A 57,671-nucleotide genomic window follows, 5' to 3' on the forward strand; every position below is an offset into this window, starting at 1 on the left:
ACCATTAGATGGACTGGAAGGACCTAAAACACGCCGAGCCATCACTTTATGGAAACAGCAAACTGCTCAGAGAATGCAAAAGAATGTTCTATCTAATCCCGCAGCAGATGAAATCGCGATATTAATTAAGCAAAGCGAAATAGAAACAAACAATACAAAAAATATGACACACTTAAAAGAAGCTATTTTAGAGCCTTCTGTTGAAGATATTATACAAGTGCAAAAAGCTTTACATATTTTTGGGAATGAGGAGGTTATTGTCACAGGAATAGAAGATCAAAAGACGATAGAAGCCTTAAAACAGTTTCAAAAAATATTTGATCTTCCTGTAACAGGTAAAATTAATCACACAATTTTAATGAAAATGCGTGAAATTGGTTTATTAAATTGAAGCTAATCATAATAATCTCTTAATTTATAATGATAATTCATCTTTCGTTTGTTTAATGCTCCCCTCAAACATTCCTTCATCTCAAGCCCTCTTATTTTCAATCAATCAGAATGGTTTTCTTACACATTACATATTGAGCCGTATAATTTTCTTCAAAAAAACCACAACCGATTGCAGAAAAAAGAATATTGCAAAATAGCAAACGCGCTTATTCTAGCATTTTTATTACCTCTGATGATAAAAGGACACGAAATTTTTGTAGTATCATGTAAACCTTTCATATTATCGAACCACGAATTGTCCATATATTATCGTCAATTTGATCTTTATAAATATGATGCAAAGAATTTGTGCAAACACCTGTAAGGATAAATAGACGTAAAGCTAATTGTGTTATGGTTGTTGTTTTGCAAAGTGTCTGATAAAAAACCGGCACTTCTCTCTAATCTATTGCTGGAAAGTTATGTGTTTTATGACATTGTCTTCTTAAGAGAGCGTGTGCGTTTAGTATTGCCTATAAATCAACATCCAAACTTACCGCAGCAGTATGTTTGAAAAAAATGTTAAGACAGTTTAGTACTTCTCTCAGCTGTTATAGCTTTTATATGCCAAATGGAGGCAAGAATATTACGCATCTCTGTTTGTATAATCTCTTAAAACAGGAAAACAGCCTAATTTGGGAAAAATATGAAAAGTTAAGGTAAAAACCAGTTTTCATCTTTGTCATTTCCTTTTAATTCAGCTTTACGCCTTTCAAAGACATCTAAAGCAATATCTTTAAAATAACGGAAATTACCTATTGCCTCATGCTCTTACTTTATCACATGTCTTTTTGGTCTCACTCCCCCTCACCTAAAACAAAATGTCCCAAACGGAATATACTTGGATTGCCATTCACGGGCTTTCTTAAAAAACATCTCTAAAGCACCTAAAACCACTTCGCAACAACGCCCATGAATAATAATAGTAGTCCCACTGCACGCGCCGCGCATCATCTTTACGCTTTTTGTCAAGAAGCAAGCCGGCACCATTACACACTGTACCTACCTTCAATTTGTGACAGCTCTTGACACTTGAGACGTTTCATAAGAGGCATATCCTTGCTTTATTTTTTTATCTACAGACGCTCATCCCGCCTGTAACATACAAAAAACATGGTTTTGATTGATTCATTATAAAAGAAGTCGAAATAAGAAGATCTTATGATATTTACAGCTTTCATTCAATATGAGAAATAAAAAATTATCTTTATAAATCAATAGATTGTGTAACTTTGATATTCCTTTATAAATGTAAAGATGGGAGTGCATAATGGAGTTTATAAATTTTGGGAAGATTTTTATAAACTTACGGGGAGTTTTACATAATCCCCATTCCACGAATATCAATGTAAAATGGGGCATCCATTGAGAAATGTCTATCTCAAACAGCATGATGCGCAAAAAAAATGCATTTGTTTGGAGCATTCTATTTTGCGTGAGGAGCTCATTCCCCTATAAAAAAGCAAACGCGTAAATTGACTGCACAATAACACGTTTCTCTCTATCAAGAGGTTCGCCAATAAAAAGTGCATTAATAATACATCTTTGTCTATCCTGTGCTTTATATTTTCTCTCATAAACCTCTAAAAAAACACTTTCTCGCGTAACACAACTTATCGTGCATTTTAGAAGCATTTTTATTCCCTTTATTAAAGAAAATAAAAGAATATATAAAAATTTATTTCAGTAATAACGATACAACAAAAAATATTAACCCATTACATCCTTTTTGCTATTGCGGCCTGAGCTGCTGCTAAACGAGCAATTGGCACTCGAAAAGGAGAACACGAAACATAATCCAGGTTATTTTCTTCGCATAAAGCAATAGAGGCAGGATCGCCTCCATGTTCACCGCAAATTCCCAATTTTATTTTTGCACGCTTTGAGCGTCCACGCTGTGCAGCAATGGTAATAAGTTCCCCTACTCCATCACGGTCAATAGACACAAAAGGATCTTGCTCTAAAAGACCTTTTTGAAAATAGGTTGCCAAAAAAGGAGCTGCATCATCACGGGAAATCCCAAAAGTAGTTTGTGTCAAATCGTTTGTTCCAAATGAAAAAAATTCAGCAGTTTCAGCAATTTCATCTGCTCGAAGCGCCGCTCTTGGAAGTTCAATCATCGTCCCAACCATATATTGAATAGTGCTTCCCTTTTCTTTCATCACTTCCTCAGCAACCTGATCAATACGCGCTTTCACAAAATCGAGTTCAGATTTAAGCGCAACCAGTGGCACCATAATTTCAAGCATAACAGGAGATCCAGATTTTTGGGCAGCTTCTGCTGCTGCTTCAAAAATCGCCCGCGCTTGCATTTCTGCAATTTCAGGATAAGTAATAGCTAAACGGCATCCTCGTAATCCAAGCATAGGATTAAATTCGTGCAACTGCTGAGTGCGTTCAGCAAGCACTTCAGCAGAAACACCCATAGCTGTTGCAACATCAAGAATTTCTGCTTTCGTTTTAGGCAAAAATTCATGTAATGGTGGATCTAGCAAGCGGATAGTAACAGGTAAACCACACATAATTTCAAATAATTCACTAAAATCTGAACGCTGCATTGGCAAAAGCTTATCTAGTGCTTTACGACGACCACTTTCATCATGACTTAAAATCATTTCACGCATGGCAACGATACGTTCATCAGAAAAAAACATATGCTCCGTACGGCAAAGACCTATACCTTCAGCCCCAAAAGAGCGCCCCATACGGGCATCAGATGGTGTATCAGCATTAGCGCGAACTCTTATACGTCGCATCCCATCAGCCCATTCCATTAATTTTGCAAAGTCTCCGCAAAGCTGAGGCTGCAACATTGCAACTTTCCCTTTGAAAATTTCTCCACTTCCACCATCAATTGTGATAACATCACCTTTTTTTAGGCTTTCTCCTGAGGCAAACAATGTATTTGTGTTATAATCAATCCGCACACTGCCAGCACCAGAAATACATGGTTTTCCCATCCCCCGCGCAACAACAGCAGCGTGACTTGTCATACCGCCACGCGTTGTTAAAATTCCTTCTGCAGCATGCATACCATGAATATCTTCTGGACTTGTTTCTACCCGGACCAAAATAACTTTGCGACCTTCCGCCGACACAGTTTCTGCCTCTTCTGAAGTAAAAACAATTTCACCAGTTGCGGCTCCAGGAGAAGCAGGTAAACCACGTCCTATAACAAAACGTTCTGCTTTAGGATCAAGTGTTGGATGCAAAAGTTGGTCCAGCGACTTTGCATCAATACGCATCACAGCCTCTTCACGGTTTATTAACCCCTCCTCAACCATTTCAATTGCCGTCTTGAGAGCCGCACGAGCCGTGCGTTTTCCTGAACGAGTCTGAAGCATCCATAATTTACCTTTTTCAATGGTAAATTCGAGATCTTGCATATCCCGATAATGCTGCTCAAGCTTCTGCGCAATCTGACATAATTTCAAAAAAGCCTCAGGCATAATTTTTTCTAACGACGGTCTATTTGAACCAGCAACAATACGCGCACTTTCTGTAATATTTTGAGGCGTTCGAATGCCCGCCACAACATCTTCCCCTTGCGCATTAACTAAAAATTCACCATAAAGTTCTTTTTTCCCTGTCGATGGATTGCGTGTAAAAGCAACACCTGTTGCCGAATCTTCTCCCATGTTACCAAAAACCATAGCTTGCACATTAACTGCCGTTCCCCAACTTTCAGGAATGCTATGTAAACGGCGATAAGTAACTGCACGTGCTGTCATCCAACTTGAAAAAACGGCTCCAATTGCCCCCCATAACTGTTGTTCAGGATCTTGTGGAAAAGGGGTTCCTAATTTTTCTTCAACATAGGCTTTATAAGAAATAATAACATTCTTCCAATCATCTGCTGTCATTTCTGTATCAATAGTGTAACCATTGCATGCTTTTACTTCATCAAGAATCTCTTCAAAATACGAATGGTCTAGCCCCAAAACAACGTTAGAATACATTTGGATAAAACGCCGATAACTATCATAAGCAAAACGTTCATTATTGGCTTGTAAAGCAATTGCTTTTACAGTTTTATCATTCATGCCAAGGTTCAGCACTGTATCCATCATCCCTGGCATAGAAGCCCTAGCCCCTGAACGAACAGACAGCAAAAGTGGTCTTTGTTCATTCCCAAATTCACGTCCTGTTTGTTCAGCAACGTATCTTAGTGCTTGCTTAACAGATTCCTGTAGCTCTTCTGGATATGATTTGTCATGGGCATAATAAAAATTACAAACTTCTGTTGTCAGCGTAAATCCGGGTGGTACGGGCAAACCAAGATTACTCATTTCTGCCAAATTAGCCCCTTTACCTCCGAGAAGGTTACGCTCACTTGCACTTCCTTCTGCCTTTCCATCTCCAAAACTATAAACCCATTTTTTCACTGTACAAATCCTCCCATATCAGCTTCAAAACATCATTCAACCCAGGCTCACTTAAAAGCAATGATTTGATTCAAAATTGGCTCAACGATATCGCTTCATAAATGCATAATATTAATCCTTCCAAAAGAGATAATGACCAAAAGTATCACTATCCATCTTCTGGAAGATTAAGATTCAGTTTTTTAGAAAACTATCAATCACCGAAAAAAATTCTTCTACTTTCATGGCACCTTCATATTTACTACCATTAATAAAGAAAGTAGGTGTTGCTGTGACACCAAGCTCTTTACCGCGTTCAAAAGATGCATTTACTTCATCTAAAATGGACTGATTTTTCAAACACGCAGTAAAACTTTCATCTGTAAAACCAGCCATTAAGCCAATTTTCTTCAATGGTGTTAGAGCATTTTTTCCGAAAGCCCATTCATTTTGTTTTTGAAATAAAACTTCTATCAAAGGAAAATAGCGATCTTCCGGTGCACACCGTGCCAACATAAAACCTGCTGTTGCCCGAGGATCAAAAGCATATTCTCGGAAAATAAGTTTTACTTTTCCTGTTTTGATATATTTTTTACGAATTTGGGGAAGTATATCATTATAAAAATGCGCACAATGGGTACATGTCAACGAAGCATACTCAACAATGACGACTGGTGCATCCGCCTCTCCCTCAAAGCGATCCTTTACTTTACCCGATTGGAGAAGCTCTGCCATATCAACAGTTGCCACTGATTTGGGATCACGCGCTAAAGCAACTGTTACACTGTTTTGTACAATCGTTATGAAGAGAAAAATTATCCCGAAAGATAAAAAAGAACGATATTTTACCATAAATAATACTTTTCTGTTGTTATTAACGAATAGGAATCCAATGCTTTCTCATATATTAAAGAAAAATATATAAAATATCTTTCTATTTATTATTTTTTTCCAAAAAAATGCAACAGCCAAGTTGGTAAAGTGCTTGGTGCAAACTTTTATCTTCAATTCCTTCAAGCATTTTTTCCACGTATTTTTTGTCTTGTTCACTCAAAGGCGGTTTTAGAGGCAAGTGATTCATAAAAACCGACATACTCCTTTGCTCAATCTTGATGCGATCAATAGCAATATAGCCAAAAAATCCGTTAATTCTATGAAGTAATTCCTCTGTTTCATGCATCAATTTTAACGCAGCAAATCCTTCACATGCGACAACAAGTGTTGCTGGCTGAAAAACTTCATCTTGATCTGCACGACGTTTCCAAATAATTTTAAGCGGCATTGTATGTTCACTGATATCATAGCCTGCAATCTGTGGCCAATGTTCTATAAGCGCTACATTAAGCCCTGTCCGTTTGCGTAAAACTGGATCAAGTATTTTGTATACCGCCTCAGAAAGAGAATAAAAGATACGTTTTTTAAGTTGTTTTCTCATTTTTAGATCATTGTTCAAGCGCTTACTAAATTAAAATCATTTGTTTCATCTAAAAATTGTTGCCTCCTCAATTTATGAAATATCAACAAAATAAAAAGCCTTTTCTCACCAGAGCCTTGACAATAAAAGAGCAAAAAACATGAATTACAAAATAAATAATTTTTTCTTTTGCATTTTATATCTCCCTATGCTTGAAAGCAATCATGTATGAAATTTCTTCGCACCTCCTTGCTTGGTACGATCAAAATCACAGACATCTTCCATGGCGGATTACCCCCGAAAAGCAAAAACAAGGTATCCGTCCTGATCCTTATCAAGTTTGGCTTTCTGAAATCATGCTTCAACAAACAACCGTTGAAACAGTTAAGCCTTATTTTAAAAAGTTTCTAAAACTATGGCCTGATCTTTCCTCTTTAGCAAAAGCCTCCCAAGATGATATCATGAAAGCATGGGCTGGACTTGGTTATTATTCACGCGCACGTAATCTTAAAAAATGTGCGCGACAGCTTGTTGAAAACTACGCGGGACAATTTCCACAATCTGTAAAAGAATTGCGAACTCTAGCCGGTATTGGAGATTATACTGCCGCAGCCATTGCTGCGATTGCTTTTAACCACCCTGTAGCAGTGGTTGATGGTAATGTCGAACGTGTGGTAGCGCGACTTTTTGCTATCACTTCAATACTGCAAAAAGCAAAAGTTGAAATTAAAGAAAAAACACAAAAAATTACTGCTTTAAATCGTCCTGGTGACTTTGCTCAAGCAATGATGGATTTGGGAGCAACAATTTGTACTCCACGCAAACCATCTTGTTATACCTGCCCTCTTCAATGTTTATGCAAAGCAGAAAAGATGCAACAACCGGAGTCTTTTCCAGTTAAAGCCCCTAAAAAAGAACGCCCTTCAAAAACAGGTATTGCTTTTGTGGTCCTTAATAAAAAGAAACAAATTTATTTGGAAAAACGACAGACGCAAAAGCTCCTTGGTGGAATGACCCAAATTCCTAACAATATTGGCATAAACAACGAAAATGGGCTACAAAACGCACCCTTTACTGCCAATTGGCAATTCAAAGGACAAATTACGCATGTTTTTACTCACTTTTCTCTAAAACTTGATGTTTACTATACCGAAGATGTTCATGAAATGAATTGTGAAAATGGTTGGTGGTGTAACATTCAACATCTTGCCGAAGAAGCATTACCTACTGTTATGAAAAAAGCCATTTCCGTAGCACTTCCCAATTCTTTTAGATTTAAATAACCTTCCCTATTCATAAAAATGTTTTCTAATGGAGACTTTTGTATCTCTAGCGATCATTTACTAATCTGTAAAAGAAAAATTTTAAAAAATGAAATAACCAATTTTTTCTACAGACAAAAATTAAAGAGGGATAGAAACGCTTAGAAGCTTTAGATTTAAATTTCAGGATCTATCCTTTTTTCGCTTATGACGGAGCAAGTTAGCACCATCGTTATATTTACCAGCCCCCTCAACATCCCTTGGTACGTGAAACGGATTATAAGAGGTACTTTTAGTTCTTTGGTTAACAATTTTTATTCACACGCCAACCCCGTTTATGACATGCAAGAAAGTAATTTTCATCGATTCAATATGGAACAAATTTGAAATAAGAAAACTTGACGATATTCCGAGGGCAATTCGATATGAGTTGCGCTAAATTATATTTATAATCAATATATTATATGCACTTTACAGATGTATGTATTCAAAAAAGCACTTAATTTTGAACTTCTGAATGAACCTTTTAATTCTGATATTTCATTTTTATAAGCTTATATTGAAATTTTACTGTTTTGGAACTAAAACGAGAACATAGAGTGAAAATTTCTCATTTTAATTTCTTCTAAAAGAAGCATAAAAATACTCGCTTGTCGCTTACAAGCGAGATTAGTGTGTCAATAAAAAACATCTAATAAAGGCATAAAACGCCCTCACGTCCATCTCAATCAAGATCAGGTACATTGGTGGTCAATAGAATGAAGCGATCAGCTTAGTTCATAAAACACCCGTTTTTAACATTTGTGAACGTATGATCATTCTTAAATGATCTATGGACTTCAACCGTCCATTTTCCTCATAATACCAAAAGGTCCAACCATTACAACTCTGCGAATCTTGAGCCTTTCTTCCCATTGCGTGAATTGAGCCCGCTTCACCACCATGCATAATCGTACCATCAGCTCTTACAATAGCAGATACTTGCTTCTTACGATCATACAGAACTTCTCCAGGATAGAGTAAACCTGCTTCAAGCAAACTGTTGAATGCTACGCGCGGTTCTGCTTTTTTTCTATCCAAAATCGCTAGTTCTGGTTGCGCTAAAGGTTGAACCGCCGCAATTCTCTCACATGCTGCATCGATGTAATCTTGCTCGCGTTCAATCCCAACAAAATCACGCCCTAAAAGCTTGGCAACAGCACCTGTTGTTCCCGAACCAAAAAACGGATCGAGAATAACATCACCAGGTTTACTAGAAGCCATAATAATACGCGCTAATAACGCTTGCGGTTTTTGTGTTGGATGTAATTTACGCCCCGAATCATCCTTTAAACGTTCAGCTCCAGTGCAGAGAGGGAAAAGCCAATCTGAACGCATTTGTAGATCTTCATTTGCCGCTTTTAAGGCATCATAATTAAATGTGTACTTTTTATCTTTTTGATCTCGCACGGCCCAAATAAGCGTCTCATGAGCATTTTGAAAACGGCGCCCTCGAAAATTAGGCATCGGATTATTCTTGCGCCAAATAATATCATTAAGCATCCAAAAACCTAAATCTTGTAATGCCGTCCCAACCCGAAAAATATTATGGTAAGATCCGATAACCCAAAGTGTTCCGTTGGGTTTTAATACACGACGACAAGCAAGCAACCATGCACGAGTAAAAGCATCATAAGCAGCAAAACTCTCAAACTGATCCCATGCATCATCAACCGCATCAACAAGCGAATGATCTGGACGGTATAAAGCTCCATCCAATTGCAAATTATAGGGTGGATCCGCAAAAATCATATCAACAGAATGTTTTGGAAGTTTTTCTAAAACGGAAACACAATCTCCTTTAAAAATTTTATTGCGCCATGGCATTTGTGAGGGAGTACGAAGGAAATCTTTTTGAAGCTGAATAACTGTCATGAAAAACCCAACAAAATTAACTGAATTTGCCCTATAATCAACCAAAATAGTTTATAGGCCCGCATTACCAATCTATATTTACAAAATAGCGTAAACGTATCGTTAAAGTTCTACAAAATTGATAATTGTTTTTGTTTTTTTAGTAAAAAAACTTTCATATGAATGAAACCTTAATTTTCTTTTTTTCAATGTACTGTTCCCATATCTTTTATTTCGTAAAAGAATTAAGAATCATTTTCAAAGCGTATTTTTATGAAATAAGATCTTCTCAATATCGTTTTCATGAAAGTTGTCCATCTCGTAACATGTAAAGGAATATCTTATGCCTCAGATAGATCTTATTATTTTTGATTGTGACGGAGTTCTCGTCGACTCTGAATATCTTGCAGCAAAAATTGGATCTCAATTGCTCAAACAAACAGGATATGAAATATCACCCGAAGAATTGAGTGAGCGTTTTGCAGGGCTTATCTTTCGCGATATTCTTAAACACGTTGAACAGGAAACAGAAAAACCTATTTCTGCTCATCTCATAGATCAAATGACTAATATTTTTCGTACACAAATAAAAACTAAATTACGGGCTATTGATGATGTAAGAGAAGCTGTAGAAATTATCCAAACACGCTATCCCTACTGTATCTGCTCTAATGCAAAAAGCGTAGATATAAAAGAGATGCTCACCACGGTTGATCTCTATGACCTTTTTGAAGGTAAAATATTTTCAGCACCTGAAGTTGGAACAAAAAGAACGAAACCGGCCCCTGATGTTTTCCTTTTTGCCGCACAACAATTACAGGCAGAGCCCCAAAACACTATCGTTATAGAAGATTCACTTCATGGTGTACACGCAGCCATAGCAGCAGGCATGCGTGTCATCGGCTTTACGGGAGGATCACATAGCTATCTTGGCCACTCTAATGCACTTGCAGAAGCTGGTGCAGAAACAGTTATTGCAAAACATGCTCATTTAGGAGAAGTCTTAGAAGCAATGGCAGTATGGCGAGATCTATTATAAAAAATCTCTTGAATATATCAATTTGTAAACTCTTGTAAGAAGCATTTTTATTCAAATGTCCTGCTCTTCTCGCTGCTCCTTTTATAATAACTTCAATAAATGCGCAATTCACGACACGGGTGAATTGCATCTCAATGTGAAGGAAAAATATAGCACCTCATTGAGATCATAAGTCTGTTAACCATTGCACGTACTTAAAAAAAAAGCAAAAAACAGGGGTGCAAACTCATAAAAATTAAACCCTGCTTATCTATCTCAAATCCAATATCCCACTCCCAACCACAGCAGCTCATCCTGATAAATTATTATATTTGTCAAAAAAGAAATATTACGATGCCTTGCTCGATAAGATGTGAAAATTGCTAACCTCTTTCATCTGATCAAAAAAACACACACTATGGTAAAATTGTAAGGGATGTGCATATTGATCATGGAAAAAATATTAAAATTCGCGGAATCTATGGAACACAAGACTTTATTGAAAATGACAAATGCGTCCTTGTTGAGTTACAAAGGCTTATATTTACTCAATCCAAATCTCATAAACTTGTTGAAGGCTTATTTACTTTGCTGCTTAAATAGTATTTTAACAGCATCAATTGGTACAACCTCCCTAAGATTACAAAAAACAAAAAGAATACACTCTTATGAAGATGTGCATTTTATAAAAAATATTTCATACCAAGTAATTTACAGACAATATATTGATTTATAATCATAATTTATCATGATTCAAATTAAGCAAAAAAACCGAATATTGTAAGATTCTCTCATTTCAAACCTAGATATGCTGAATTAAATAAATAAAGAAATAAAAATGCCTTTTAATGAATCATCTCAAAAGGCAAAAATTGTAGCAACATTAGGAGCGAGAAAAGTGTATGGCAATGCCATCTTTCTTCTTTATAAACGTCAAAAATTCTGATGCCCTAAGAATTTTATATTATGGGGGCTTTATCATCATATCTATCATTGCAAAATAGGCTTGAGTACCTTGAGAACGGTTTCTTTAAAAAAGCACATAAATATGAAACATATAATCATGTTAAACAAGCGACAGCGATACCAATAGTTGCTTAAAATTTTCCGAAAGCACTTAATAGCCTTTTTAAATAAGCAATGAAATCAGATCTTTTCAAAAGTAATCCACTTTCTAAAAATAAAAGCGGCTTTTCAGTTTGGAAAGAAGAAAGTGTTGAAAATATTATCTAATGCTGATCTTTCGGCACTCATAAATATGTCTAAATTATATTCTTCTATACACTGCCTTGCATCATAGTAATATGCTGTTCACATTGGCGATAAAAAGATAATATCATTTATCTCTATCCAATTCGAGCTCTACTTTACACTATGAGAAAATTGTACATTTTTTAGTATCTATAACATATTATTATCTATAAGATAAATGTATATATTTAATAGTAAATTAAGCAGTATTATTCTGCTATCACGATGCAATTAAATAACCCTTGAATAATAATTTAATAATATCTATAGAACACACATTCTACAATAATGACTATCTATAATAAATACTATAAATAATAAAATTTTAGCGTGTCCATTCATATTTTAATTGTTAATAATATTTTTATAACCACATCATAATTTTCATTTTTTCTATTATACTATCGATAATAAATAATTTTTTATATATTTAATATGTAAAAATTTTGATCAATTTTATTATCTATAAATGTATTTAAAAAATATATTAATGTCATTTTATAAAAATTATACGATAACCATATGTTATTTTATATATAACACATAATAAAATATTGTATAAAGTTTTTAAAAAATATAATTTGTAATTATTACTGTTACTTTTTTACAATAACGTTTATAAAAATTATAGTTATATTTTTATATGTATTTTTATTATTGACTAAAAATACATATTGAACTATATTACTTGTGTATAGTGTGAGATACATAAACATTATGTATATTTCTTACATATATAACTTAAAAATATTTGAGGTAAAGTTATGGTAAAAATATTTAAAAATTATATTTTAAGCATTTTTATAGCGAGCACTTTTTTTATTTCACAAACTGTAAATGTTAATGCAAACTATTTGAAAAACGATACTCCAAAAGAGGAACTTTCTGTTTTCCCAATGGAACAAGTAAAATATGCGAAATCCGATGTAGTTTCTACGACTGCTTTCTATGCTCCGTCTGTAAATTATCAAACAGAACATGGAACAATAGGTGAAGGAAAATTTGAAAAGGTCGTTGAGCCTATGACTATAGGAATGGGGCTATTGTTTACTGGACATGTAATGAGCTTTATAGGATCGATAATAAGTTGGATAAAGGACATAGTATTGATGTTCAAATAATTCAACCTCGTCTAGAACTCTATAATAATAGCTTTATTATGTGGCTATAATTCATTGTAAATAATTACATAATGAAGCTCATTATGCTACAAAATATAAATGTTGTAGATTACATCCAAATATCCAAAGTATAAATTAAGTATAAATTTACTCATATATATTGAATAGTATAAATCTTTGAGGTAAATTATGATTAAATTATTTAAAAATCATATATTAAGTATTTTCATTATGTCTGCCTTTTCTCTTTCTCAGGTTGTAAATGTGCATGCAAACTCTTTACAAAATAGTACTCATCGTGAGAATATTTTTGTTTCTGCAATAGAACAGAAAAGAAAGGATGCAGTCCATACCGTTTCTCTCTATAGACCTAGTCTAAATCGTGGAGTGGGTAATGAAGCTACTATTGAAGGAAAATTTGAAAAGGTTGTTGAACCTCTTACACTCGGGGCTTTTGGTATGGGGATGGCACTTGGATATGCATCAAGTACGATAGGCATGTTTTTAGGATGGATAATAAGTAAAATAATATTGTATTTTAAATCTCGTTAAAATTGAAATTTCATCAGAATAAGACCTTCTCATATGAAATATAAACTATGAACATATTCCGTGTTTATCCATTGTTGATGACAAAAACTAATGAATTATCACACTAAGAGTGAAAAAAGCTTTAAATGCTTCTGTTTCTCTCAATGTGCACTAATTCTGCCGATGCATCTATTCAATTCAGATTAAAATAAAAGTATTGGTGGTAAACTATGATTAAAGTATTGAAAACTTACGTATTAAATATTTTTATAGCAGTTGCTTTTCTGCTTTCACAAGTTATAAATGTTCATGCCAATCATTTGAAAAATGATACTCAATGGGAAACTGTCTCTTTAATAGAACAAGGAAAGAAAAAAGCTATCGATATAGCTGCTCTTTATGTCCCAAGTTTCACTCATAAAGCAAAAAGTGAATCTGCCTTTGAAGGAAAATTTGAGAAAGTGTTTGAACCAATTACGCTAGGAGTTTTTTCTACAGTAGGAGCTTTGGGTTTTGGATTCTTGACTGGATCTGTTATGGCCATATTTAGCGGGATAATCGGATGGGCAATAGGAAAAATTAAAGGCAAATAATTCAAAGATACTTAGTTATTTTTTTCTATTTAAAATGAAAATACTTTACAGCCTGCTTCCCATCATTTAGCAGGCTGTTGTATGTTTTCTATGGATAAACTTTAGGTTACCATACTGTATAGCACAAATATAATATCTATTATTATACAAAGTGATAAATTAAGCTAAAAAAGATTATTCAAAGTATAGATTTGCGCACGAAATGCCATAAAATTACCTTATAAATCTTCCAATGTGAGTCCTGAGATGTATCATTTTAACATTCAGTTTAGCAGATTTAATTGTTACAAAGTATTAAGAGCATAAAATAACTATAAATGATTGAGTTTTATACAAAAGTTCTTCAGTAAATACCATTCTATCTATTTAATTTTATTATTTAAGAAGGTGTACAAGTGAAGATACGTTGTAAAATTTAAGTGAATGAATGATAGAGAGAAAATTTTTGACTGTAACAGATTTTCTGTGAACATTTGGTGTTTATATCTCAAAAATAAAAATGCTTAAGGCTATTTCCTTTCATTATTGAATTAAAAAGAAGAAAAGAAGCTCTATCCATTTAATAATTTAAATATTATGAAAAACGTGAAATAAATAACTTCACCAATTTGCCAGAAATAAAAAAAGGATAAGACTTATGGAATATATCAGCACGAGAGGTGAAGCTCCTGCTTTAAGCTTTACGGAAACAATCATGACAGGGTTGGCAAGTGATGGGGGACTTTATTTGCCAGATAAATTTCCTCAGCTATCATTTGATGCGTTACGAGCACTTCGTGGTCAGTCCTATACAACAATTGCTAAAACTATTCTGTGGCCCTTTGTGAATAACGAAATCGAATATACAGCTTTTGAAAATATGATCGCTGAATCTTATGCAACCTTTCACCATCCAGCAATCTGTCCGTTACGACAAACTGGAGCAGATGAATTTATCCTTGAACTCTTTCATGGTCCTACTTTAGCTTTTAAAGATGTAGCAATGCAGTTTCTTTCTCGACTGATGGATTATGTTTTGACTGAAAAAAATAGATGTGCAACGATTATTGCTGCAACATCAGGTGATACAGGAGGAGCTGCAATACAGGCTTTTGCTGGAAAAGAACACTCAGATATTTTTATTTTATTTCCTAAAGGACGTGTATCGCCTGTTCAACAACGGCAAATGACAACCAATCATTGTTCCAATGTTCATGCCATTGCCATTGAAGGAAATTTTGATGATTGCCAAGCTCTTGTCAAAGCAATGTTTAATGACCACAATTTTCGTAAAAAAAGAGCACTTTCAGGTGTTAATTCTATAAATTGGGCGCGTATCATGGCGCAAATTGTTTACTATTTTTCATCTGCACTTTCTTTAGGAGCACCTGATAGAGCTGTTTCATTTACTGTTCCTACTGGAAATTTTGGTGATATTTTTGCAGGTTATGTCGCAGCCCGTATGGGATTACCCATTGCTCAACTGGTCATCGCAACGAATGATAACGACATCCTTGTACGTACATTGACCAGTGGTACTTACAAAACACAACCAATAGTCCATACAACATCACCTTCTATGGATATTCAGGTCTCTTCTAATTTTGAACGTTTGCTCTTTGAAAGTGGCAATCGTGATCCAATGTGGATTCGCAATGCAATGGAAAACTTGAAAAAAACGGGTCTCTTTACTCTTGATGAAAAGCAACTCAAAAATATTCGTTCCCTATTTTCCGCTGGAAAAAGCAACATGGCTGCAACAGCTCAAACAATTGATAGTGTCTATAAGGAAAGTGGCTATCTTGTTGATCCACATACAGCGGTCGCTCTTCAAGTAGCGCGTGAAAACAAAAAACCGCATATTCCAATGATCGTTCTTGCCACGGCTCATCCAGCTAAATTTCCTGATACTATTAAAAGCGCTTGTGGCCTTCATGCTCCATGGCCATCTCATCTCAATGATGTAATGAAACACGAAGAACATTTTATAAATCTTGCTAATGATGAAAAAATAGTAAAAGATTATATTTCTTTAAAATCGCGTGCATCTTATTAAAGTTAGCTGCATTAATTTAAATCAAGAATATTCTGATACCCTTACAATGAGGTATTTAGCTTATTTAATGGAGTTGTAAATACATGGATGTAGATATATGTCGCCTTAGTAATGGTTTGACTATCGCCACACATACAATGCAACAAATTGATAGTGTTGCCCTCGGAATATGGGTTAAAGTGGGCTCACGCAATGAAACCTCCACACAGCATGGTATTGCTCATCTTCTTGAGCATATGGCTTTTAAAGGAACCGAAAACCGTACTGCTTTTCAAATTGCAACCGATATTGAAGATGTTGGCGGTGAAATCAATGCTACAACCAGTATTGAAACAACAGCTTACTTTGCACGTGTTCTTAAAAGCGATATCCCACTTGCTATAGATATTTTAGCCGATATTTTAATGCATTCAAAATTTGACGACGATGAACTAGAACGAGAAAAACAAGTAATCTTTCAGGAAATTGGTGCTGCCCATGACACTCCTGATGATATTGTTTTTGATCACTTTACAGAAACAGCCTTTCGTCATCAATCCCTTGGACGCTCTATTTTAGGAACAGCTAAAACTATTCAATCATTTACATCTACTGATCTCCATGATTTCATCAATAAACAATATAGTGCAGATCGTATGATTGTCGTTGCTGCAGGAGCTGTAAAGCACGAAAGTTTCTTGCGAGAAGTTGAAAGTCGTCTTGGTACTTTTCGCTCCCATTCAACCGCACCTCTTACTAATCTTGCAAATTATGTCGGTGGCGACTTTCGTGAATATCGCGATTTAATGGATACACAAGTTGTTCTAGGGTTTGAAGGACGTGCTTATCACGCGCGTGATTTTTATGCAGCCCAAATTCTTTCTATCATTCTTGGTGGTGGTATGTCTTCACGTCTTTTTCAAGAGGTAAGAGAGAAACGTGGATTATGCTATTCTATTTATGCTTTTCATTGGGGATTTTCAGATACTGGGCTTTTTGGTGTTCACGCAGCTACCGGACAAGAAGGGCTCAAAGAACTTATTCCTGTGATTCTTGATGAACTTTCCAAGGTCAGCAAAAATATTCACGCCAACGAACTGCAACGAGCACAAACGCAATATCGTGCAAATCTGACAATGTCACAGGAAAATCCCTCTAGTCAAGCACATCTCATTGCTCGCCAAATACTCCTTTATGGTCGACCAATTCCAATATCGGAAACAATTGAACGCCTCAATCTCATCACTCCTAAAAGATTAACTGATTTAGCACATCGTCTTTTTACAAACTCCACTCCAACACTAACTGCTGTCGGACCTGTAGGACCCCTCATAAATTTTGATGATTTAACGTCAACTCTTTCATACAAGCTAAAGTAAAAACTTCTTTTCAAAGCAGCATCACAATAACATCACATATTTTATCATAAAATTTACCACAAAAGCTCTCCTCATTAAATAAGTTTTGGAAATATTGGGCAAATAGGCGTACAAAACTACCCAATTCATACTTCATGTGATAAAGATTCTAATAAGTGAAGGTATATCCGTGAAATCTGGAAATTCATGGTTTAACTTTGCCCTTTTAAAATATAAAACTTCATTCGCTTCAGGTTCCATTGAAGCAAATGGGTGTGTGGTCTATTTGTATATAAAATCACATAACTTAAGAAAAAGTGATAACAATTTATTATGTAAATAAATTATAAAAGGTGGACGTTTTTTCTCAAAAGTCGAAATGAAAATTAAACATCCTAAAATATTGAGAGTGGGACATTGTGAAGAGTTTGCGTAAAATAATTGACATCATTTTCATTGTAGTCGTTAGTTCTTTTGTCCATCTTACATCAGCACAAGCAATTGAACCAGTTAAAATTTCTTCTCAAGATGCTGCTCTTGATCTCTCAAAAGCAATTGAAATTCACCATACAAACAACTCTATTTTTCAAACAAGTACAGCACCAGGACCAGATGGTATTGTATGGCGTATTGAAGTGCAGGCAAAAAATGAAAAATTTTCCGGAAATTGGGCAGTTTTTTCTCTTGCAAATCCAACAGATGAACAAGTTGATCGTCTCATCGTTGCCCCCCATTACCGCATGGCACGTTCTGGATTTTTTTGGCCAGACCTTGGATCATCAAGGATTCAATCCATAACGCCAAGCGAAGGTTTTTCCCTCGATCGTCAACTTAGTGCAAACTCTGATATCTTTCGTATTACCCTTAACCCTGGTGCTGTTATTACATTTGTGGCCGAACTTAACTCTGCAAATCTACCGCAAATCTATTTATGGCAACCTGAAGCTTATAAAGATGCAATTAATTCTTATACGCTTTATCATGGTATTCTTCTTGGGATATCAGGTCTCTTAGCGCTTTTGTTAACTGTTCTCTTCGTCGTCCGTGGAACAGGGCTGTTTCCTGCAACAGCGGCAGTTGCTTGGGCAGTGCTTTTTTATATTGGTATTGACTTCAACTTTTTAAATAAATTCTTTGCAGTTACACTCACAACCCAACCAATCTGGCGTGCTGGTACAGAAGTAGCACTTACTGCTACACTCTTCATTTTTCTTTTTACCTATCTCAGCCTTAACCGCTGGCATTATCATTTTAGTTACGGTGCTATCGCTTGGACCATTGCGTTTTGCAGTCTAGGAGCCTTTGCTATTTATGATCCCATCAGAGCAGCTGGAATTGCGCGTTTGTCTTTTGGCCTTACCGCTGTGCTTGGTATAATATTAATCATCTATTTCTCAATCAGAAGCTATGACCGCGCCATTATGCTTATTCCAACATGGTTGCTCATTAGCTTTTGGTGTGTTGGAGCCTATGCCTGCATAGCTGGACATTTAAACAATGATATTATCCAGCCAGCATTAGCGGGAGGATTAGTGCTCATTGTTCTTCTCATAAGCTTTACTGTCCTGCAACAAACTTTTTCTAATGACGCTTTCCATGAAGGAATATTTTCCGACCTTGAACAACAAGTACTCGCAGCAAAGGGAGCTGGAAATATTATTTGGGATTGGAATATTGAGCGTGATCGTATTGTTGTACATCCAAACATGGCAACCCTTTTTGGTACTGAAATTCATAACCTCAATGGACCTATGCGCAACTGGATTTCAGCCTTGCACCATGATGATCGTGAACGCTTTCAAGCCGTATTGGATATCATTCTTAAAAATAAAAAAGGGCGCATTGATCAAATTTTTCGGCTTTCTTCCGGTGGTGGTTATTATCATTGGTTTTCTCTTCGTGCACGTCCGGCTATGCAAAAAGATGGAAAAATCACACGTGTCATTGGAACCATTGTCAATATTACTAACCATAAAAAATCCGAAGAACGCTTATTGCATGATGCAATCCACGACAGTTTAACTGGACTTCCTAACCAACAAATTTTCTTTGATAGACTACAAAATTATACCTCTTTAGCGAAAGCAAATATCAAAATTAGACCAACTGTCTTTATGATTGATTTTGACAATTTTCGCCAAATTAATCGCAAATTAGGCATAGCAGTTGGGGATACTGTACTGCTTATAATCGCACGTCGTTTAAATCGTCTCATTAACTTTCAAGACACCTTATCGCGTCTTTCAGCAGACCGCTTTGCAATTATTTTACTCAGTGAAACCGAACCACAAAAAATTGCAGCATTTGCAGATCATTTGCACAAAACAATTTCAGCACCTATTTCACTTTCAGAAAATAAAATAATCCTTTCAACCTCTATCGGATTGGTTACATGGAGTGAAAGCCGGTCGACGGCTAAAGATATTTTTAATGATAGTGAGTTAGCGATGATTCGCGCAAAACAAATGGGTGGGAACCATATTGAACCTTTTCGTCCTAATTTTCGCACTTTGGGTCTCGAACATAATACTCTGGAGAAAGATGTCCATTATGCCATAAAACGTAATGAGATGAAAATCCTCTACCATCCTATTCTTAATTTATCAGACGGACATATTATTGGTTTTGAAACAATTGTAGAATGGCATCATCCCACTTATGGAAATTTAAATGTCTCTGATTTCATAAAAATCGTAGAAAATGAACAAATTGTTATGGATTTGTCACAATTTATCATCGATAATGCCATTATTGATCTTATAAATGTACAAGAAAAGTTTTCCCAACAATCTTTCTTTATTTCAATTAATTTACCAAGCGCAGAAATGATTCATCCTCGTTTTATCAGTCAATTGCGTGCCGCTTTGCTTCGCCATCCGCTCCACAAAGGGCGTCTGATGATTGAAATATCTGAATTTGTCTTAAGAAATAATCCTGAACAATCAGCGCACTTTCTTGAACAAATTAAAACACTTGGAATGAATCTCGCACTCGATAATTTTGGAACAGGTTATTCGTCTCTGACCTATCTCGTACGTTATCCATTTGATATGGTTAAACTTGATCGTTCACTTATCTCAATCGACTCTCTTAAGAAGAAAATTGTTCTAAAGTCTATCATTAATATGGCAACAGATCTTAATTTGCAAATTATCGCAGAAGGTGTTGAAAATGAAAAAGAAGCAATCTTCCTCCGTCAAGAAGGCTGTAAATATGTTCAAAGTACACTTGTGACGAAACCGATTGCCATAGAAGAATTAATTACGCTCGTTCAGAGCCATTTCCCTTATAAAATAAAAACATAAGGGATAAAATAACGTGTAAAGTTAAAAAGCTTAGAAAAAACTCTACGCGTGTCCCATTTCAGAAGCAAGATAAGTTGGATCGATACCCATGCGTGTTAAACTTTTATCATACTTGCAGCTTAAATCGCTTTCAAAAAGAAAACTAGGTGATGTAGAACTGATTAGCCAACCATTTGTAGAAATTTCTGCCTCAAGTTGCCCCGCTTTCCATCCAGCATAGCCTAATGCGACCAGTGCATGTTGCGGACCTTGTTCGCAACTGATCGCTTTTAATATATCAATTGTCGCAGTAAAACAGATCTTATCCGCAATAAAAACAGTTTCTTCACAAGCATAATCATCTGAATGAAGGACAAAACCACGCGAAGGATCAACAGGACCACCATAGCGAACTGGAAACTGTTTTATTGGTTCAGAAAGACTTTTTTTTTGGCCACTGTCTATGATTCCTAAGTGAAGCAAAAGCTCTGGAAAATCAATGTGATGCAATTGATTGAGAATGATGCCCATCGCACCGGCATCAGAATGCGCACAAATATAAATAACAGAACGAATAAAGCGTTTGTCATTCATCCCAGGCATTGCTATGAGTAATTGTCCACCTAAAAAGCCATTACACCGCTTCATTAATCTGTTATTCTCCATAATTGACATGATAAAAATTTGTTCATTTAGCACACTAGGAAAATAAAACTCCAATGAAAAAAAGTTATATATTTACAAATTTACAAAATATCGCAACTTTCTTTTATAAAAAGCTTTTAGTTACTTTAAGCTTAACATTCATAGTTTTAGAATTACTTAACATTCCTGTAAATGCTCAAACAGAACAAAAACTCCAGCTTTTCGCAACATCTTGGTATGAATCAGATGGTGGTCGTATCCGATTAGCGATCACTGAACCTTCTCTTTCTGGAATAAGAGAAGGCATTATTGAAATTGAGCTTAAACCAGGATGGAAAACTTACTGGCGTAATCCAGGTAATTCTGGCATGGCACCATTTTTTAATTTCAACCAACAGATTTCTTATGAAATCTTTTATCCTACTCCACAGCTTTTTGAAACAGAAAATGATTGGTCATTAGGTTATAAAGATAAAGTAATATTGCCCTTCAATCTTTCTGGTTCAAGCAAAAATTTAAGTGGTGCTTTCACTCTTGGATTATGTCACAAAATCTGTCTTCCATTTACTGTTAACTTTGATTTTTCGCCATCTGCTCTTAAAAATAAACAGCTTCCTGCTTCCTTCTTAAAAAAGGCGCAAAATTCTTTGCCCCGCATGACGCAGAATGCACTAAAAATAAGTGCTGAAAAAAATAATAGTACCCTTCTTATAAAAATACAAAATAACAACAAAACCACTCCTTCCTCTCTCTTTTTAGATGGAGGAGAAATGCAAATTGGAGCAGCAAGAAAAGTCAGTGTTAACGCAGAATATACACTCTTCAGTGCTCCACTCTATTTCACACCAGAAGAAATAAACCAAAAAATTTTTTATACAGTTGCTTTTAAAGATCACGCCTTAAGTGGAACATTCATATTCCATACGCAGCCAACCCCTCTTGCGTCTCCGTGATAAAAGAAAAAGCTCTCAAAAAGCAATTATGCTGGAAAACGTCCATTTTCACGATATTGAGTAATTGCTTTGCGAGCAAGGGCATCTGCGCGTTCATTTTCTGGATGTCCCGCATGCCCTTTTACCCAGTGCCATCTAACTGTATGACAAGAACTAGCATCCTCAAGAGCTTGCCATAGCTCCATATTTTTAACAGGATTTTTTGATGCAGTGCGCCAATTATTCTTTTTCCAATCTTCAATCCACTTAGATATACCGTTACGTACATAAACTGAGTCTGTATAAAGATCGACCAAACAGGGCTCTTTAAGCGCCTTTAATGCACAAATTGCCGCCATGAGTTCCATTTGATTGTTTGTCGTATGGATCTTACCGCCATAAAGCTCCCGTTCATGACCATTCCAGCGTAAAATTGCTCCCCATCCTCCAACTCCAGGATTCCCTGAGCAAGCACCATCTGTATAAATTTCAACGACTTTTTGTTGAGTTGCCATAAAATTTAAAAACCTAATTCACTTAGCGAATTTACATTACTGAAAAAACAAAGCTTGTGCCAATACTCCCATGGATCTTTCTTAATAACAAAGCTATTAGGCGGTGTATTAAACCAATCATATAGACGTGTGAGTAAGAAACGTAGAGATGCACCACGAGCTAATAAGACCATCTTGTCCAATTCTAAAGGGATCAATGGTCTTATTTTTTGATAATTTTCCAATAACTTACGTGCTTTGGTAAGATTATAGGAATGATCAGGCTCAAAGCACCAAGCATTTAAACAAATCGCTAAATCATAAGCAAAAAAGTCATTACAAGCAAAATAGAAATCTATCATCCCAGAAAGACGATGATTCACAAAAAAAACGTTATCATTAAATAAATCTGCATGAATAATGCCTATTGGTAAATTACATGGCCAATTTTCCTGTAAAAAAGCCAATTCCAACTCAATTTTTTGTCCAAATTCTTTTAACAATGCATCTTCTTTGGTTTGACAACGTTGCCACAATACCTTCCAATCCATAACAGAAAGAGTATTTTTACGACTGAGTGTAAAATCCTGTCCTGCTAAATGTAATTGTGCTAACCCCGTCCCCACTTCGCCACAATGATCTATATTGGGCTGGCGGATCCACTCTCCTTCCAGAAAAGTAATAATAGCAGCAGGACGTCCTGCTAGTTCACAGATCATCATTCCATCATTTTGAATAACAGGTTGAGGACAAGGAATTCCACGCTGTCCTAAATGCTGCATCAAGCGACAAAAAAAAGGTAAATCATCTTTTGAAATACGCTTTTCATAAAGTGTTAAAATAAATCGCCCTTGTGTTGTCTCTAACATAAAATTAGAATTTTCAATCCCCTCTTCTATACCTTGATAAGACAAAAGTGATCCTATTGCATAACGTGTTAAAAACACTTTTAAATCATTTGGGTGAATATCTGTATAAACGGCCATTATTCTGCTTTCGTTGTAGACATGTCTGTATTCTGATTTTCATTTTTTGCATTATTTGCTTGACCATTAACGAAAGCCATATCTTGAGACGTTAAAATGACGTCGCGTAATTCGCGACTCACTAAAAATTTTTCCGTTTCTACCACTGTTTCAGCTAATTCTATTGTGACATCATAACGCTCACGAAATGCTGAAATAATTTCATCAATAATAATTTCAGGAGCCGAAGCCCCTGCTGAAAGACTGACTATAGAAAGAGATTTTAGGTTTTCAAAATTAATTTCATCAGCGCGCTGAACTAAAATAGCTTGCCGCGCACCAGACTTTTCGGCAACCTCTACTAAACGTCGTGAATTAGAAGAGTTTGGTGCTCCAACAATCAAAAACAAATCACTCCCCTTTGCCGCTGCTTTAACCGCATCTTGTCGATTCGTTGTAGCATAGCAAATTGATTCAGCCGCTGGTGCTGCTAATGTAGGAAAACGTTGTTGTAATATATCGATAATTCCTGCAGTATCTTCAACAGAAAGCGTTGTTTGTGTAACAAATCCTAATTTATCTGGATCATTGGGTTGATAATGCAAAGCATCTTCTATCGTTTCAATAAGCGTCACAACCCCTTCTTCAAGCTGTCCCATTGTCCCTATCACCTCAGGATGACCAGCATGACCAATCAATATAACATGACGACCATGACGTTGATGTCGTATCGCTTGTTTATGAACTTTCGAGACCAACGGACATGTTGCGTCGAGATAAAACAAATTATAGTATCGTGCTTCTTCTGAAACAGATTTTGGTACACCATGAGCAGAAAAAACAACTGGTTGATTGCGATGTTCTTCTGGAATCTCATTAAGTTCTTCGACAAAAACAGCACCCCGTTGCTGTAATCCCTCAACTACGTAGCGGTTGTGTACAATTTCATGACGAACATATACTGGAACACCATATTTTTTTAATGCAAGCAGAACAATCTGGATAGCACGATCAACCCCTGCACAAAATCCACGTGGACCACAAAGACGTATCGTTAAAGGGGGAAGTCCAGACATAAATCATCCTTAATCTCTATAGTTTTAGCTATATATTCAAACAACCTATTATTATACATGAATAAGCAATGTAAAAAAACGTGCAATATCATCTTTTGCATAAGAACACACTCTATCGTGTTTTCTTACAGCATTTTCTTGAAGAAAAGCTCTTTTAAAATTTGCTCTTTCATTTTACGCAACTAAAGAGCGATAAAATACCAAACAAGAGATTCAATCAAAAGAATTCCAAAGATAGCTGCCAAATAAAGTAACGAAAAGAAAAACGTTTTTTTGGCCATCAAAATAGTTTCATTATGTGTATCAGCTTTCCATAAACGATAGGCAAAATAAATAAAGATAATGCTTAAAATTGTTGAAAAAATACCATAAAAAATTCCGCCAAGACCAGTAAAGCAAGGAGCAGCAGCACACAATGCCATCAAAACAGTATAAAATAAAATCTGTTTTTTTGTTGAATGTTCACCTCGTACATTAGGCATCATAGGGATACCTGCAGCCTCATAATCAAGAGATGAAAATAAAGAAAGAGCCCAAAAGTGAGGGGGGGTCCACATAAAAATGATTAAAAATAATAAAAAGCTATCAATACTCACTGTCCCTGTTGTCACGGCCCATCCAATCATTGGTGGAAAAGCCCCAGAAGCACCACCAATAACAATATTTTGTGGTGTGATACGCTTTAACCAAATTGTATAGATAACGACATAAAAGAAAATCGTAAACGCAAGAAAAAATGCCGCAAACCAATTAATGAAGCTCCCCATAACCAATACCGAGAGCATAGAAAGAACCATGCCAAAAATAAATGCCTTTTGGGAGCTGATTTTACCCATGGGAATAGGACGCTTTTTAGTCCGTTCCATCACAGCATCAATGTCAGCATCATACCACATGTTCAGTGCTCCCGCACCACCGCCACCAGCAGCAATACATAAAATTGCTAAAAAACCATACCACGGATTGATAGGAACAGGCGATACAAGCAAACCAACCAGAGCCGTAAAGACCACAAGAGACATAACACGTGGCTTTAATAATGTGATGTAATCACCAATACCGGATTTTGGTGGCGTTGATTTACCATTCACAACCGATAACTCTTCTGAAACTGACATTCCACTCAAAGCCCTTTTCCATTTCTGTCATTCACAAATCCAATATTATCTGACAAATATTATCTAGCGTATGGAAATGACCCATTAAGACCAATCGTATTTTTGAGAAAATATGAAATATCTCTTTCGCACGTATCCCCTAAAAGTAAATGGAAATATTGGCAATAAAAATACATTTTTTCAATCAACGTTCTCTCCACATTACAAATGTATCATAAAAATATATCATATGAATTAATATATTTGGGTAAATACTGATTTTGTGTTATGGTTTTTTATGGGGAATTCATTTTTTTATGTAAATCTATGCATGGTTGTGGGTGTTGAGTCGGATAGGATTTTCTGTGATACTTTATAAATTACTCAAAAAAACTTTTTTTATTGGTGCTGTTCTTTACACGCTTTATAGTAGTTTTATCAGTCATGCATTTGCACAAACACCCTATGTACAAGATGTCCCTGCTCCGCAAACCTATGGTGCATGGACAAAAGTGTGTTCTCTACCACCAGGTACACCTAACATGCAGTGTGAAGTTGTACAAAACGTTCACACACAAGGGCGTCAAGATATTACCTTGCGCGTTACATTTTATAAACTTCCTCAAAAGCAAGGTGCCTTGATGCGTGTTTTTGTTCCGATTCGCGTTGAATTACGTCCTGGCGTTGGAATTAAAATTGACGATAAAAATATGGGCAGAATGGAATATCGTCGTTGTCTTGGTGATAATTGTGTTGCTGAAGCCTTTCTTAAAGAAGATATATTGCAGCTCTTTTTAAAAGGAAAAATGGCAACCTATTTTATCTTTACAACTCCGGAACAAGGGATTGGAGGTTTTGTTGACCTTCATGGTCTTGGCGACGCCTATGCAACCTTACCGACATGAATGAAATCAATACATTTTAAACAATCAAAATCTCATCGTATATTTTGAAAGATTCTTAAAATTAGATTGATAAAAATCTTCTGAGCCCCCATAAAAATAGGATAATTCTTATGAAATCGCTGATTGATCATTTTGATATTGCTTCCTCTAAAGTGCAATCACTTATACAGGAAACACTTCATCATGCTGATGATGGTGAGCTTTACCTTGAGTACACAGAAAGCGAAGCTCTTTTATTTGATAATGGACAGCTTAAAAACGGCTCATTTCATCAAGATATGGGATTTGGACTACGCGTTGTTGCTGGAGAGGCTACTGGATATGCTCACTCTAGTGAGTTATCAGCTGCTGCACTCAAACGTGCCAGTGAAGCTGCTAAAGCTGTTACCTATAATAATCATGCAGGGACTTATAGCATAGCACCTCAACAAACAAACAAAAGGCTTTATCAACCGCATAATCCCCTTGATGCTCCATCATTTGAAGAAAAAAGTGCTCTTTTGCAAAAAATTGATGCCTATTTACGTGCTAAAAATGATAAATTGCATCAGGTGACTGTTTCTCTTTCCGGCTCGCTACAACATGTTGAAATTTTACGTGCAGATGGTTATTTGGTTCGTGATATTCGTCCCCTTGTGCGACTTTCTATATCTGTGGTCGCAGCTGAAGGCAATCGTCGTGAAAATGGTTTTTATGGATGTGGAGGGAGACAAGCATTTAACCAATTTATTCATGAAGACAATTGGAAAAAAGCCGCGGATGAAGCCTTACGTATGGCTTTAACAAATTTAGAAGCAGAAGCAGCACCTGCTGGATCTTTTGATGTTGTCTTAGCTAACGGATGGCCTGGTGTTATGCTCCATGAAGCCGTAGGTCATGGTTTAGAAGGTGACTTTAACCGTAAAAAAACATCGGCTTTTGCTGGACTTTTAGGACAACAAGTTGCAGCAAAAGGTGTTACAGTTGTTGATGATGGAACAATTCCACAATGCCGTGGCTCTCTCACTGTCGATGATGAGGGGACCCCTTCAGGATATAACGTTCTCATTGAAGATGGAAAACTCGTTGGTTTTATGCAAGACAGACTTAATGCACGGCTTATGGGAGGTAAATCAACTGGAAATGGACGGCGTGAATCTTATGCTTATGCACCAATGCCACGAATGACCAATACAATCATGCTAGGAGGAGATAAAACACCTGAAGAAATCCTTTCTTCACTTAAAAGTGGTATCTATGCTGTTTCATTTGGTGGAGGACAAGTTGATATTACTTCCGGAAAATTCGTCTTTGAATGTACTGAAGCATACCGAGTAGAAAATGGCAAAATTTGTGCACCAATCAAAGGTGCAACTCTTATTGGAAATGGACCGGATGCTATGAAACGTATCACAATGATTGGTAATGATAGTAAACTAGATAATGGTATTGGTATGTGCGGAAAAGCAGGGCAAAATGTCCCTGTTGGTGTTGGTCAACCTCATCTTCGAATCAATAATATGACAATCGGTGGAACTGCGCTTATAGAGGAATAAGCTTGCTCATTCCTTCCCAGTATTGCCTCCTTCTCGTCTATTATGACCATTTTGTGAGGGGGAGATTACAATGAATTGATTTATAAAGATAATCTAGCGTTATTCATATTGTATTAGAACCTTGAATACCGCAAGATTCTCTCATTTTAAATCTGTGTCTGTTGGATCAATCAAAATCATTCGTTTATACGTTACAGGCGGGGAGAGTTATATGGATAAAAACTGTACAAGAAAAGACTAAAGATTCCTCTTATGGGCCGTCTCAAGTACCAAGAGTTTTAAGAAACATTAGGGGATGGCAAATATAACGACGGCACAGGCTTATTCAGACACATCTTTTTCGTAAGATATTAGTCTTTTGTGTGGGTTTTTTGTGTGGGGTAACTTGTCTTTTATATTTCATAATAAAAAAGCTTAAAAGAAAAAAGCACTTTCTACATTCAGTGCTCTTAGCTCAACGAGAAAAAGGTTATTATTATAGATAAATTTTGGAGAAATTTTATAATAATACACAGGTCAACTTTTAAAAAATCTTCATAGTATTAAAAAACTTTCAGGCTAAAGTTTCCAACCTTTCTTTTTTTTCTTTTTGCTCAAAACAGCAACAACTTCGACATGTGGTGACCATAAAAATTGATCAATCGGTATGATTTTTTCTACTGTATACCCCCCTGCAACAAGAAGAGATAAATCACGAGCAAATGTAGTAGGATTACAAGAAATTGCCACAACACGTGATACTGTTGTCTTCGCTAATTCACGTACTTGTTGCTCTGCACCAGCACGGGGAGGATCAAAAACAACACTCTCAAAACATTCAAGTTCCTTTACAGAAAGGGGATGTCGGAAAAGATCACGTTTTTCACAAGTGACCGTTTTTAAACCAGTCGCAAAACGTGCTGCTGTATTTAGATTTCTTAATGCATCTTCATTATTTTCTACTGCATGAACATTCATCTTTTTTGCCATACGCAAGGTAAATGTTCCTACCCCTGAAAACAAATCAACAGCATTCTTTGCTTTTTTTAAATGAGTCAAAATAATATTGCCCATTATATTTTCAGCTTCACAAGTTGCTTGCAGAAAACCACCAGAAGGAAATTCAACACGGACATCTCCAAAGTAAATCTCTGGTTTTTCTCGTTCAACCAAAACTTCACCGTCAACAGATAAACGTATAATCCCATATGAAAGAGCAGCACTGATCATTCTCTGACGAAGTGATTCATGGTGTATAATGCAACCGCTTAAAGCAACATCTAAACCATTTTCAACACATGTTATCGTAACATGAAACCGTTTGGCAGAGCTCTTTAGACAAGCACAGAGCTCTCTGATATTATGCAACTGAGAAATAAGCTCTGGACGGCTTACTGGGCATTCCTCAAGAGCTACAATCTCATGAGAGAGATAACGGTTAAAACCAACTTTTTGCCCCTGTGGGGTCATGGATGCTGTTAGAGTAATCCGCCGTCGGCTATAAGGTTTACATTCTATTAAAGGCGCAACAACATTATTAAGTCCATACTTTTTAAGCGCCTCAACAACCAATTGTTGTTTCCATACGCGATAAGCATCCATATGCCAATGCTGAAGAGTACACCCTCCACATTCTCCAAAATGCTGACAAAGAGTATCAATGCGTTCTGATGATTTTTCTTTTAATGTTATATATGTTGCATATTTTCCATGAACAGTAATTTCAGCACACTCTCCTGGTAAAGTAAAAGGAACAGAAACGAAGCCGTGAGACGTCTTAGCAATACCATAACCATTTGCTCCGATATGATCGATTATGACATTGTCATTCACTCTTGTTTTTCTCCGAATAGTAAATATTCCACGTTGCCATCACCACCTGTAATAGGGGAAGAAATTAAACCTTTTGCACTCCACCCTGTTTGTGTATTTAACCAAACAAAAAGCGCCTCAGCAGTTTCTTTAGCACTTGATGGACTTAATATTCCTCCCTTACTAAAGTGTTTACGACCAACCTCAAACTGAGGCTTTACCAGTAAAACAGCTTGGGCACCCTTCTTGGCTAAAGACAACACGGGAGGCAACGCAAGTTTGAGCGAAATAAAGCTAACATCTGAAACGATAAGATCAATTTCTCGCCCACCTAAATGTTCCTGTTTAAAATCTCTGACATTCAAGCCTTCTAATAACGTTATAGCACTGTTGCCCAATAAACGTTTATCAAATTGATGATGCCCAACATCAACGGCAATGACATGATCTGCTCCACGTTCTAAGAGAACTTGCGTAAAACCACCTGTTGATGCACCAACATCAATGGCTGTCACTTTGTCCGTTACAATTGGAAATGCATCAAGTGCAGCAATCAATTTTAACGCTGCCCGAGAAACATAATTCTGCGCTGGATCACAAACGGTAATCTCTGCATCATCAAAAACGATTTGCCCAGCTTTAAAAACGATTTCTCCGTTAACTTTAACAGTTTGGCGCATAATTGCATCACGTGCGCGTGAACGTGTCGTAAAAAAGTTTTTTTCAACTAAAAAAATATCGAGTCTTTTTCTGGAAGCCATCTCATACTCGAATTTTCTATCCTGTTCGAATCTCGCGTCCCAAAACAGCAAAAACCGTGTTTAAAATACCCATAGCGTCAAGTCCGACACGTGAAAGAACTTTTTCTGGTGAACCATGATTCAAATATTCATCAGGAAATTTTAGTGTACGAACTTTCAAACCATGCTCTAAGAGCCCTTCTTGCGCTAAAAATTGTAATATGTGCGCTCCAAATCCACCGATTGCCCCTTCTTCAATTGTCACCAATACCTCATGCTCACGTGCCAAACGACGCATCAAATCTTTATCTAAAGGTTTTGCAAACCGTGCATCTGCAACCGTTGTAGACAATTCTTCAGCCTCCAACGCATCAGCAGCTTGCAACACTTCTGACATCCGCGTTCCAAAACAAACCAAAGCGATTCTATTTCCTTCACGCAGAACGCGCCCTTTTCCAATTTCTAATAACTCACCACGTTGCGGTAAATCTATACCAATCCCCTCACCACGCGGATAACGAAAAGAAATTGGTCCCTGATCATAAGCTGCAGCTGTACGCACCATATGCATCAGTTCAAGCTCATCAGAAGGTGCCATAACAACAAACTCAGGAAGAGTGGCCAAAAAAACAATATCAAAACTTCCAGCATGTGTTGCACCATCTGCCCCCACAAAACCTGCTCGGTCAATAGCAAAACGTACCGGTAATTTTTGAATTGATACATCATGAATAATTTGATCATAAGCACGCTGTAAAAAAGTAGAATAAATTGCAACAAAAGGCTTATACCCTTCACAAGCAAGTCCTGCCGCAAAAGTTACGGCATGTTGCTCAGCGATACCAACATCAAACATTTTTTCAGGAAATTTTTTCGCAAAAGAATCAAGGCCTGTCCCTGTTGGCATCGCTGCTGTTATGCCAACAATCTTATCATCATGGCGAGCTTCTTCTATTAAAGCTTTAGAAAATACCTTGGTATAGGGTAGAATATTACTTGATGCTTTTACCTGTTTTCCTGTCGTGACATCAAAACGATTAACACCATGATATTTATCAGACGAGGCCTCTGCAGGTGGATATCCCTTTCCCTTATGGGTTACAACATGCACCAAAACAGGACCATTAGGATATTCACGAACATTTTTAAAAACAGGCAATAAATGCCCCAAATTGTGCCCATCTATGGGTCCAACATAATAAAAGCCAAGCTCATCAAATAAAGTTCCCCCAACCAAAAGGCCACGCGCAAATTCCTCTGAACGACGAGCTTTATCCAAAAAAAACTTTGGCAATTTTTCGCTCAACATCTTTACGCGTTCACGCAAATGACGATAAGAAGGACGAGACACTAATCGTGCAAGATGTGCACTCATAGCACCTGTAGGTGGTGCTATAGACATATCGTTATCATTAAGAACAACAATCAAGCGTGCATTCAAAGCACCAGCGTTGTTCATGGCTTCATAAGCCATGCCCGCAGACATTGCACCATCACCAATGACAGTTATGATATTGCGTCTTGTCTCTGCTTTCAAAGCACTTGCCACTGCCATACCAAGCGCCGCTGAAATAGAAGTAGACGAATGCCCCGCTCCAAATGGATCATACACACTTTCTGAACGTTTTGTAAAACCAGATAATCCGCCCTCCTGACGTAATGTGCGAATTTTTTCTCTACGCCCCGTTAAAATCTTGTGTGGATAGGTTTGATGACCAACATCCCAAATAATCCTATCCTCTGGTGTATTAAAAATATAATGTAATGCAACAGTGAGCTCAACAACACCAAGTCCCGCCCCAAGATGACCACCTGTTACAGAAACCGCATCAATTGTTGCGGTCCGCAACTCATCAGCCAACTGTACCAAATCAGACTCAGGTAATGCCCGCAAATCTTGCGGAAAACAAACACGGTCAAGCAATGGTGTTAAGACCTGAGACAAAAAAAATCCTTCCTATTATCTTAACTCAAGAAAACACAATGATAAAAATATATCTTCTCTACTCTTTTATTTACAGTTTTGCATCTTTTTTACTGAAAATGCTCTTTTCTATTTGAGATGAGCTATAATTTCCTCATTTTTAACTTATTTTATAAAAAAGAAATCAATAAAACTTTCTGTTTATAAACTAAGGTTATTGCTTCTCTTAAGTCCCACAATAAATATCCAAAAAGATTTAAATTATTTAGCATCAAGTGGTTCCACTCCTTCTGGAAAACCTTCTTCTGAAAGCTGGATTTTTTCAACTTTAGCTTCAGCAACTCTTAAGAGTTTTTCACAATGCTTTTTAAGCGCTTCACCGCGTTCATAAATATCAATGGATTGTTCCAAAGGCACATCGCCACGTTCCAAATTTTCGACAATAACTTCAAGTTGCTTAAGCGCTTGCTCAAAGCTTAAGGTCGTAATATCCCCCTCTTGTATCTCTTTTTTCATATGAACCTCAAAAAATATCTGTTCTGGATATACGAACTCCAAAACCTTCCAAACCTACATAATGATGCTCTTTAGAAGCATAAACAATAACAGAGCCTATTCCTAAATATTTTAAAATTTGTGATCCTAAACCAATTTTGCGCCATTCTTCTTCGCGTGCAATCGCCTGCACATGGTTTTCTGAACTGTTTCTTGTCATGTTTTGAATACCAACAGTTGATTGTATAACAGATCCTTCACGCAAATAAATAAATACGCCACGTTTTTCTTTTTCCATCATACGCCGCATCATCACCATAATATCTGAAGTTTGACAAAAAACGTCACTTATAATGTTTTCATGATGTAAATGCACAGGAATATTCTCACCCTCACGGACATCACCAAAAACAATTGCAATGTGCTGAACGACTTCCCAAGGGAGTTGATAACTTTGAACAATAGCGGGACCTACGAATGTTTCAATAGGCATTTCTCCAACATGCTTGATCAATATTTCCTTACGTTGGCGGTAAGCAATTAAATCTGCAACCGTTATAATATGCAACCGATGTTCTTGCGCAAATTTCATAATCTGATCGCCATGTTTAACGCTTCCATCATCATTAACTAACTCACCGATAACACCAACCGGCGGCAAATTAGCTAATTTACATAAATCAACAGCGGCCTCCGTGTGACCTGAACGCATGAGCACTCCCCCTTCATGCGCAATTAAAGGAAAAACATGCCCTGGACGAACAAAATCATCCGCACTTGCATTTGAATTCGCAAGATTACGTACAGCTAATGTACGGTCATGTGCTGAGATCCCTGTTGTTATGCCGTGTTTAAAATCAACAGTAACCGTAAATTGCGTCCCATGTGCAGAGTTATTATCTGGTACCATAGGAGAAAGATTAAACCGTTTTGCTTCTTTTTTTGGCATAGGTGTGCACACAATACCTGTTGTGTGACGAAGAATAAACGCCATCTTTTCTTCTGTACAATGCGCTGCAGCAACAGTTAAATCACCCTCATTTTCACGGTCATCATCATCTGTCACCACAACAATTTCACCGCGTTCAAAAGCTTTAAGTGCAGAAACAATTTTTTTTTCATCATACGCCATTGTTCACCTTTTCAATCACCCAACTTGACCGCGATGTCTTAGATAATGGTCAGCAATAGCACAAGCAACCATCGCTTCACCAACAGGAACGGCACGAATCCCAACACATGGATCATGACGTCCCTTTGTTATAACGTCTATATCATGACCATCAACATCAATGGAACGACGAGGTGTTAAAATTGATGAAGTAGGCTTTACAGCAAAACGCGCAACAATTGGCTGTCCACTCGATATTCCCCCTAAAATACCTCCCGCATGATTTGATAAAAAAAGCGGTTTTCCATCATTTCCCATTCGCATTTCATCCGCATTTTCTTCTCCCCTCAAGCGGGCTGCCGCAAAACCATCACCAATTTCCACACCTTTTACCGCATTAATCGACATAAGTAACGAGGCAATATCTTGATCAAGCTTTGCGTAAATAGGGGCTCCTAAACCTGCCGGAACATTTTCTGCAACGATCTCAACAACCGCACCAACAGATGTCCCCTCTTTACGGAGTTTACTGATATAGTCACTAAAAATTTGAACCATCTCTGCATCAGCTGTAAAAAAAGGATTATTATCGACCTCTGACCAATCCCAACGATCACGATTAATATTATGAGGACCAATTGCTATCACTGCTCCTCGTACAATCAAACCAGGAACGATTTTACGAGCAAATGCACCTGCTGCAACACGTGCTGCCGTCTCCCGTGCCGAAGCACGTCCCCCGCCTCGAAAATCACGAATGCCATATTTAATATCATAAGTATAATCCGCATGTCCTGGACGATACTGATGAGCAATTGCTCCATAATCTTGAGAGCGTTGATCTGTGTTTCGAATCAACAGAGAAATTGGTGTACCTGTTGTCACCAATGTCGTTCCATCGTCTTGAACAACAACTCCTGAAAGGACCTCTACTTCATCTGGTTCTCGGCGCTGCGTTGTGTATTTTGATTGTCCTGGCTTGCGTTTATCAAGATAAGCTTGAACTTCTGCAAGAGTAAAAATAATTCCAGGTGGACAACCATCAATGACACAACCAAGAGCAGCACCATGACTTTCACCCCATGTTGTTACACGAAACAAATGACCAAATGTATTATGCGACATGAAAAAAGATCCATTTCTCTGTCAAATATATACAACGATAACGTATGTTGTGTGCTATACACAAAACAGCTCTTTTCTCCCAAATACTCTTGGACACCTTAAATTTGGTCAAATTACTGCTGTCTAATAAAATCTTATAAACCAAACTTTATTCTTTAACGACAGAAATGTCTGGTGCATCAACTGCTTTCATACCTATGATATTATAACCCGAATCGACATGATGGACTTCACCGGTAACAGAACGAGACAAATCTGAAAGAAAATAAAGCGCAGAATCACCAACCTCTTCAATTGTTACCGTACGACGTAATGGAGCATTATATTCATTCCATTTTAAAATATAACGAAAATCACCAATACCAGAAGCCGCTAACGTTTTAATTGGTCCAGCAGATATAGCATTAACACGAATATTTTGGGGACCTAAATCTACCGCTAAATATTTCACGCTCGCTTCAAGAGCGGCTTTGGCAACCCCCATTACATTATAATTGGGAACAACCTTTTCTGCACCATAATAGGTTAGTGTCAAGATTGAACCACCATCTGGCATCAATTTTTCTGCACGCTTCGTTAGAGCTGTTAGGGAATAAACGGAAATATTCATGGTCATCATAAAATTTGATTCGCTGATATCAATATAACGACCACTTAATTCATCTTTATCAGAAAAACCAATAGCATGAACTAAAAAATCAAGTTTTCCCCATTTCTTCTCTATTTCTCTAAAGACCGTATCAATAGAGACACTGTCAGAAACATCACAATGTCCACAAACAAATCCCTTTAATTCTTCAGCCAAAGGCTCGACACGCTTTTTCATTGCTTCACCCTGATAGGTAAAAGCAAGCTCTGCCCCTGCGCTACTTGCCGCTTTAGCGATTCCCCAAGCGATGGAGCGATTATTGGCCAACCCCAAAATTAAACCACGCTTACCGTACAATAAACCATTACCCTTAGCCATCAGCACTGCCCCATTGTTACTTAAAATTAGTATTATTCACCTGCCTATGACACAGGTCAACTTTTTCTTCAAGCAATTGGTTTAAAATCAAACAAAAACTACGCTTTTATATATAAAATTTTTAAAATTAATCTTGTTGCATTTGCAAAAACTGTTCTAGTGCGGCGGCATTTTCATCTCCCGGCAACATAATGCGAACATGCACATAAAGATCATCTCTTGTACCATTTTTTAAACGAAGCCCTTTCCCTTTCAACCGTAAAACGCGATCAGAACTTGACCACGCAGGAATCGTTAAAACCACACGCCCCTCCAACGTCTCAACTTCTTCTTTTGCTCCCAAAACAGCATGTTTAAGAGAAACTGGTAAATCAAGATGGAGTGCTCTTCCTTCAACCCGAAAACGAGGATGTTTTTGAATCTGAATGGTTATTAACGCATCTCCTGCTTGCCCGTGAGGTACCGCTTCTCCCTGACCTTTTAAACGAATAACCTGTCCGTCTTCAATATAATCTGGAAGTTTAATTTTTAACTTTTTCCCATTTGGAAAAACAGCCTCCACCTTTTCTGCGCCAACCATCTGCTCTAATGTTATGGCAAGATTAGCACGAACATGTGCTCCTTGTTGGGGACGGTTATAGTGTGTGGAATTCGAAAAGCTACTACCTCCTCCAAACAGATCCCGAAAAATATCACTCGTATCAAAACCTGCACCACCTGAAGAGGAAAAATCAAATCCCTTTGCTCCTCCTGAAAAGGGATTTTGTTTATTGCTAAAATTTTCACCAGCACCATAGGCTTGATAAAGCGGTTTTCCTTCCATATCAATTTCACCGCGGTCAAATTGTGCCTTTTTATCTTTATCACCTATAATTTCATAGGCTTGATTAATTTCAGCAAATTTCTCTTTAGCCTTTGTATCATCTTTATTATGGTCTGGATGATATTTCTTCGCTAATCTTCTAAATGCCGATTTAATCTCTTGCGATTTTGCGGTACGTGCCACACCCAGAATCGTGTAGGGATCACGCATATTGCCCTCTTTTCAATTTCTTCGTTTTCAAAATATCAACTGATACGTTGTTCAATATCCCTTATAGCTTCATTAGTCTATTCTAGAGAATAATTTCTTCTTTTCTCTTTATATGTCTATCAATAAACTAAAATACCAGATAAAATGAGACATTTATTTAATATAGCTCCTTGTAGTCTATGCTAAAGTAAAAAATAATTAAACTACCATAGAAATACACGATAGCATTGGCTTTTTGAAAATAAGAAAAAATAGTACTGTAACTTCTTGATGATAAAGTAAATGAGAAAATGCCTCACCCATGCTCACTGATATTTGGAGAAACTATGAGCACAAAAATACCAACAGATGATCATTTTATGAAAATGCAAAAACCTTTTGAACTTTTCGCAAAGTGGCTTGAAGAGGCAACGATAAGTGAAATAAATGATCCGAATGCTATGGCATTAGCAACAGTTGACGAAACAGGACTCCCTAATGTTCGTATGGTTCTCCTCAAAGACTACAGTCCCCAAGGATTCGTCTTCTATACCAATTATGAAAGCTGTAAAGGACAAGAAATTTTAAAATCAATGAAAGCATCCTTAGGTTTTCATTGGAAATCACTCCGTCGTCAAGTCAGAATTAGAGGAATCGTTGAAAAAGTAAGTCAACAGGAAGCCGATGCCTATTTCCAATCGCGACCACGTGGTAGTCGAATTGGTGCATGGGCCTCTAAACAATCTCAACCTTTAGACAATCGTTTTGTGCTCGAAAAAGCAATTGCTCAATATACTGCGCGTTATGCTCTAGGCAATATTCCACGACCACCTTATTGGTCTGGGTTTCGTGTTAAACCCCTTTCTATAGAGTTCTGGTGCGATCGCCCATTTCGTTTACATGATCGTTTGCTTTTTACACGGGATTGTGTTGAACACAGCGATTGGAAAAGACAAAAACTTTATCCCTAATCCTTCAAACTTCATCGTTATGAAGATTTTTTCTTCGCAACAATTAAACAAATATTTTTTATTCGAAAAATTCTAAAAGAAGATGATTTATTTTATTTAAATAGAAGAATTTTATTTTCACTGTAAAGGTTAATTGGTGATATTTTCTACTGTATTGCTTAAAAATAGATTAGCAACAAGCTTATTAAAAAAAACATACTGTATTCAGTAGAAACTATGATTTTAGCTAACTTATTTTTAGACCGCAGGATAAAATATCATCCATATACCCCCACATACTAAACCAGCAAAAATCACAAAACCAATAAGCGAATTAGATTTGAAAAGCCTGAGGCATTGTGAACTGTCATCTATATCAATGACTTTAATTTGAATAAACATATGGATACTTGCCACAAAAATCCCCAAAAAACTAAGAACAGGAACTCCAGCTAAATAAAATGCTAGACTAACGAACATCACAAAACCACCATACAAAAATACTAAAGCACGCTTGGTTGCTTTACCAAAAAGAAGAGCCGTAGAACGGACACCAACAGTAATGTCATCTTCTTTATCTTGATGTGCGTAGATTGTGTCGTATCCTATGGTCCACAAAATTGATCCCACATAAAGCAAGATTGGTGCCCAGCTTAAACTTCCAAAGACAACAGCCCACCCCATTAATGCCCCCCAATTAAATGCAACGCCTAAAAAAAACTGCGGCCAATATGTTACGCGTTTCATAAAAGGATAAAATGCAACAGCTATCAATGACGAAATACCTAGAAAAAAACTAAACCTATTAAATTGTGATAAAACAACTAAACCAACAAAACATTGCACAAGGATAAAAACTCTCGCTTGAAACCGACTCACATGACCTGTTGGCAATGGGCGAGAACGTGTCCTTTCTACCTGAGCATCAATTTTATGGTCAATAAGATCATTCCAAGTACATCCTGCCCCTCGCATAGCAATAGATCCCAGAAAAAAAAGAAAAAGATACCAAACCCAATGAAGAAACATTGATAAAAGAGTATCGTAATGCATGTTATAAGAGAAAAAAGCCATTGTTGTTGACCAAAAACAAGGCCACATCAACAATTGCCAACCGATAGGTCGATCCCAACGCGCCAATTGCGCATAAAACCATAAAGAACGGGGAAGGAAGCTGTAGACCCATTGTTTGGAAGATGCATCCATAACCCGTCCTTGGCTATCATAGGACTGAACATGCGCGATATTTTTATTTTTTTTCATCAAATGATTTACCTTTGGTCTTGCGATAGAGACATTTCATTCTTATGAGAAGGGGATGAGATTAATTATCTTTTATGAGAGGAGCAAGCAATGAATATTCTTCTTATTGGCTCAGGTGGACGAGAACATGCTTTAGCATGGAAAATAGCAGCATCACCACTGCTAACAAAGTTATATTGTGCTCCTGGAAATCCTGCAACAACAGAATTTGGTGAAAATATTAATTTAAACATTGATGACCATCCCCTTGTTATTGATTTTTGTAAGGCACATTCTATTGATCTTGTAATTGTAGGACCAGAAGCACCCTTGGTGGCGGGTATAACAGACTCTCTTAATAGCGCTAACATCTGTGTATTTGGTCCTACTCAAAAAGCTGCTCAACTAGAAGGTTCAAAAGCCTTTACAAAAGATTTATGTCGGAAGAATAACATTCCTACAGGAAGTTACCAATGCTTTAATGATGCCTCTAAAGCTAAAGCTTACATTCAGCAACAAGGTGTTCCCATTGTTATTAAAGCTGATGGCTTAGCAGCTGGCAAAGGTGTCGTGGTTGCAACAACTATGGAAGAAGCGTTTAACGCAGTTGATGCCTGCTTCAAAAGTACATTTGGAGATGCAGGAAACAAAATTGTTGTAGAATCTTTTCTTGAAGGTGAAGAAGCAAGCTTCTTCTGCCTTTGTGATGGTAAAGTTGCTCTTCCTTTTGGATCTGCTCAAGATCATAAACGTGTAGGTGATGGGGATACTGGAGCAAACACCGGTGGTATGGGTGCTTATTCACCAGCGCCCATCATGACCCAAGAAATAGTGAATCGTACTCTCAAAGAAATTGTTGAACCAGCTTTAAAAAGCATGAAAGAAATGGGCGCCCCCTTTAAAGGTATTCTCTTCGTCGGATTAATGATAACGCAAAAAGGACCCGAATTAATTGAATTTAACGTACGATTCGGTGATCCTGAATGTCAAGTTTTAATGATGCGCCTCAAAGATGATATTTTGCCAATTTTTCTTGCTGCTGCTCAAGGAAAACTTGAAAATAAGCCTCTTCGGTGGTCTGAAAAAACAGCTCTCACCGTTGTTATGGCTGCTAATGGTTATCCAGACTCTCCCCAAAAAGGTACTGTTATCCGTAACGTTGATCAAGTAAACACTCTTCCCGATGTGAAAGTTTTTCAAGCTGGTACAGTGTTGCGTGATGGAGAACTCATTGCAAATGGTGGACGTGTACTCAATATAACTGCAACAGGAAAAACGATTACGCATGCACAAAAACGTGCTTATGAAGCTGTTGATTTTATTGATTGGCCAGAAGGTTTTGTTCGTCGAGATATCGGATGGAGAGCCGTTGCGCGAGAAAATTAAATCCTTTGAATATTCTTTTTTTACGATTTTATTATTTTATATAAGAGCATGATACAAAAATTTTCTCACTGTTTTACGTTGCCATAATTTTGAAAAAATAAGTGTGCTTTCCTTTGAACAATCAAATATTGTAAATAGGATATCTACTCATGATAAAATAGGAAAATTTTCTGAATCTGAAGATGTAATATAAAATAATCATTTTACTGTTGTCTTTACTTTAAACGCATTTTCTCATCATTTTTATAAACACTTTCTTTCTTATAAAATCCTGAGGAAAAACGTATATACTATCATTTCTTTTATTTATCGCGTTTTTAGTGAAACTCCGCTTTTACGAAAAATAAAATGCCCAAAAAAGATAGTTATGTTATTCACATACAAATTCTTAAACAATATCTCTCATGCTTATCATTCCCATTTTACGACACTACCTGCAAATAGTATAAATCCATTCTGCCAGCTTTCTGGAATAAAAATAAAAACCTATACCATCATTGTATTTTCCAATTCTCAATATTACGATAACCCTTTCTATCTAAATGATTTTGATTATAAAAGAGAGATGAAATAAGAATATTCTGCAATATTCAAAGCTTTCATTCAACATGGAGAAATGATTTATAAAAAAAATTCAAAAACACTTCCAGTAATCTTCTGGTGTTTTTAATAATGTGGCAAAAACCCAAAATTATACCGCAAAAAAACAGTTTCTATTGTTATGAAAACCGTTTTTACCTCTCTGAAAAAAGCGTTCTACATCATCGATTCCTGCTGCCAATGTATGGTGTCAAAAAACTCTCATTTACAATCATTGACTTTCTCTTTGTTTTCAAGAACCAAAAGTCACACCAAATCCCGTCTGTAAAGGTCTGAATTCTCATTAAGCGGGTTCCTCTTGCTTCCCACTCATATGCTGCACTTACACAAAGACCTACAAGCAAACTTAGAATATTCGCCATATCTTCTAAAAACACTTCATGTGTGAAGTTTACATGCCTTATGTTACCTCCCCAAACAACGATGTTTTACAGCACAACAAGATAAATGCTGACGGTCGTACAAAAATGAATGCATGTTAATTTACTGGAGTGCAATTCGATTCGCAATCACCAAACGCAAGCCTAACGGATTGCTATAACGAAGTAAAAAATGCTTTTGTTTAGAATGTGCTGTTGTACCAAAAAATCGATGTAAATCAGAACGATCTTTTACAACCAGAATGCGATTATCTTCATTGATCATAAGCATGGGAAGGCCATAAGTATCCGCCCATAACCGCCAATCCAGAAGAACATTATTCAAATCTCTGGAAACCAAAAGCGGTATACAAGCTTCCTCATCGGTATGAAGTAATTCTAATGCAACAGCTCTTTCTCCTGAACGCGTTTTTACGGTACGTGCTGCAATTCCTTGAAAATGATAAGGGGGTATTAAATGCGATAAGCTTGAAGGCATATCCGTTTTAAAAGAAACACCACGCTCATTTAACGAACAAATAACCTGATTACCCGTTTTGGATGAAAAATATGTCGTCGTTTGTGGCAAATGGCACGGATCTAACCGAAATTCAAGCACCGCTTTTGCCTGATTAAAGCATTGATTAGCCATATACATTATCCCAATTTATCTTAAATAACATACACCCTTTAGCAGCTTTTTCTCATTGGATTATTAAAAGTTTGAATAAAAAACAACTGGTTTCTTTTTTGGTTATTAAAATCTAAACAAAAATGCATGATCACCATTCTTGAATTATAATACTTTTCCAGGATTCATTATCCCTAAAGGATCGAGTGTTTTTTTAATCCCTTGCATAATATCCAATGCGACAGGCGATTTAAAAGAACGAAGTTCTTCGCGCTTAAGCTGACCAATTCCATGCTCAGCAGAAAATGCACCTCTATAGTCCACCACTAAACTATGAATGCGATGATTCATTGTTGACCATAACTGCAAAAACACTGTCGTATCAGCTCCTACAGGTTGTGTAATATTATAATGTAAATTTCCATCGCCCATGTGTCCAAAACAAATCACCCTTGCTCCTGGAGCAATATCTTCAACAATAAGCGCTGCCTCAGCAATAAAATCAGGAATAGAAGCAAGTGGGATTGCAATATCATGCTTAATGGACCCTCCTGCTAACTTTTGTGCTGATGATATACTTTCTCGTAATTGCCAAAAAAAATCTTGCTGTTTTAAAGATTGCGCAACAACTGCATCTTCTATCACCGCATTCTTTAAAGCTTCTTCTAAAATAGTACTCAATACCGATAACGCCTCATCATTGCCTTGCAACGATGAAATGTTCATTAATACATACCATTCATGTTTCCGCTGAAGAGGAGGCTTCTCACACATCTTATAATCTAAAGCCATTTGCAAACTGAGATTTCCCATGAGCTCAAAACCTGTCAACATCCCTCCTCCATATTCTTGAGCCAGAGATAAAAACTCTAAAGCCTTCGCCGGACTATATAATCCCACCAAAGCAACAGCTTTTCCTTTTATTTTTGGAAACATCTTCAAAACGGCTGCAGTTATAACTCCCAATGTGCCTTCTGCACCAATAAAAAGATCTTTTAAATCGTAACCGCTATTGTCTTTTTTAACAAAACGCAAATCATCTAAAATACGCCCATCCGGTAAAACAACTTCTAAACCAAGACAAAGATCACGCATATTGCCATAAGCTAAAACAGCTGTCCCTCCAGCATTCGACGAAAGATTGCCTCCTACTTGGCAAGAACCTTCAGATGCCAAAGAAAGAGGGAAAAAACGACCTGATTCATCCACTTTTTTCTGTAAATCCTGTAAAATAACACCAGCCTCTACAACAACAAAATTTCCCTCAAGATTTATAGCTCTAATCTTATTTAATCGCTCCATGGATAAAAGAACGCTCCCTCCTCCTTCATCTGGTTGTTGTCCCCCCACAAGCCCTGTATTTCCACCCTGTGGCACAATCGGTGTGCGCGTTTTGCTCGCGAACTGCATAATCGATGAGACCTCTGCGCAAGAAGATGGACGTAAAAGTAAAGGTGTTTTTCCATGAAAAAGCCCACGCTCTTCAAGCAAATACGGTGCAATCAAAGCTTGATCCGTTATAGCATGCTTAGCACCAACAATTTCCCTAAACCCTTCAATTAATTCCTGCTCCATGTTCATTTCTCCTTTGGAGCTGCAGCCCGTATAAGACGATCATTGATAGCCTCTCCTAATCCGTATGATGGAATAGGTTCTACTGCGATACATCTCACTTTAAATGAATCTAATTCCTTCATATATTGAAATAAATGAGAGGCTGCCTCTTCCAACTTTCCATCTTCGCTAAGGTTTAAAATAGAAACGGCATTTTCAGCCCCCATAACACGCTTTGAACCAAATGCTAAAAGCGCTTCACCATTTTCCACCTTTTCTACATTCAAACGAACCGTAGCATTGGGAGCATAATGCGACTTTAACATCCCAGGAGCTTCAATCGCCGCCCTTTGATCTATCCGTTTTAAAGGCTTCCCCACAACCTCTTCAATTTCATCAGCCGCAAGCCCGCCTGGACGCAAAAGATAAATATTTTCACCACAAATTTTAATAATCGTTGATTCCAGCCCTATTTTAGCAGGTCCTCCGTCCAATATCAAAGGAACAGATTCCCCCAAAGATGCAAAAACAGCCTCAGCTGAAGTAGGGCTAAGACGCCCCGATTGATTCGCACTAGGAGCAGCAAGTGGACGGCCAAAATGTTGTACCACTTCCGCAAAACGACTGTCTGGAAAACGAACAGCCAAGGTATTCAAACCAGAGGTTGTTAAAGGATGGATATTATGCTGTTCCTTTAAAGGCAAAACCAATGTCAAAGGCCCTGGCCAAAATTCTTCTATTAATTGGCGTGAAAGAAAGTCAATTTTAACATAACGTTCCGCCATTTCGATGCCGCTAACATGCGCAATAAGAGGATTAATTTGTGGACGACCCTTTGTAGAATAAATAGAAGAAATCGCCCTCCCATTGGTTGCATCGCCCGCTAATCCATAAACAGTTTCCGTTGGTAACGCTACTAACTTCCCTTGTTCAAGAAGCGCTATTGCCTCTCTTATCGAAGCACTATCGAGTGGTAGAATCGTCATGACACATCATTTCTATAACACTCTTTTAGTGGTGCAAAACTATAACGATGTAATCCTATAACTGGTCCATATTTATCAAGAGCTGTACGATGCGCTAGCGTTGCATAACCTACATGCTTCTCTAAACCATACCCTTTATAAACTTGTCCTGTACATTCCATCATCCGATCACGCGTTACTTTCGCAATAATAGATGCGGCTGCAATTGAAACTGAACGCTGATCGCCCTTAATCAATGCCATTGCAGGACAGGACAACTCAGAAGGAATATCACGCCCATCAACAAGGACATAGTGGGCTGGAATGGCTAATCCTATAATACAGCGACGCATTGCTTCTAACGTTGCTTTTCTAATATTAGATTGATCAATTGTACGAGCACAAAGACTGGCGACTGAAACCGCTAATGCACTTTGCAAAATTTCATGATAAAGTCTATTTCGTTGGAAAAAAGAAAGTTTTTTTGAATCATTTAACCCATTAGGAATACGATCTCTATCCAAGATAACGGCTGCTGTTACCACAGGTCCAGCGAGAGGCCCCCGTCCTACTTCATCAACACCTGCTATATGAAAAAAACCCTGTTTTTGCAAATCCAATTCGCACGAAAAATTTGGTTGAAGCGGCAAATTAAACATCTTTGATACATCACAAATACAACAAACATACATCTATTTCTGTAGCCTGATCATTTTTTGCAAGCATTACAGTTTTAAATGGCTCTTCAAACATTCCACGAATTCTTGCACAAAAAATAAAAAAACACATTTCTTTGGTTACCCTCTTTTATTATGTATAATAAAATCATGATAAAATAAAAGCTTTTATATTTATTTATCAAATATTTCCTAAAGTCATGATAGGTTTTACAAACCAATTTGGGTACATTGATTTGATAAAAAGAGCTGCTTGTTGCGCCGTTTGTTTATTTTTAAAAATGCCAAAGCAAGTTGCTCCCGTTCCAGACATACGGGAAAAAAGAGCCCCACATTCATCTAATATAGATAACACTTCAGCTAACTGAGGTGCTATTTTTAATGCAGGAGAAAAAAGATCATTACGCGTTTCTTGTAAAACTTCAACTAATGAATCAACACTCTTTAAAGCGTCTGTATTAATTTTTAAAGAAGGATTATGACGCTTCTCTAACGCTTTAAAAACAGCTTGTGTTGAAATCTCTTGTCCATGATTAACCAATACCATTGCTAATGAACAAGCTTCTTTTATTTGTATCATCTCTTGACCAATTCCTTTGACCAAAAGCGGCTGCTGATATTCTAATGCACAAAGGCACATGGGAACATCAGCACCAAGAACTAAGCTCTTTTTTGCTAATTCTTCGTAAGGGCAATCAAGATTCCACTGCCGATGCAACATGCTGATAACCCCAGCTGCATCACCTGAGCCACCACCAATGCCTGAAGCAACAGGTAATGTTTTTACAAGCCGAAAAAAAGCAGGTTGAGCACATTCCGGAAAAGTCTTATGCATAAAGTCCCTTGCGCGAATAACCAAATTGTCTAAATGAGAAACAAGCCCTTTTGCAAACGACCCCGTCAAAACAAACTGATTATTTTCACAAGGTGCATAGTGTAGACAATCACCGCTAAGACTAAAATAAACCAAACTTTCTATTAAATGATACCCATCAGCACGTTGCCCCACAACATGTAGAGCTAAATTCAATTTAATAGGTGTAAATAAATAGGAATGTCTTTGGAACGAAGTTTGTACATTTGATATCATATGACGTAATATTCACTTACATAGGGTTCTTTTAAAAATTTCCCCCTTTTACCCATACTTTTAGCACGAGCCCTATAAACAGCTTGGAATATTCTTAATCGTTTTCTAAAAAACAATAAATATAAAGAGTTCTCATACAAAATAAACGACATGTTCTCATTCGTATCATTTCAAGCCTTTTTTCTTCTAGTATCTGTTTTTAGATAAAAATCTCTCTGGCTTGAATGATCCTTTCCATCACAAACCATAACGCTGCCAAAGAGCTCGCTCTTCTGCTGCCATCAATGCACTATCAACGACTGTATAAACCGTATGTGCCGTCACTCCTGAAGGCGTTTTAGGTCCTAAAAAACTTTTTGGAGGCATAATAAGTCGAAGTTTTGCATCATTACCAAAGCGCTCCTTAATAACAGAACGTACATCATTCAATCCATCAACCAGACCAAGCCCAACGCTTTGTTTTCCACTCCAAAACATTCCTGTAAAGAGATTCGAATCATCTGATAATTTTTCAGCACGCCGTTCTTTAACCAAATCGATAAAAGTTTGATGCACTTCAAGTTGGAGAGATTTCAAATGCTCAATATCCGCCTTTTTTTCTGGCTGAAATGGATCTAATGTAACTTTGTTCTTTCCTGCTGTGTATACACGCCGTTCGATACCAATTTTCTTCAAAAGTTCCGGAAAACCAAAGGAAGCTGAAACCACTCCAATGGAACCAACAATTGAAGAAGGATCTGCAAAAATTTCATCCCCTGCACAAGCAATCATATAACCACCAGATGCTGCAATATCTTCAATAAACACAAGAACCTTTTTATTTTTTTCTTCTGCCAAGTCACGAATGCGCTTGAAGATAAAACGCGATTGTACAGGTGAACCACCAGGAGAATTAATAATAAGTGCAACAACCGGTGACTTTTTGTGTGCGAAAGCCTTCTCTAAAAGATTTGCACACCTACTGAGGGAAAGGGTACGAGATATAGATGCTGATGAATCCATAATTGCTCCTTGAAGGCGCACCACAGGAATTTCAAGTTTATCGGAAGAAAAACGGCGTGGAATAAAACTTTTAATAAAATCCATCAAAACAAAATCTCCTTATAAATTAAGAACAATTAAATAGGCAAGGACAACAAAAAGGAACAACGTGATACCATCCAAAAGCGCCAATCAACCCCCACATTACAATCAGAAATATAACTTCACCCAAAAGCTAAGCCTCCCTAATGACAAAGTGTAGACTTTAAATAATAAACTAAAAAACACAAGATACTATTAGAAAAGTTCCCACAAGCTTATATATCCATTATTAATTGCATCAACTCGAGGTGAAAAAGTATGGTCATTACCTTCATGTATAACCAATGCCGGTAAAATAGATAAAGCTGCTCTGCTTCCTCGTTTTGCGTAAAATAAAAGACGAATTGCTGCTGTTTTCGCACGGGCATGCACAGGAATTATACAAATACCACCAAAACGCCCTTCTAAAGCATGCAAGATATCTGTCAACGATTGTGGACGTGCAATGAGCCCTAAGTATCCACCTGGCTTAACAATAGCTGCTGCACTCCGCAACCAGTTATCAAACATTGCTTCAGACATAACATGTGCTTCAGATTTTTGTTTATCAGGTGTCTTACGATCGGTGGGATTATTAAAAGGTGGATTCATAATCGCAAAATCAAAGCTATTATCTATCAAACCTGCTTTTATACGGGCATTCCCTTTGAAGGTAACATCTGCTTCTAGCAAACAAATTCGGCTAGCAAATTGTTTATTTTGTTTTAGCATAAGCGTTTTTTGAGCGTAAGATACCATAAAAGCTGAACGTTCAACTAAGGTAACATGAACTTTCAGACAACGCGAAGCAACAGCCAAACCCGCAGCTCCAGCACCTGCACCTAAATCAACAACCTTGCCCTTTAAATCACTCGGAACCAAACTAGCTAATAACATCGCATCCATTCCAGAACGATGACCATATTTATGGGGTTGAACCAAATAAAATTTTCCGCGGTGAAAACTGTCAATTGTTTCACCACTCTGATTCGCTGCTTTATCCATTTAAAAGCCTAATGCTCACCTTTATAAATTGCATTTTTGCCATTCAGCTACTATTTTAAATTTTTTATTATTTCATAACAATAAGATTACACTCGCTAAAGAACATTTCTTGCCAATAACATTCCAAGCTAACACTTTTAAACGACATCAAAAGCTTGAGTCAAAACCAAACCCCCTTTATGCTAATGAATAAAGTAAATTTTATATATGTCCATTGCAATACTCTAGGAGTAAACACATTGAGTGCAGCTATCAAACCAAAACAAATAAGAAATAATCAAATTTCTCTTCAATCTCTTGTCAATCTTACTCAAAAAGATATGGATTGCGTAAATCAATTTATTCTCTCTATGGCAAAATCAGAGGTTGAGATGATCCCTGAAATTTCTAACCATCTTATTTCATCAGGTGGAAAGCGATTACGCCCAATGATTACGCTCGCTTCTGCTCATATGTTTGGTTATCAAAGTGACGGGCATATAAAACTCGCAACAGCTGTTGAATTTATGCATACAGCAACATTGCTACACGATGATGTGATTGACGAAAGTAATTTACGACGTGGAAAATCTACAGCACGGATGATTTGGGGGAATCAAGCAAGTGTACTTGTTGGTGATTTCCTATTGGGCCAGGCCTTTAAAATGATGGTCGATGTCGGTTCCATAGAAGCGCTCTCTGTCCTAGCCAACGCTGCTGCAATTATTGCTGAAGGAGAAGTTATGCAACTTTCTGCCGCAAAAAATATAAAAACCAGCCCTTCAGAATATCTCAAAATCATCGATGCAAAAACAGCAGCACTTTTTTCAGCAGCCGCTGAAGTAGGACCCATTATTGCTGGCTATGGAAATAAAGAGCGTTCTTCATTACGTGAATATGGAACATCCTTAGGTTTAGCTTTCCAATTAATTGATGATGCACTTGACTATAGCGGTAGTGCTCAAAACTTAGGAAAAAATATAGGGGATGATTTTAGAGAAGGAAAAATCACAATGCCTGTTATTCTCGCATATGAGCGTGGGAATATGGTAGAAAAAGATTTCTGGAAAAAAGCGCTTGAAGATGGCAATAATAATGATGAATCCTTCGCACACGCGCAACACTTAATGGAAAAGTATGATAGTATCACAGATACAATAGAACAAGCACGCATCTATGGAAAATATGCAATTGATGCTCTTGTTCCCATGAATGAAAATCTTGCTTATAATGCTCTCGTTGAGACTGTTGAATTTTGTATTGCGCGCGTAAACTGAATTCTTTGCAAGAATCGCAGTATTTCTCAACAAAGTAATGAGATATGATCTATAAACAACACCATCAATTGATTATCTTGAAAAGGATTAGCTCCATGTGCTCTGCAACGGTATCTCGACTTTTTGCCCTCTTTATCGTGGGTATCATGCTGATGCCATCCCTCACCTACAGTAAAATAAGTGCAGCAACTCATACAAGCTCATTTACAGGTGCTTATTTAGCTGGAAGGGTTGCAAATCATGAAAATAAAACAGAACTTGCTATCAATTATTTTAAACAAGCACTGGTTTATCAACCTGATAACATTGAAACACAAAAAGAGCTCCTTGAAGCTATGCTCTCGGTCGGAAACTTTAAAGAAGCTGTCCAACAAGCCCAAAAACTCAAAGAGAACGATGTTATAACTCCCTTTGTTTCCTTAACTTTGTCAGTAGAAAGTCTCATCAAAAAAGATTATAAGAATGCCAAGGCTCTTCTGAAATTAAAGGAACTTCCTACGTCCAATAATCCAATACCTGAACTCATCGGCGCTTGGATTACATTTGGATCTGGACAAAAATCTCAGGCAATCGATGATCTTAAGAAACTCAAAGGTCCTGTCTGGTATGATCTTTTTATATCTTATCATCTAGCACTTATGAGCGACCTTGCAGAACGGCCAAAGGATGCAAAAAAATATTTCATTAAAGCACTGAGTAACAAACAGGGAACTCTTATCGCTCCTAATACTTATGAGCGTATTATCATAGCCTATGCCTCATTCCAATTGCGCCATAATATGCGCAACCAAGCTCTTCAAACAATCCAGCATGGCGAACAAATGTTGTCAGGTCGAGAAGTCCTTAAAAACTTTCAAGAAAAAATTGAAAAAAATTCTTTCTTAGAGAGAGTTATTAAAACACCTCAACAAGGAGCAGCCGAGGTATTATATAATTTTGGAACAGCCCTCAACTACAAAAACTCAGGGCGAATTGCACGTATTTTTAAGCAATTATCTTTCGCCTTATACCCTCAAAATGACGCAACACTGTTTCAGCTCGCACACATTTCTGCTAAATTGAACGATCCACATCAAGCAATTAAACTTTATCGCGCTTTATCCCCTAAATCTCCTTATTATAAAGATGGACAACTTCATCTTGCATTCCTTCTTGCCAATAACAACAATTACAAAGAAGCAATAAAATTACTCACATTGTTAAATAAAAAATTTCCCAATGATCGTAATATTTTGATAACGCTCGTTGCTTTTTATATGCAGGACAATAAATTTCTTGAGGCCATTAAAACTCTAGACTACGCTATTACAAAGATAAAAAACTTTCAGCAGGACGATTGGAAACTCTTTTATCAGCGTGGTATTGCTTTTGAACGTTTAAAGCAATGGCCAAAAGCAGAACTTGACTTGCGAAAATCACTTGAATTTTTCCCAAATCAACCGCAGGTTCTTAATTATTTAGCCTATTCCCTTGTGGAACGTGGTGAGAAGCTTGAAGAATCGCTCCGTATGCTACAAAAAGCCTCTGCTTTACAAGCTCACAACAGTCATATTCTCGATTCTTTAGGGTGGGCTTATTATAAACTAAAAGAATATAATAAAGCAGTGCAAATATTAGAAAATGCTGTCAGATTACAACCTGAGGACCCAACACTAAATGATCATTTAGGGGATGCCTATTGGAAAGTTGGGCGTAAACGTGAAGCAATCTTTCAATGGAACCACGCAATTGACGGAAAACCAGAAAATTCTGAACAAATTCAAGAAAAGTTGAAATTTGGTTTGCAATAAACGATGCTTAACCATAAACCACATGAATAATAAATAGAGAAACTAAAATTACTTTTGTTTTTTGTTTAGTCCAATATAAAGAGTATAAAGCGTGAAACTGCCTGAACATCTTAACCCAAAACGTTCTTTTCAGGGACTAATATTAACTTTGCAAAATTATTGGGCACACTATGGGTGTGCAATTTTGCAACCTTACGATATGGAAGTCGGAGCTGGGACTTTTCATCCAGCAACAACATTACGCTCTCTAGGACCACGCCCTTGGAAAGTTGCTTATGTCCAACCCTCTCGACGTCCAACAGATGGCCGATATGGTAAGAATCCAAATCGTTTACAACACTATTATCAATTCCAAGTGCTTCTCAAACCCTCTCCGCTCAATCTACAAGAACTTTATATAAAGTCGCTACAAGCTATCGGGCTTGATACAAAACTGCATGATATTCGCTTTGTTGAAGATGATTGGGAAAGTCCCACTCTTGGTGCTTGGGGGCTTGGATGGGAATGTTGGTGCGATGGAATGGAAGTCTCTCAATTTACTTATTTTCAACAAGTGTGCGGCATTGAATGCGCTCCAGTTTCAGGGGAACTCACATACGGTCTTGAGCGTCTAGCGATGTATATCCAAGGGGTTGATAACGTCTATGACCTTAACTTTAATGGTTTGGAGGGAGAAAACAAAATAAGTTATAGAGATATTTTTTTACAGGCAGAACAGGAATACTCATATTATAACTTCGAATTTGCTGATACAAAACTGCTCCATCAGCACTTTATCGATGCAGAACGCGAATGCAGCGCACTTCTTGATGCTGGAAAACCAAATAAAGAAAATGTATTCCATCGCTGTGTTTTTCCTGCCTATGATCAATGTATTAAAGCGAGCCATATCTTTAATCTTTTGCAAGCACGTGGCGTTATTTCTGTAACCGAACGACAAAATTACATTCTTCGCGTTCGTAATCTCGCGCGCCGTTGTGGGGAAGCCTTCTTACTCACAGAAGCTGGACAAATATATACTGGAGAAGCCTAATGTCTGATCTTCTTCTTGAACTTTTCAGTGAAGAAATCCCCGCACGTATGCAACGAAAAGCTGCTGCTGATCTTAAGAAATCTGTTACAGATCAACTTGTGAATGCTGGATTGATCTATGAAGCTGCTCGTGAATATTGGACACCTCGTCGGCTAACATTGGACATACGCGGACTTTCCACACGCTCCAAAGATGTCCATGAAGAACGCAAAGGTCCCAGTATAAAATCACCACAGCATGTAATTGATGGTTTTCTACGTGCAACAGGATTAAATGATGTTTCTGAAGCGCATATTGGACATGATGATAAAAAAGGTCATTTTTATATTGCTAAAATTGTTAAAAAAGGTCGAGCTGCAGAAGAAATTATTGCCGATATTTTACCGGATATTATCCGCAACTTTCCGTGGCCGAAATCTATGCGTTGGGGAAAAGATTCAGCACAAAGTGGTACTTTGAAGTGGATTAGACCTTTACAAAACATTCTTTGCATCTTCGGACCAGAAATTGGTGAAACACATGTTATTCCGTTTACAATTGGTTCTCTTAAAAGCAATAATTTAACTTATGGTCATCGTTTCTTAAGTGATGGAGAGCCATTTCAAGTGCGCCGCTTTGATGACTATGTTACTCAACTTGAAACCCATAAAGTCATTCTGGATGCCGAAAGACGAAAGAATATTATTTTAGCTGATGCCCAAAATCTCTGCTTTGCAAACGGTTTAGAACTGGTTCAAGATAATCCCCTCCTAGAAGAAGTTGCTGGTCTTGTTGAATGGCCTGTTATCCTGATGGGTGATTTTGACAAATCATTCCTTGATATTCCTCCAGAAATTATTCGCTTGACCATTCGAGCCAATCAAAAATGTTTTGTCACCCGCAAACAAGGAGAAAAAGTAAAACTTTCTCATCATTTTATTCTCGTTTCTAATATTCTTGCAAATGATGAAGGCAAAGAAATTTCGAAAGGAAATAGTAAGGTTGTCCGTGCCCGTCTTTCTGATGCACTTTATTTTTGGCAAACCGATCAGCATGATTTGCCTGATCTTCAACAATTGGAATCTTCTATAAAAAAATTTGAGCTTGATATAAAAAAACCTCTCGATCAAAGAATGGCGCGACTTGATCATTTGAATGTAACCTTTCATGCTAAATTAGGTACACAAGGTAAAAGAGTAGAACGCATTGCTACACTCGCACAAGAAATTGCCCCTTTGATACAAACAGATCCTCTTTTAGCAAAACGTGCAGCCATCCTTGCAAAAGCTGATTTGCAAACAGAAATTGTCGGAGAATTTCCTGAACTACAAGGTGTTATGGGGCAAAAATACGCCCTTCTTCAAGGGGAAGATCCTCGCGTAGCTGTAGCAATCGAAGACCATTATAAACCTCAAGGACCAACAGATCGTCTTCCACAAGAACCACTTGCTATAACCGTTATGCTCGCCGACAAAATTGACATGCTCGTTGGCTTTTGGCTCATTAATGAAAAACCAACGGGCTCAAAAGATCCCTATGCGTTAAGACGAGCAGCATTGGGAATTATTAGGCTTGTACTTTCGCGAGATTGGAAAATCAATCTTATGCCGCTGTTCCAGTTAGCAACGAATCTTTTCTTACAACAAAAAAATAAATATGAAATCTCTCAAAGAGAAAATTCACAATTGCAGAATCTGCTTCCAGAAAAAACAGAATATATTTTATCAGATCTGTTATTCTTTTTTCATGACCGTTTGAAAATCTATCTAAAAGAGGAAGGCGCTCGTTACGATGCCCTTGAAGCCGTTTTAAATAAAGATTCTGATGATTTTTTATTGGTTGCACGTCGTGTCGAATCGCTTATCGCTTTCATCAATACCCACGATGGAATGAACTTTGTAGCCTCTGTAAAACGTACTGCCAATATTCTTGAAAATGAATTTCAAAAAAGCACAACAATAGCGAATGAAATTAATCCTGAGCTCTTTGTCGAGAAAGAAGAAAAGCAGCTCTATCATGCAATCTGTGAAGTAGAAAGAAAGGTTCTTGCTCCCATCAATGCAACAAATTTATCATTTGCACTCAGTGTGCTAGCGCCACTTGGAAAATTGATTGATATATTTTTTGAAAAAGTATTGGTGAATGATAAAAAAACTGATGTTCGTGCTAACCGTCTTGCTCTTCTCAAACGCACTCACATTGTTACACAATCGGTTGCAGACTTCTCAAAACTTGTCATTTAAAATCAAAATACCCTATTAACTGATAAAAACAATGAAGATAATTTTTTCTTTTTTATGACTTTTATTAATTAATATTGAGAAAATTATGTAACCAAAGAGACTGTTCTTTATCTCTCAAATATCATTAATTAAGATATGTTTTCATTTTGATAAATGATTCTTTCTCAAGAGACTCTTTGATAAGTTCATCTGCCTTGTTAGAATCTATTTCCCTTGCAATAAGGGTACGTGCTGTAGAAATTGCCAAATCAATCGCCGATGAAGAAACCATGCGTATTGCATCCGCTTCTGCTTGGGCAATTTTTTGTCCTGCCAATTTATTGCGGTTTTTTACATATTCCTCTGCTTTTGCACGGGCCTCAGCAATAACGGATTCAACTTCATGCTTTGCTGCTGCAATAATTTCTTGCGCATCTTTTTCTGCTTCTGCATGTTTGCGTTGATATTCAGCCAATATTTCCTGTGCCTCTTCACGAAGACGCAGAGCCTCATCCAGTTCATCTTTGATACGTTTCGCGCGCGCATCAAGATGGTGTATAACCCTCTGTGGAATTTGGAAATAGACTAAAAGAGCCAAAAAAAGAACTAACCCAACAAATGCCCAAAAAGTATCAGTCATCTTTGTCTTCCTCAATAATCCGCAGTTTTAACAACTGAACGAACAGCCTCTTTGCTGATATCAACGTCAATCAATTTTTTCACAATTTCAAGAGCTACTTCTTCAGCGATAGAACCAACATTTTGCATCGCTTTATCCCGAATTTTTGCTATCTGTTTTTCAGAATCTGCGAGTTTTTTCTCTAGACTCTCTTCAATTTCTTTCCGTTCAAGCTCTGCCTTTTCTTTTAATTCTTCACTAGCTACCTGCGCTATAGCCTGCGCGTTCAAACGCGCTTCTGCTAATTTCCGCTCATAAGTTTCAACAACAATGTCTGCTTCTTGCTTCATGCGCATTGCCTGATCTAAATCAGATGCGATTCGATCTCGCCGTGTTTCAATAACACCGCCAATACGTGGTACAATTACACGGGAGATAAAAAGATAAAACAGTCCGAAAGAAATTGCCAACCAGAAAAAATGCGAACCAAAATGCACAAAATCAAAAGGCGGAAACACACGATTTGCATGCTCTGCTACCTTTTTAATATGTTCTATCGACGTTTCAGTGTTCTGTGCATAAGCGCTTGAAACAAACATCTTCTTTCATCCTTTAAATAGCTTATTAAAGCCCTCTATAACCGATGATAACTGACAAACATCTCTCTGGCATCTCTCTAGTTAAGAGCCTAAAAGGGTAAATCTTTCCTCATGCAAGAACAGATATACCCTTTTGATAATGATTAAACCCCAAAAAGAAGTAATAAAGCAATGAGCAATGAAAAAATTCCCAAAGCTTCTGTTACAGCAAAACCAAAGACGAGACGTCCAAACTGACTATCTGCTGCTGATGGATTTCGTAATGCACCAGAAAGATAGCTACCAAAAATATTACCAAGTCCTAAAGCTGTTCCAGCCATACCAAAGCAAGCAAGACCAGCGCCAATATATTTTGCTGCAAGCACCATTTCCATGTTATTCTCCTTTAAAGCGAAATTGCATTATTCGACGGAAAACCGCCAGTTCTATTAATGTCCTGGATGAATTGCATCATTAAGATACATACAAGTTAAAACCGTAAAGACGTAAGCCTGAAGAAATGCGACCAAAAACTCAAGAGCAGTAATTGCTACAGTCATAATAAGCGGTAAAATCGAACCACCCACACCTACGATTCCTACCCCAATCATTGAAACAACAAACCCAGAAAACACTTTAAGCGTAATATGACCAGCAAGCATATTCGCAAAAAGACGAAGAGAAAGACTAATTGGACGGGAGAGAAAAGAAATAACCTCAATCATTGTCACCAGAGGTAAAACCACAACAGGAACTCCACTGGGAACGAACAGTTTCAAAAAACTGACCCCATGCTTATAAAAGCCATAACCAATCACCGTCAAAATTACCACCATTGCTAACGAAAACGTGATCATGATTTGAGACGTAACCGTATAAAAATAAGGAAAGAGACCAATAAAGTTAGCAACCAAAATAAAAGTAAACAGAGAAAAAACTAAAGGAAAAAACTGCATTCCCTGCACACCAGATGATTCCCGCAGAGTCGATGCTACAAATTCATATGCCATTTCCGAAAGAGACTGCATCCGCGTTGGAACCAATCCACGACTCGATGATGAAATAAAGAGAAAAATAGAAGTTACAACAACCGTGAGAACTGTAAACAATGATACATTTGTAAACGATAAATCCATATTTCCTATGGAAATCTTAATCAGCCTTAAAACCTCAAACTGATGAATAGGATCTGGAGCGTGCGCTGTCACTTCAACCTCATTTATCGGACCTCTCATTGGCCCCTTTATTTTGTTTATCTTGGCGCAATACGCCTTTTTTTCCTAATTGACTGGAGGAAACATACCCCACAGACCGAAGAATACTC

At 37.2% G+C, this 57,671-nt stretch carries 49 protein-coding genes (2 of these 49 only partly in view); 18 read left to right on the forward strand and 31 right to left on the reverse strand.

Features of this window, described 5'->3' with window-relative positions; all coding sequences use genetic code 11:
- Nucleotides 1–391: the final stretch of a peptidoglycan-binding domain-containing protein gene (locus ACFIMP_RS00940; protein WP_375613011.1), read on the forward strand. The gene continues 443 nt to the left of window position 1, outside the view; 391 of the gene's 834 nt are visible here — the last part of the coding sequence; its start codon lies off the left edge, out of view; the stop codon is at nucleotides 389–391.
- Between the two features lie 906 nt (nucleotides 392–1,297).
- Here the strand turns inward: ACFIMP_RS00940 and ACFIMP_RS00945 are convergent.
- The 4 genes from ACFIMP_RS00945 to ACFIMP_RS00960 form a co-directional block, all read right to left on the reverse strand.
- Nucleotides 1,298–1,429, reverse strand: a complete 132-nt coding sequence (locus ACFIMP_RS00945; protein WP_375681110.1) for a hypothetical protein — start codon at nucleotides 1,427–1,429, stop codon at nucleotides 1,298–1,300.
- A 721-nt stretch (nucleotides 1,430–2,150) separates the two neighbouring features.
- Nucleotides 2,151–4,817: a pyruvate, phosphate dikinase gene (ppdK, locus tag ACFIMP_RS00950; RefSeq protein ID WP_375613012.1), complete on the reverse strand. Its 2,667-nt coding sequence runs from the start codon at nucleotides 4,815–4,817 to the stop codon at nucleotides 2,151–2,153.
- 174 nt (nucleotides 4,818–4,991) lie between these two features.
- Nucleotides 4,992–5,648 carry a DsbA family protein gene (locus ACFIMP_RS00955; protein ID WP_375611143.1) on the reverse strand — a complete coding sequence of 219 codons (657 nt, stop codon included), beginning with the start codon at nucleotides 5,646–5,648 and terminating at the stop codon, nucleotides 4,992–4,994.
- 82 nt (nucleotides 5,649–5,730) lie between these two features.
- Nucleotides 5,731–6,231 carry a DUF721 domain-containing protein gene (locus ACFIMP_RS00960; protein WP_375611142.1) on the reverse strand — a complete coding sequence of 167 codons (501 nt, stop codon included), beginning with the start codon at nucleotides 6,229–6,231 and terminating at the stop codon, nucleotides 5,731–5,733.
- A gap of 203 nt (nucleotides 6,232–6,434) precedes the next feature.
- Here ACFIMP_RS00960 and mutY point away from each other — a divergent pair, with 203 nt between their 5' ends.
- Nucleotides 6,435–7,493, forward strand: a complete 1,059-nt coding sequence (gene mutY, locus ACFIMP_RS00965; RefSeq protein WP_375620664.1) for an A/G-specific adenine glycosylase — start codon at nucleotides 6,435–6,437, stop codon at nucleotides 7,491–7,493.
- Between the two features lie 756 nt (nucleotides 7,494–8,249).
- On the opposite strand, the gene ACFIMP_RS00970 is transcribed toward mutY, so the two are convergent.
- Nucleotides 8,250–9,338 (reverse strand): site-specific DNA-methyltransferase, encoded by a 1,089-nt coding sequence (locus ACFIMP_RS00970; protein ID WP_375613050.1) that lies wholly within the window; start codon nucleotides 9,336–9,338, stop codon nucleotides 8,250–8,252.
- 370 nt (nucleotides 9,339–9,708) lie between these two features.
- Between ACFIMP_RS00970 and ACFIMP_RS00975 the strand changes: the two genes are divergently transcribed.
- From ACFIMP_RS00975 to ACFIMP_RS01005, 7 genes are all read left to right on the forward strand, one after another.
- A complete protein-coding gene (locus ACFIMP_RS00975) occupies nucleotides 9,709–10,404 on the forward strand; it encodes an HAD family hydrolase (RefSeq protein ID WP_375620663.1) in 696 nt (231 codons plus the stop codon).
- 1,994 nt (nucleotides 10,405–12,398) lie between these two features.
- On the forward strand, nucleotides 12,399–12,755 hold the full coding sequence (locus tag ACFIMP_RS00980) for a hypothetical protein (RefSeq protein WP_375613015.1): 357 nt from the start codon (nucleotides 12,399–12,401) through the stop codon (nucleotides 12,753–12,755).
- A 189-nt stretch (nucleotides 12,756–12,944) separates the two neighbouring features.
- Nucleotides 12,945–13,307 carry a hypothetical protein gene (locus ACFIMP_RS00985; protein ID WP_375613016.1) on the forward strand — a complete coding sequence of 121 codons (363 nt, stop codon included), beginning with the start codon at nucleotides 12,945–12,947 and terminating at the stop codon, nucleotides 13,305–13,307.
- A gap of 209 nt (nucleotides 13,308–13,516) precedes the next feature.
- Nucleotides 13,517–13,879 (forward strand): hypothetical protein, encoded by a 363-nt coding sequence (locus tag ACFIMP_RS00990; protein WP_375613017.1) that lies wholly within the window; start codon nucleotides 13,517–13,519, stop codon nucleotides 13,877–13,879.
- A 637-nt stretch (nucleotides 13,880–14,516) separates the two neighbouring features.
- Nucleotides 14,517–15,914 carry a threonine synthase gene (thrC, locus tag ACFIMP_RS00995; protein WP_375631597.1) on the forward strand — a complete coding sequence of 466 codons (1,398 nt, stop codon included), beginning with the start codon at nucleotides 14,517–14,519 and terminating at the stop codon, nucleotides 15,912–15,914.
- An 83-nt stretch (nucleotides 15,915–15,997) separates the two neighbouring features.
- The gene (locus ACFIMP_RS01000; RefSeq protein WP_375611135.1) at nucleotides 15,998–17,272 is read left to right on the forward strand and encodes a M16 family metallopeptidase; all 1,275 of its coding nucleotides are present in this window, start codon (nucleotides 15,998–16,000) and stop codon (nucleotides 17,270–17,272) included.
- 398 nt (nucleotides 17,273–17,670) lie between these two features.
- The gene (locus ACFIMP_RS01005) at nucleotides 17,671–20,556 is read left to right on the forward strand and encodes an EAL domain-containing protein (RefSeq protein ID WP_375606401.1); all 2,886 of its coding nucleotides are present in this window, start codon (nucleotides 17,671–17,673) and stop codon (nucleotides 20,554–20,556) included.
- A gap of 42 nt (nucleotides 20,557–20,598) precedes the next feature.
- On the opposite strand, the gene ACFIMP_RS01010 is transcribed toward ACFIMP_RS01005, so the two are convergent.
- Nucleotides 20,599–21,183: a YqgE/AlgH family protein gene (locus ACFIMP_RS01010; RefSeq protein WP_375613019.1), complete on the reverse strand. Its 585-nt coding sequence runs from the start codon at nucleotides 21,181–21,183 to the stop codon at nucleotides 20,599–20,601.
- 71 nt (nucleotides 21,184–21,254) lie between these two features.
- On the opposite strand from ACFIMP_RS01010, the gene ACFIMP_RS01015 reads away from it, so the two are divergent.
- Entirely contained in the window at nucleotides 21,255–22,133 is an 879-nt protein-coding gene (locus ACFIMP_RS01015) for a protein-disulfide reductase DsbD domain-containing protein (RefSeq protein ID WP_375613020.1), read from the forward strand.
- A 26-nt stretch (nucleotides 22,134–22,159) separates the two neighbouring features.
- On the opposite strand, the gene rnhA is transcribed toward ACFIMP_RS01015, so the two are convergent.
- The 4 genes from rnhA to cyoE all read right to left on the reverse strand — a co-directional run bounded on the left by rnhA (nucleotide 22,160) and on the right by cyoE (nucleotide 25,765).
- Nucleotides 22,160–22,627, reverse strand: a complete 468-nt coding sequence (gene rnhA, locus ACFIMP_RS01020) for a ribonuclease HI (RefSeq protein WP_375613021.1) — start codon at nucleotides 22,625–22,627, stop codon at nucleotides 22,160–22,162.
- A 5-nt stretch (nucleotides 22,628–22,632) separates the two neighbouring features.
- Nucleotides 22,633–23,592 carry a homoserine kinase gene (locus ACFIMP_RS01025; RefSeq protein WP_375613022.1) on the reverse strand — a complete coding sequence of 320 codons (960 nt, stop codon included), beginning with the start codon at nucleotides 23,590–23,592 and terminating at the stop codon, nucleotides 22,633–22,635.
- Entirely contained in the window at nucleotides 23,592–24,647 is a 1,056-nt protein-coding gene (ispH, locus tag ACFIMP_RS01030) for a 4-hydroxy-3-methylbut-2-enyl diphosphate reductase (RefSeq protein WP_375611130.1), read from the reverse strand. Before ispH ends, ACFIMP_RS01025 begins: the two co-directional genes overlap by 1 nt.
- 182 nt (nucleotides 24,648–24,829) lie before the next feature.
- A complete protein-coding gene (cyoE, locus tag ACFIMP_RS01035; protein WP_375613023.1) occupies nucleotides 24,830–25,765 on the reverse strand; it encodes a heme o synthase in 936 nt (311 codons plus the stop codon).
- Between the two features lie 344 nt (nucleotides 25,766–26,109).
- Between cyoE and ACFIMP_RS01040 the strand changes: the two genes are divergently transcribed.
- Together ACFIMP_RS01040 and tldD are read left to right on the forward strand one after the other, a co-directional pair.
- Nucleotides 26,110–26,649 (forward strand): invasion associated locus B family protein, encoded by a 540-nt coding sequence (locus ACFIMP_RS01040; RefSeq protein ID WP_375613024.1) that lies wholly within the window; start codon nucleotides 26,110–26,112, stop codon nucleotides 26,647–26,649.
- Nucleotides 26,650–26,759: 110 nt separating this feature from the next.
- Complete coding sequence (gene tldD, locus ACFIMP_RS01045) at nucleotides 26,760–28,184, forward strand: metalloprotease TldD (protein ID WP_375611127.1); 1,425 nt, start codon at nucleotides 26,760–26,762, stop codon at nucleotides 28,182–28,184.
- 558 nt (nucleotides 28,185–28,742) lie between these two features.
- On the opposite strand, the gene ACFIMP_RS01050 is transcribed toward tldD, so the two are convergent.
- The 8 genes from ACFIMP_RS01050 to ACFIMP_RS01085 form a co-directional block, all read right to left on the reverse strand.
- Complete coding sequence (locus tag ACFIMP_RS01050; protein WP_375685901.1) at nucleotides 28,743–29,996, reverse strand: class I SAM-dependent RNA methyltransferase; 1,254 nt, start codon at nucleotides 29,994–29,996, stop codon at nucleotides 28,743–28,745.
- Nucleotides 29,993–30,736 (reverse strand): TlyA family RNA methyltransferase, encoded by a 744-nt coding sequence (locus tag ACFIMP_RS01055; RefSeq protein ID WP_375613026.1) that lies wholly within the window; start codon nucleotides 30,734–30,736, stop codon nucleotides 29,993–29,995. Before ACFIMP_RS01055 ends, ACFIMP_RS01050 begins: the two co-directional genes overlap by 4 nt.
- A gap of 16 nt (nucleotides 30,737–30,752) precedes the next feature.
- On the reverse strand, nucleotides 30,753–32,660 hold the full coding sequence (gene dxs, locus ACFIMP_RS01060; RefSeq protein WP_375613027.1) for a 1-deoxy-D-xylulose-5-phosphate synthase: 1,908 nt from the start codon (nucleotides 32,658–32,660) through the stop codon (nucleotides 30,753–30,755).
- Nucleotides 32,661–32,900: 240 nt separating this feature from the next.
- Nucleotides 32,901–33,155, reverse strand: a complete 255-nt coding sequence (locus tag ACFIMP_RS01065) for an exodeoxyribonuclease VII small subunit (protein ID WP_375611123.1) — start codon at nucleotides 33,153–33,155, stop codon at nucleotides 32,901–32,903.
- A gap of 7 nt (nucleotides 33,156–33,162) precedes the next feature.
- Nucleotides 33,163–34,266, reverse strand: coding sequence for a 3,4-dihydroxy-2-butanone-4-phosphate synthase (gene ribB, locus ACFIMP_RS01070; protein ID WP_375613028.1), 1,104 nt, complete (start codon nucleotides 34,264–34,266; stop codon nucleotides 33,163–33,165).
- A 15-nt stretch (nucleotides 34,267–34,281) separates the two neighbouring features.
- Nucleotides 34,282–35,370 carry a chorismate synthase gene (aroC, locus tag ACFIMP_RS01075; protein WP_375613029.1) on the reverse strand — a complete coding sequence of 363 codons (1,089 nt, stop codon included), beginning with the start codon at nucleotides 35,368–35,370 and terminating at the stop codon, nucleotides 34,282–34,284.
- A 148-nt stretch (nucleotides 35,371–35,518) separates the two neighbouring features.
- Entirely contained in the window at nucleotides 35,519–36,337 is an 819-nt protein-coding gene (fabI, locus tag ACFIMP_RS01080; protein WP_273787904.1) for an enoyl-ACP reductase FabI, read from the reverse strand.
- A 127-nt stretch (nucleotides 36,338–36,464) separates the two neighbouring features.
- On the reverse strand, nucleotides 36,465–37,370 hold the full coding sequence (locus tag ACFIMP_RS01085; RefSeq protein ID WP_375613030.1) for a DnaJ C-terminal domain-containing protein: 906 nt from the start codon (nucleotides 37,368–37,370) through the stop codon (nucleotides 36,465–36,467).
- 326 nt (nucleotides 37,371–37,696) lie between these two features.
- On the opposite strand from ACFIMP_RS01085, the gene pdxH reads away from it, so the two are divergent.
- Complete coding sequence (gene pdxH, locus ACFIMP_RS01090; protein WP_375611119.1) at nucleotides 37,697–38,320, forward strand: pyridoxamine 5'-phosphate oxidase; 624 nt, start codon at nucleotides 37,697–37,699, stop codon at nucleotides 38,318–38,320.
- A gap of 237 nt (nucleotides 38,321–38,557) precedes the next feature.
- Here pdxH and ubiA read toward each other — a convergent pair whose 3' ends face one another.
- Complete coding sequence (gene ubiA / locus ACFIMP_RS01095) at nucleotides 38,558–39,562, reverse strand: 4-hydroxybenzoate octaprenyltransferase (RefSeq protein ID WP_375628320.1); 1,005 nt, start codon at nucleotides 39,560–39,562, stop codon at nucleotides 38,558–38,560.
- Nucleotides 39,563–39,652: 90 nt separating this feature from the next.
- On the opposite strand from ubiA, the gene purD reads away from it, so the two are divergent.
- The gene (purD, locus tag ACFIMP_RS01100; RefSeq protein WP_375645529.1) at nucleotides 39,653–40,927 is read left to right on the forward strand and encodes a phosphoribosylamine--glycine ligase; all 1,275 of its coding nucleotides are present in this window, start codon (nucleotides 39,653–39,655) and stop codon (nucleotides 40,925–40,927) included.
- A 1,083-nt stretch (nucleotides 40,928–42,010) separates the two neighbouring features.
- Here purD and ACFIMP_RS01105 read toward each other — a convergent pair.
- From ACFIMP_RS01105 to ACFIMP_RS01135, 7 genes are all read right to left on the reverse strand, one after another.
- Nucleotides 42,011–42,538: a DUF6101 family protein gene (locus tag ACFIMP_RS01105; RefSeq protein WP_375613032.1), complete on the reverse strand. Its 528-nt coding sequence runs from the start codon at nucleotides 42,536–42,538 to the stop codon at nucleotides 42,011–42,013.
- A gap of 144 nt (nucleotides 42,539–42,682) precedes the next feature.
- Nucleotides 42,683–44,092: an FAD-binding oxidoreductase gene (locus tag ACFIMP_RS01110; protein WP_375613033.1), complete on the reverse strand. Its 1,410-nt coding sequence runs from the start codon at nucleotides 44,090–44,092 to the stop codon at nucleotides 42,683–42,685.
- 2 nt (nucleotides 44,093–44,094) lie between these two features.
- Nucleotides 44,095–45,057, reverse strand: a complete 963-nt coding sequence (locus ACFIMP_RS01115) for an L-threonylcarbamoyladenylate synthase (protein WP_375613034.1) — start codon at nucleotides 45,055–45,057, stop codon at nucleotides 44,095–44,097.
- Nucleotides 45,054–45,695 (reverse strand): ribonuclease HII, encoded by a 642-nt coding sequence (gene rnhB, locus ACFIMP_RS01120; RefSeq protein ID WP_375638046.1) that lies wholly within the window; start codon nucleotides 45,693–45,695, stop codon nucleotides 45,054–45,056. Before rnhB ends, ACFIMP_RS01115 begins: the two co-directional genes overlap by 4 nt.
- 199 nt (nucleotides 45,696–45,894) lie before the next feature.
- On the reverse strand, nucleotides 45,895–46,803 hold the full coding sequence (locus tag ACFIMP_RS01125; RefSeq protein ID WP_375685902.1) for a 4-(cytidine 5'-diphospho)-2-C-methyl-D-erythritol kinase: 909 nt from the start codon (nucleotides 46,801–46,803) through the stop codon (nucleotides 45,895–45,897).
- 237 nt (nucleotides 46,804–47,040) lie between these two features.
- Nucleotides 47,041–47,889, reverse strand: coding sequence for a S49 family peptidase (locus ACFIMP_RS01130; RefSeq protein WP_375612095.1), 849 nt, complete (start codon nucleotides 47,887–47,889; stop codon nucleotides 47,041–47,043).
- A 192-nt stretch (nucleotides 47,890–48,081) separates the two neighbouring features.
- Nucleotides 48,082–48,870, reverse strand: a complete 789-nt coding sequence (locus tag ACFIMP_RS01135; RefSeq protein WP_375612094.1) for a tRNA1(Val) (adenine(37)-N6)-methyltransferase — start codon at nucleotides 48,868–48,870, stop codon at nucleotides 48,082–48,084.
- 179 nt (nucleotides 48,871–49,049) lie between these two features.
- Between ACFIMP_RS01135 and ACFIMP_RS01140 the strand changes: the two genes are divergently transcribed.
- The 4 genes from ACFIMP_RS01140 (at nucleotide 49,050) to glyS (ending at nucleotide 55,171) form a co-directional block, all read left to right on the forward strand.
- Entirely contained in the window at nucleotides 49,050–50,126 is a 1,077-nt protein-coding gene (locus ACFIMP_RS01140; RefSeq protein ID WP_375613529.1) for a polyprenyl synthetase family protein, read from the forward strand.
- 95 nt (nucleotides 50,127–50,221) lie between these two features.
- Nucleotides 50,222–51,916, forward strand: coding sequence for a tetratricopeptide repeat protein (locus tag ACFIMP_RS01145; protein WP_375612092.1), 1,695 nt, complete (start codon nucleotides 50,222–50,224; stop codon nucleotides 51,914–51,916).
- 91 nt (nucleotides 51,917–52,007) lie between these two features.
- The gene (locus ACFIMP_RS01150) at nucleotides 52,008–52,949 is read left to right on the forward strand and encodes a glycine--tRNA ligase subunit alpha (protein WP_375606430.1); all 942 of its coding nucleotides are present in this window, start codon (nucleotides 52,008–52,010) and stop codon (nucleotides 52,947–52,949) included.
- A complete protein-coding gene (gene glyS, locus ACFIMP_RS01155) occupies nucleotides 52,949–55,171 on the forward strand; it encodes a glycine--tRNA ligase subunit beta (RefSeq protein ID WP_375613530.1) in 2,223 nt (740 codons plus the stop codon). Before ACFIMP_RS01150 ends, glyS begins: the two co-directional genes overlap by 1 nt.
- Nucleotides 55,172–55,295: 124 nt before the next feature.
- Here glyS and ACFIMP_RS01160 read toward each other — a convergent pair whose 3' ends face one another.
- From ACFIMP_RS01160 to ACFIMP_RS01180, 5 genes are all read right to left on the reverse strand, one after another.
- A complete protein-coding gene (locus tag ACFIMP_RS01160; RefSeq protein ID WP_375613531.1) occupies nucleotides 55,296–55,790 on the reverse strand; it encodes a F0F1 ATP synthase subunit B in 495 nt (164 codons plus the stop codon).
- A gap of 11 nt (nucleotides 55,791–55,801) precedes the next feature.
- Complete coding sequence (locus ACFIMP_RS01165; protein ID WP_375613532.1) at nucleotides 55,802–56,368, reverse strand: F0F1 ATP synthase subunit B; 567 nt, start codon at nucleotides 56,366–56,368, stop codon at nucleotides 55,802–55,804.
- A gap of 143 nt (nucleotides 56,369–56,511) precedes the next feature.
- Entirely contained in the window at nucleotides 56,512–56,742 is a 231-nt protein-coding gene (locus ACFIMP_RS01170; RefSeq protein WP_005773968.1) for a F0F1 ATP synthase subunit C, read from the reverse strand.
- Between the two features lie 54 nt (nucleotides 56,743–56,796).
- Nucleotides 56,797–57,555, reverse strand: coding sequence for a F0F1 ATP synthase subunit A (locus tag ACFIMP_RS01175; RefSeq protein ID WP_375612111.1), 759 nt, complete (start codon nucleotides 57,553–57,555; stop codon nucleotides 56,797–56,799).
- A 7-nt stretch (nucleotides 57,556–57,562) separates the two neighbouring features.
- Nucleotides 57,563–57,671: the end of an AtpZ/AtpI family protein gene (locus ACFIMP_RS01180; protein WP_375612110.1), read on the reverse strand. 326 nt of this gene lie beyond the right edge of the window; the window shows 109 of its 435 coding nt (coding positions 327–435); its start codon lies beyond the right edge, outside the window; the stop codon is at nucleotides 57,563–57,565.

Source organism: Bartonella sp. AP65SXKL (genome assembly GCF_042195725.1).
Taxonomy (GTDB): domain Bacteria; phylum Pseudomonadota; class Alphaproteobacteria; order Rhizobiales; family Rhizobiaceae; genus Bartonella.

Excerpts from the sequence above, each read along its gene's own strand:
- ACFIMP_RS00955 (WP_375611143.1), bottom strand. The coding sequence starts at position 5,648 with ATGGTAAAATATCGTTCTTTTTTATCTTTCGGGATAATTTTTCTCTTC.
- ACFIMP_RS00960 (WP_375611142.1), bottom strand. The coding sequence starts at position 6,231 with ATGAGAAAACAACTTAAAAAACGTATCTTTTATTCTCTTTCTGAGGCG.
- mutY (WP_375620664.1), top strand. The coding sequence starts at position 6,435 with ATGTATGAAATTTCTTCGCACCTCCTTGCTTGGTACGATCAAAATCAC.
- ACFIMP_RS00970 (WP_375613050.1), bottom strand. The coding sequence starts at position 9,338 with ATGCCATGGCGCAATAAAATTTTTAAAGGAGATTGTGTTTCCGTTTTA.
- ACFIMP_RS00975 (WP_375620663.1), top strand. The coding sequence starts at position 9,709 with ATGCCTCAGATAGATCTTATTATTTTTGATTGTGACGGAGTTCTCGTC.
- ACFIMP_RS00980 (WP_375613015.1), top strand. The coding sequence starts at position 12,399 with ATGGTAAAAATATTTAAAAATTATATTTTAAGCATTTTTATAGCGAGC.
- ACFIMP_RS00985 (WP_375613016.1), top strand. The coding sequence starts at position 12,945 with ATGATTAAATTATTTAAAAATCATATATTAAGTATTTTCATTATGTCT.
- ACFIMP_RS00990 (WP_375613017.1), top strand. The coding sequence starts at position 13,517 with ATGATTAAAGTATTGAAAACTTACGTATTAAATATTTTTATAGCAGTT.
- thrC (WP_375631597.1), top strand. The coding sequence starts at position 14,517 with ATGGAATATATCAGCACGAGAGGTGAAGCTCCTGCTTTAAGCTTTACG.
- ACFIMP_RS01000 (WP_375611135.1), top strand. The coding sequence starts at position 15,998 with ATGGATGTAGATATATGTCGCCTTAGTAATGGTTTGACTATCGCCACA.
- ACFIMP_RS01010 (WP_375613019.1), bottom strand. The coding sequence starts at position 21,183 with ATGAAGCGGTGTAATGGCTTTTTAGGTGGACAATTACTCATAGCAATG.
- ACFIMP_RS01015 (WP_375613020.1), top strand. The coding sequence starts at position 21,255 with ATGAAAAAAAGTTATATATTTACAAATTTACAAAATATCGCAACTTTC.
- rnhA (WP_375613021.1), bottom strand. The coding sequence starts at position 22,627 with ATGGCAACTCAACAAAAAGTCGTTGAAATTTATACAGATGGTGCTTGC.
- ACFIMP_RS01025 (WP_375613022.1), bottom strand. The coding sequence starts at position 23,592 with ATGGCCGTTTATACAGATATTCACCCAAATGATTTAAAAGTGTTTTTA.
- ispH (WP_375611130.1), bottom strand. The coding sequence starts at position 24,647 with ATGTCTGGACTTCCCCCTTTAACGATACGTCTTTGTGGTCCACGTGGA.
- cyoE (WP_375613023.1), bottom strand. The coding sequence starts at position 25,765 with ATGTCAGTTTCAGAAGAGTTATCGGTTGTGAATGGTAAATCAACGCCA.
- tldD (WP_375611127.1), top strand. The coding sequence starts at position 26,760 with ATGAAATCGCTGATTGATCATTTTGATATTGCTTCCTCTAAAGTGCAA.
- ACFIMP_RS01055 (WP_375613026.1), bottom strand. The coding sequence starts at position 30,736 with ATGGCTTCCAGAAAAAGACTCGATATTTTTTTAGTTGAAAAAAACTTT.
- ACFIMP_RS01065 (WP_375611123.1), bottom strand. The coding sequence starts at position 33,155 with ATGAAAAAAGAGATACAAGAGGGGGATATTACGACCTTAAGCTTTGAG.
- ribB (WP_375613028.1), bottom strand. The coding sequence starts at position 34,266 with ATGGCGTATGATGAAAAAAAAATTGTTTCTGCACTTAAAGCTTTTGAA.
- aroC (WP_375613029.1), bottom strand. The coding sequence starts at position 35,370 with ATGTCGCATAATACATTTGGTCATTTGTTTCGTGTAACAACATGGGGT.
- fabI (WP_273787904.1), bottom strand. The coding sequence starts at position 36,337 with ATGGCTAAGGGTAATGGTTTATTGTACGGTAAGCGTGGTTTAATTTTG.
- ACFIMP_RS01085 (WP_375613030.1), bottom strand. The coding sequence starts at position 37,370 with ATGCGTGATCCCTACACGATTCTGGGTGTGGCACGTACCGCAAAATCG.
- pdxH (WP_375611119.1), top strand. The coding sequence starts at position 37,697 with ATGAGCACAAAAATACCAACAGATGATCATTTTATGAAAATGCAAAAA.
- ubiA (WP_375628320.1), bottom strand. The coding sequence starts at position 39,562 with ATGAAAAAAAATAAAAATATCGCGCATGTTCAGTCCTATGATAGCCAA.
- purD (WP_375645529.1), top strand. The coding sequence starts at position 39,653 with ATGAATATTCTTCTTATTGGCTCAGGTGGACGAGAACATGCTTTAGCA.
- ACFIMP_RS01105 (WP_375613032.1), bottom strand. The coding sequence starts at position 42,538 with ATGGCTAATCAATGCTTTAATCAGGCAAAAGCGGTGCTTGAATTTCGG.
- ACFIMP_RS01110 (WP_375613033.1), bottom strand. The coding sequence starts at position 44,092 with ATGGAGCAGGAATTAATTGAAGGGTTTAGGGAAATTGTTGGTGCTAAG.
- ACFIMP_RS01115 (WP_375613034.1), bottom strand. The coding sequence starts at position 45,057 with ATGACGATTCTACCACTCGATAGTGCTTCGATAAGAGAGGCAATAGCG.
- rnhB (WP_375638046.1), bottom strand. The coding sequence starts at position 45,695 with ATGTTTAATTTGCCGCTTCAACCAAATTTTTCGTGCGAATTGGATTTG.
- ACFIMP_RS01125 (WP_375685902.1), bottom strand. The coding sequence starts at position 46,803 with ATGATATCAAATGTACAAACTTCGTTCCAAAGACATTCCTATTTATTT.
- ACFIMP_RS01130 (WP_375612095.1), bottom strand. The coding sequence starts at position 47,889 with ATGGATTTTATTAAAAGTTTTATTCCACGCCGTTTTTCTTCCGATAAA.
- ACFIMP_RS01135 (WP_375612094.1), bottom strand. The coding sequence starts at position 48,870 with ATGGATAAAGCAGCGAATCAGAGTGGTGAAACAATTGACAGTTTTCAC.
- ACFIMP_RS01140 (WP_375613529.1), top strand. The coding sequence starts at position 49,050 with ATGCTAATGAATAAAGTAAATTTTATATATGTCCATTGCAATACTCTA.
- ACFIMP_RS01145 (WP_375612092.1), top strand. The coding sequence starts at position 50,222 with ATGTGCTCTGCAACGGTATCTCGACTTTTTGCCCTCTTTATCGTGGGT.
- glyS (WP_375613530.1), top strand. The coding sequence starts at position 52,949 with ATGTCTGATCTTCTTCTTGAACTTTTCAGTGAAGAAATCCCCGCACGT.
- ACFIMP_RS01160 (WP_375613531.1), bottom strand. The coding sequence starts at position 55,790 with ATGACTGATACTTTTTGGGCATTTGTTGGGTTAGTTCTTTTTTTGGCT.
- ACFIMP_RS01165 (WP_375613532.1), bottom strand. The coding sequence starts at position 56,368 with ATGTTTGTTTCAAGCGCTTATGCACAGAACACTGAAACGTCGATAGAA.
- ACFIMP_RS01170 (WP_005773968.1), bottom strand. The coding sequence starts at position 56,742 with ATGGAAATGGTGCTTGCAGCAAAATATATTGGCGCTGGTCTTGCTTGC.